Genomic DNA, 57,671 nt, shown 5'->3' on the forward strand with positions numbered 1-57,671 from the left:
GAAGTTCTCCTTTCATAGCTTTTCTCATTATAGTTGCAGGAACCAGCATACGGTTAATTTCATTTGTTCCTTCAAAAATACGGTTGATTCGTGAGTTACGGTACATGGACTCTACTTCGTACTCTGCCATGAACCCGTAACCGCCGTGGATCTGAACCGCTTCATCCACAACGAAGTCCAGTACTTCTGAGCCGAAAAACTTATTTAATGAGCATTCAATTGCATACTCGCCAATAGCCTTTCCAACATTGGCTCCTTCTTTCTGCTCCTCTTCTGACAGACTGTTGAATGCTTCGTCAATCAGGCCGCCTGTACGGTATATAGTACTCTCGGCAGCATAGGTTTTAGCAGCCATTTCAGCAAGTTTCTTCTGAATCAAAGTGAATTTAGAAATTGGCAGTTTAAACTGTTTACGCTCATTAGCATATTTGGCAGAAACTTCAATTGCACGCTTAGCTCCTCCAACACATCCTACTCCAAGCTTGTATCGGCCGATATTAAGAATGTTGAATGCGATAACGTGGCCTTTTCCAATTTCACCGAGAACATTTTCTTTAGGAACGAGGGCATCTTCAAGAATCAAAGTACGTGTAGAAGACCCTTTAATACCCATTTTCTTTTCTTCCGGTCCTGTAGATACGCCTTCATACGCTCCTTCAACAATAAAAGCACTAAAATGTTCGCCGTCTATTTTTGCATATACAACGAATACATCTGCAAAGCCTGCGTTAGTAATCCACTGCTTTTCACCGTTTAACACATAATGTGTGCCTGCGTCGTTAAGTTTCGCAGTTGTTTTGGCGCTTAAAGCATCAGATCCTGAACTTGGTTCAGTCAGAGCGTAAGCAGCAATTTTCTCTCCGGTAGCAAGTTCAGGAAGGTACTTTTGCTTCTGCTCTTCCGAACCGAAAAAGACGATTGGCAATGAACCGATTCCTACGTGGGCTCCGTGAGACAGCGAGAAGGATCCAGCTAATGCAAATTTTTCAGTAATGAGTGACGAGCTGATCTTATCAAGCCCGATGCCGCCGTATTGCTCCGGAACGTCTGCGCCAAGCAAGCCCAGTTCTCCCGCTTCTTTTAACAGTCTGACAGACCGGTCAAATTCGTGCTGCTCAATCTGCTCGAGCTCAGGAACCACTTTTTCTTTAACGAAATCTTCTGTTGTTTTTGCAATCATCACATGTTCGTCTGAAAGATCCTCCGGTGTAAACACCTGGTCAGAAGATGTGCTATCCAGTAAAAAGCTGCCGCCTTTTAACGTTTTATCCGTTGTTGCCATTATCCATTCCTCCTCAAAAGTAAGTAAATCAGAGATTTATTATAAAGGCGAAACGAGGAGAGCACTCAGCCCGCTTCGCCCTTTGTACTAAATTAATTAAAGAAGTTCAAATACACCTGCTGCACCCATACCCCCGCCAATACACATCGTTACGACGCCAAATTGTTCGTTACGGCGTTTCATTTCGTGAATCAGGCTTAAAGTAAGCTTAGTTCCTGAACATCCAAGCGGGTGTCCCAGGGCAATGGCTCCGCCGTTAACATTCACTTTGCTTTGATCAAGGCCTAATTGGCGGATCACCTGGATAGACTGGGAAGCAAAAGCTTCATTTAATTCATATAAACCAATATCAGACATTTCAAGTCCAGCAAGTCTGACAGCTTTAGGAATAGCCTCTACCGGGCCAATTCCCATAATTTCAGGAGGAACTCCGGCAACTGCAAATGACCGGAACTTAACGAGCGGTTTCAGGCCGTCAGCTTCAGCTGCTTCCCGGTCCATTACAAGAACGGAGGCTGCTCCATCACTCATTTGAGAAGCATTACCGGCTGTTACAGATCCCCCGCGGACCTTGAATGCGGGTCTCAATTTAGCCAGTCCTTCAACCGATGTTCCTGCACGAACGCCTTCATCCGTGTCGACTGTTACTTCTTTTTCCACCAGCTTATGATTATTGTCCAAAGATCTGAAAGTGACCGGAACCGGTACAATTTCATCTTTGAACTTTCCTTCTTCAATCGCTTTTCCTGCACGCCTGTGGCTTTCCGCAGCGAAAGCATCCTGGTCTTCCCGGCTGATTTCAAACCGTTCAGCTACTTCCTCGGCTGTATGGCCCATTCCCATATAATACTCCGGCGCATTTTCAACAAGCGAAGGGTTTGGCGCGATCACATGTCCCCCCATCGGAATAAGGCTCATCGATTCAGCCCCTCCTGCCAGAATCGCTTCTGACTGGCCGAGCATAATGCGTTCCGCTCCATAGGCAATACTTTGAAGACCTGAAGAGCAGTAGCGGTTGATCGTTATAGCCGGTACTTGATCCGGGAGGCCGGCAAGCGCTGAGATATTCCTCGCCATATTCATGCCCTGTTCTGCTTCCGGCATCGCGCACCCGATAATCACATCGTCTATACGTTCAGGATTGAAATCGCCCGCACGTTTTAATGTTTCTTTTATCGTAATAGCCCCCAAATCGTCCGGCCTTACGTTAGCAAAGCTTCCTTTTTTAGCTTTTCCTACAGGTGTTCTCGCACCTGCTACAATCACGGCTTCTCTCAAAAAATTCCCCTCCTTTAATCAATTTAGTTGCGCAACGGTTTTCCTTTTGTAAGCATATGCTGCATACGCTGCTGGGTCTTAGGTTCGCCGACCAGGCTTAAAAATGCTTCGCGCTCAATATCAAGCAGATATTGTTCATCGACTTTCGACCCCTTCGGAACACGGCCGCCCGCGATGACAAACGCCAGTTTTTCAGCAATTTTCAAATCGTGGTCTGATATATATCCACCGAATTTCATTGTTTTTGCTCCAAGAAGCATCGTTCCATATCCTGTTTCACCTACGACAGGGATCTTCTCCCGTTTAGGTGGCTGGTAACCCTGATCTGCCAGATGTAAAGCTTTCTGTTTTGCGTCATATAATAAATGGTCGCCATTCATACTGATGCTGTCCTGGGTACGGATAAATCCAAGCTGTGCCGCTTCCTGGGCGCTCGTACCGACTTTGGCCATTGCAATCGTTTCAAAAACCTGGTTAGCTACTGCCTGATGGTCAATTTGCGCGCCTTCAGGGAGCCGTTCAATTTGGCGAAGGTAAAGCTCTTTGTTTCCTCCCCCGCCTGGAATAAGCCCAACTCCTACTTCCACAAGGCCCATATATGTCTCCATAGAAGCCTGAATGCTTGCGGATGGCATGCAGATTTCTGCGCCACCGCCTAAGGTCATTGCAAACGGAGCTGCAACAACAGGTTTCGGAGAATAACGGATTTTAGCCATCGAATTCTGGAACTGGCGGACGACAAGATCAATTTCAGGGAAGTTCATATCCTGAGCTTCCATTAAGATCATCATCAAGTTCGCACCAACACAGAAGTTTTTACCTTGGTTGTTTATAACAAGCCCCTTGTAATTTTTCTCTACTTCATCAATAGACTTGTTAATCATCTGCATGACATCAAGTCCAATGGAATTGTTAGGTGAAGTAAATTCAAGGCAAGCAATATCGTCGCCAATATCGATCAGCGAGGCGCCTGCATTTTTCATAATGACTTTGTCATCTTCTTTAAGGGCTTTAATATTTATAACCTTTGGATTCAGGTCAGCTTTCTTGTATTCCCCATTGTGGTAATACTCGTCGTCTGATTTATAAAAGCTTGTAATCCCTTTTTCAAGCATATCTTCAACCCACTGCGGGACAGTCTCGCCTTCCTGTTTCATTCGCTCGACTGATTTTTCAACTCCAATGGCATCCCATGTTTCAAATGGACCCAGTTCCCAGCCGAAGCCCCATTTCATGGCCTGGTCAATATCCCTTATAGAGTCAGCTACTTCAGTGCATTTTTCAGCGGAATACAGAAGGGTTGGTTTAAGAACATTCCATACCAGTTCGCCTGCACGGTCGTCTGCATATACAAGCGCTTTCATTTTTGCGGCTTTCCCTTTAGCCTGTTTACTTTGCTGGACAGACGGAGCCTTTAACTTCTTACGCTCCACATAGTCCATGGTGCTGTAATCAAGCTCAAGAATTTCGCTTCCTTTTTCACCTTTTTTCTTATAATAAAACCCTTTGCCTGTTTTGCTTCCAAGCATTTTTTTCTCAGCCATGTCTTTCATAAAGGCCGGAGGGTCAAAAATTTGTTTCTCTGCTCCTTCAACCTGGTCATAGACGTTTTTAGCCACGTGGAGGAATGTATCCAGTCCAACGACGTCCAGAGTCCGGAAGGTTGCACTTTTCGGACGGCCGAGAGCCGGACCTGTTACTGAGTCAACTTCCCCAATTGAATAGCCTCTTTCAACCATTTCACGGACTGTGACCAGAAGGCCGTACGTGCCGATTCTGTTAGCAATAAAGTTTGGCGTATCTTTTGCTTCAACAACGCCTTTTCCAAGTGTATCTTCACCAAACTGACGCATAAATTCGAACACGTCATCGGATGTATCCTTCGTGCGGATCACTTCAAGAAGCTTTAAATATCTTGGAGGATTGAAAAAGTGAGTCCCGAGGAAATGTTTTCTGAAATCGTCTGATCTTCCTTCAGCCATCGCTTCTATTGAAATCCCTGACGTATTGGAGCTGACGATTGTCCCCGGTTTTCTGTACTCATCCACCTGAGCAAAAACCTTTTGTTTTATTTCCAGATTTTCAACGACTACCTCAACGACCCAGTCGACTTCTGAAAGACGTTTCATATCATCTTCCATATTTCCAGGCTCGATAAGATCTGCGTTCTCTTTTTTAGCCAGAGGTGCAGGCTTTTGTTTCTTCAGTTTTTGAATTGATTCTGCAGCCAGTCTGTTTCTGACAGATTTGTCCTCTAAGGTAAGACCTTTCTTCTCTTCATCTGCAGTCAGTTCTCTAGGCACAATATCAAGCAGCAATGTCGGAATACCGATATTTGCTAAGTGTGCCGCAATCCCTGAGCCCATAATCCCCGAGCCTAAAACAGCGACTTTTTTAATTCCTTTAGTCATGAAGTACCTCCTTCTCCCCTTTTGAATGAATACTCATTCATTTTTTAAGCAAAAAATTTTGCACTTGGAAGTGCATTATTTTTGTCACGAAATGTCTACATTTATAACTATATATAATTTTTAGGAGATACGCAATAGTATTGACAGAAAATTTTTTATAATTTTTTCAATTTATAAAGTGACGTTGTGTGAGAGGGAATAGAAATTTTTTTTTCGCAAAAACTATCGTTGAAAGATTTAATTATTACCATTTGGTGCTGTCAAAAGTTAGTGAAAACTGTCAGTTAATGTGCTGGTAATAAGCGCGGCCCGCTTAGACGGAACCTGCGGGGAACTTCCCGCCCGCCTTTCTGGCTGAATGACAGCGCGACGATACTTTTTTGTACAGCACCGCCACTTTAAAGGAGGGATTTGCCTATGCAACAGCAACAGCAGCAACAACAGCAATCTGTGAACCAGGGACACGTGATGACAGAACCGCCTACGGTTGTGACGACCAAAGACCACCTCTACATTAATGATATGCTCTCGTGGAACCTTTTGGCAATGAAAAAGGCTCATGCCTTTGCTTCCCAATGTTCAGACCAGCAAATATCGCAGGCTCTTGAACAGGCAGGGCGTATGCACTATGACCATTACCAGAAAATACTCAGCCATTTGCAGACTCAAGGACAGCAAGGAACAATACAATAAGTTTGGAAAAGGAGTGATTCGATGAACCAGCAGCAACAGCAAAGCGGAGTGAAAATAGAGAATCCTAAGACCCAGCATCCTGAGACACCACAAATGAACGACCGGGATTATATTAATGACATGCTTGCTACTGAAAAATATATGACGAGTTCCTATTCTACAGTGTTAAATGAAGCAAGCCATGAATCACTGTACAGCGACATCCAGGGAATCTTTAATGAATCCCAGCAATGCCAGCGGGACCTGTTTAACTTAATGTTTGAAAAGGGATGGTACAGCTTTGAAGCGTGTGACCAGCAGAAGCTTAACCAGTCTTACCAGCAGTTCCAAGGTTACTCAAACCAGTTCCCTTATTAACTGGTAACAGCTGGGGGGTCTGACCCCCCAGCTTTTTCCTTTTTTATTTTGAGTAAATTTCTTAAATTAAGTTAAAAATATACTTATGACTATTCACCTTTATTTCAGTTCTGTACTTTTGTTAGCGGCAGCGGCTGAATGGTTTTTCTATAAGAAAAGAGAAGGCAACAGAAAGGAGGCAGCAGAGAATCAGCAGCGGCACCATGTGGCGGTTGCTTTGGCACTGGCTTTTTCTCTTTTTCTCTGTTTTCAGCTGAAAGCCCACACCACAACAGTACACATAACCGCAAAAACAGCTGGATTTGTAATTTTATTTCATGGCGCTATGATTCGAAGCTGGGCCTATATCATTCTGTCCGGCCATTCATCAGAACTGCTTTCATCGCTTCAGTACAGGCCTTTGTTCAGCCATGGGCCGTATCGTTTCCACCGCCATCCACTGCATGCAGGTTTCTTTCTAATGGCTCTCGGAAGCGGATTATATATCAGTAACCACTGGCTGGCTGCTCCACTTGTGTTTATCCTGTTAGGGAGCGCCCTTCATCCATTAATGAGACAGGAAGAGCAGTTCTTCGAAAAAAAGTACGGCGACATTTATACTTACTGGAGCAAACGCCGATTCCGTTTCGTCCCCTTTTTCTATTAAAACCCAAAAACTGGGGGGACAGACCCCCCAGTTATTTCCACCTCCATCCGTAAAAAAGCTGCTTTCCTCTTTTAGTTACTGAGGAAAGCAGCTTTTAGTTATGAGCTCTTTTTAAGGAACCCGGTATATTTACGGTCGATCAGCTGGCTTTCGATACGTTTCATAGTATCGAGTGCGACACCGACCACAATTAGAAGTCCTGTTCCGCCGATTTGAACCGCGGGCGGCAGTCCGGCAAATTGAGCGAACAACAATGGCAGGACAGCAACTGTGGCCAAAAACAGCGAGCCTACAAACGTTAAACGGTAAAGAACTTTCGTAATAAACCTCTCTGTTGTTTTTCCAGGGCGTATTCCCGGAATAAACCCGTTTTGTTTCCGTAAATTATCCGCCATCTGTTCAGGATTCATCTGCACAAACGTGTAAAAATACGAGAAACCGATAATGAGCAGGACATAAACAGACATTCCTAATGGATTTGAATAATCAAAGGTCTGGACAATCCACCGTCCAACTGTATTGCCCTCCCCAAAAAAGTTGGCAACTGTCGGCGGGAAAATAAACAGTGACATGGCAAAAATGACAGGTATAACTCCGGCCGTATTAACTTTAAGCGGTAAGTGAGAGGATTGCCCCCCTGTCGGCCTTCCGCCTGCCGCCATTTTTTTCGCATACTGGACAGGCACTTTTCTTACAGCCTGCTGAACGAAAATCACACCGACAACAACAAGCATAATGGCCATTAAAATAAGTAAAACAGTCACTATATTAATAAAAAGCTGGTCTCCGGCATCCACGAAATACAGCCCGTAAAGCTGATTGACGCCGTTAGGAATACCTGCGGCAATTCCTGCAAAAATCATAATAGAAATTCCGTTCCCGACTCCTTTGGCAGTAATTTGTTCCCCGAGCCAAAGTAAAAAAGCCGTACCGGCTGTCAACACGACAGCGATTGTTAAATAAGTAAGCACAGACGGATTCGGTACAAGTCCTGCCATAATATTATTAAAGCCGATGGACATCCCTAAAGCTTGTACAAATGCTATCCCGATTGTTCCGTAACGCGTCACCTGAGCAAGCTTCTTCCGGCCTGACTCTCCCTCTTTTGCCCACTCCGCAAATTTAGGGACAACATCCATGCGAAGCAGCTGCACAATTATTGAAGCAGTAATGTATGGCATAATCCCCGTAGCAAATATTGAGAAGTTCTCTAAAGCGCCTCCGCCAAAAGTATTTAAAAAGCCCAAGGCAGCCATCCCCTCAAAATTAAGGGCATCTGCATTCACCCCTGGAGCAGGTATATGGGCGCCAATTCTAAATACAACTAAAATGGCCAAAGTAAATAAAATCTTGTTCCGTAAGTCACCGACTTTAAAAATGTTCTGCAGGGTTCTAAACATTACTACACCTCTTATCCGCCGAAATATGTATAAATCTATAAAAACAACTGCCTCTCTAGAATACCATATTTTTCTGAAAAAGTTAGAAAATTTTCTCAGGGAAGAAAACTTTTTTATTTACACTGGGTGTACTCAGCCATCATTTTGCAACAAATACCTCACCCTTTCTCCCTGAACTCCTTCTGCCTTCCGTTTACACTTGCATATTCCCTTATACTCCTGTTCTCTATTGTCTGACCCAGCCACATGTCCCGTACAATTACAGAAGAAGGGCATGCTCCTTTACTGGAACATGCCCGGGGCGTTATTTTTCTTCTGATAATGCTTTTTCAAAAGCTGCCCTCGGCTGAAGGCCTGTCAGTTTCTTTTCCCCAATAAAAAATGTCGGAACAGCTTGTACCATATCTGTGGTGCGCGCGTGTTTAAGCCACTTTTCTCTCTCCTCAGAATACCGTCTGGCAGTCAGAGCCTCTTCAAACTCTTTACGGTTCAGGTCCAGCTCAGCGGCCAGTCCACCTAATACAGAAATATCACCAATATTTCTCCCCTCTTCATAGAACGCTTTAAACACTCGGTCTGCATAATCGTTGCCTTTCCCATGCTCTTTAGCATATAACAGACCTTCATGGGAAAAATGAGTGTGAGGCTGCGGATCAACCATAGGCAGATTCATTCTTACCCCTAATTTTTCTGCGTAAGGAAGGACGGACTGGTGCCATGCCTGCTGAATATAGTCGCTCTTTGGACTGAGTGTTTGCTGAGGGTAAGGTCTCAGTTCAAAAGGCAGCCATTCAACTTCCACATCTTTTCCTTTAATTGCTTCAAACAGCGGAGCCTCCGCCAAGTAACAGAATGGTCAAACAAAATCAGAGTAAATCCGGATATTAACTGTCATAACCATGCACACTCCTTATTTTATATTCAGAACTTCCTGTGAGAGGCAGTTCCTGCAACATTTAATATAAATGCTTTCAGACTGCCAAACAATTTTCTTATTTATTCACAAATACTTTTCATTTTTCGTGTAAAATAATAGTATTTCAGAACTCTCCAAGGAAAGCGGGTGACAACCTTTGATAATGAGTAAGATGCCCTTTCTACTGATCCTGGTAATACTTCTTATCATGAACAGCGGCTGTAATGGTGAAGGGCATAAACTTAATCTCCCTGCTACAAAGGAGAATCTCCTTTTGGTGTCCCATTTGAAAAATCCCTTATTAACTGTTATTGATTTAAATGAACAGGAAATTATCAGGGAATTGGAACTCCCTTTTATTGTTTCAGATATGGTTAAAATTAATGAAAATGAAATTATTATTTCAAGCCAGCAGACAGACTCCCTATACAGGCTGACTCTGGATGATCACATTCTGGAACCGCTTGTTGAAACTGGAAAAGGAATAAATGAACTGATTTATACAGAAAAAACAGGTACGATTTACGCAGCTAACTCCTTGCGAGATGAATTAGTAAAAGTCTCGCTCCAGGACGGCATAACAGTCAACAAAAAAAGTACCGAAGAACATCCGTCTTCCTTAACCTATAACCCGGATAGAGATGAATTATATCTGGCAAATGTTTACGATCACAGCATCCAGCGCTTCAATGGAGATTCGCTTGAACTTATTGATACGTTAACGATTGTTGACCGGCCAAACGGCCTCCTTTATTATGACCAGCATCTCATTGCCGGGGGGCACGGAGCAGCCGGGGAATTGAACAGGGATGTTTTTATTTTTTCTTTATCTGAAAAAGAAACGGTCCATCAGCTGACTGCCGGCCTTATGCCTATAGATTTTGTTAAAACAGATGACTCGGAAAGACTGTATGCGATCAGCCACGGATCACATGAAGTATATGAAATTGATCCTGAAAACTTTTCAGTTTTAAGGAAAATTGAAGTAGGTTTCAACCCGTATTCTAGCCTTTACCATTCAGGCACACTCTTTATTAGTACACTGGACGGCCATACGGTTACTCTGATAGAAACAGACAATTTTCAAGTATATAAAGAAATAGCCGTAGCACCCGGCCCGCATACGATGATTTTACTGGAGGGAACAAAATGAGCAACGAAAAAGAAACGACAGTTTTAATTGTAGATGATGAAGAAACCATGCTTCAGCTTGTAGGTAATATTCTAAACAACGAAGGTTACAGGACAGTTACAGCCGCAAATGGACACGAGGCCATTAATAAAATGAGTATACTTGATATCAACTTTGTAATTCTTGATATTATGATGCCCGGAATGGACGGCTATGAAACGTGCCAGGAGATCAGAAAGTCCTCGGATGTCCCTATTCTCATGCTTACAGCAAAAACGGAAGAAATGGATAAGGTAACAGCTCTAAAAACCGGCGCAGATGATTACCTGGTGAAGCCATTCGGAAAAAATGAATTGACCGCCCGTATAGAAGCGATTCTCCGCCGTACTAATTCCCATTCTGCAAAAAGCAAAGACACAACTGTGCAGACGGAATGGACATTTGAAAATATTACTTTAAATACTGAATCGAAAAAGGTTACTGTTGACAGCAAGCCTGTTAACTTAACAAAAAAAGAGTTTGAAGTCCTGGAACTGCTTATCAAACATCCGGACCAGGTTTTTTCAAGAGAGCAGCTACTTGACCGTATTTGGGGATTTGAATACTTAAATGCTACTTCGAGAACAGTGGATACACATATGAAAACCTTAAGGCTTAAACTGAAAAATGCTGCTCCATATATTAAAACCGTCTGGGGGATGGGTTACAAACTCGAGGTTCCTGAATGAAAAACTACCTTTCCATTCAAGCAAAAGCCTGGATCTTATTTGCTGTCAGCATATCAATAGTCATCGGACTGATTATTTCCATCACGTTCTACCTCTATCAGGACTTATATTTAAGTAATGAAACTGACCGGCTGAAGCAGCAAACGGAAAGTCTCCAGGAAGCTTATCTGAATCTCAGTCAAGAGGAATTCCAGGAGAGGGTTGCGTGGACAGTCGACGAATCACCTGTCCAGGCAGTAGTAAACAATGACCCTATGATGCTAGGCGCAGCTCTTCCATTGGACGAGCCTGGTGATGAGCTGATGATTAATCAGGAAGAGCGGGAGCAGCTGCTGAACGGCAATAGTGTGACGATTATCAGGGATCACGAAAACCTGAATTCAAGAATTCTTGGAATTGCGGCCCCTGTGGGACAAGAAGGTTTTCTTGATGCGATTATTCTTCTGTACCGCCCCGTGGCGGAAGTTAACGACGCATTTTATCAGATTGCCCCTATCGTTGCGGGAATAGGTCTCGTTTTCCTGTTTATCCTGTTTATTCTCATGCAGAGAGTGCAGCAGCAATACCTTGCTCCTCTGGTGGACCTTGAAAAAGGGGCAAAAAAACTTGCGGAAGGTAAATACGAGACTGAAATTTCACTTACAGTTAAAAATGAATTGTCACGACTCGCTAACGCTTTTCAATTTTTAGCCTCTTCCCTTGCAGCTGAAGACGAAAAGAAGCGGTCGTTTATACAGAATATTTCTCATGAACTTCGTACGCCGCTCAGTTATATTAAAGGGTACAGCGAACTTCTCCATGAAGCCAATGTAAACGAAGAACCTGAGCTTTATAAAGAATACTCTTCTATTATTTATAAAGAAGCGAACAGGATGAACCGGCTTGTTGACCAGCTGATCAGTTTAACAAAACTGGAACAGGTCAGCGTTGAATCGATGGATTTATCTCCGCTCGTTCTTTCGGAGATACTTAACGAAGCCGCTAAAAATACGGAAGTAAAACGCCGGAACAAAAACCAGGTCCTTCACGCTGAAATAGTTGATGACTTGATAGTCGCCGGCGAAGAGGACCGCCTCCTTCAAGTGTTTATTAATTTACTTGATAACGCCTCTTCTTACACACAGGAAGGAGGAAATATAAAGATTAGAACTTTCGACGGTAAAACGAATGCGATTGTTGAAATTGAAGATAACGGTGCCGGTATTAATAAAGCTGATATCCCCCGGCTTACCGAACGATTTTACAGAGGTGAAAAATCCAGGGCAAGAGGCAAAGGAGGAGTAGGGATCGGCCTGTCGATCGTCAGCCAGATCATCAAGCTGCATAACGGAACGATGTCCTTTGAGTCCGAAGCAGGCAAGGGAACGAAAGTAACCGTATCTATTCCGCTATATACTGATGAAACAGAGAATTAGACGCCTTAATTTATAAGGCGTCTAATTTTCCATTAACTGGGGGGTCTGACCCCTTTTTTGTGTTCCAACTAAATGGAAAAAAAGAATGAATTTAGCTTTAAGAGGTTTACACCCTCCTAAAAAAAGGAATGTTTTTTCCAAAGGAGGTCGATACTTTGGTACATGTCAAAGCATTAGTCTTAAAACTGATCATGGTTTCCCTCGTTTTCTTAATTGTATTAAGCGGGTTTAACGGGTACCCGGCGGTAGATGTTGTCTTGCTATCTCTTGCTGTCACAGCAGTATCTTACGTTGTAGGAGATTTGTTAATATTAAGGAACTCCAATAATGTGGTAGCCACGATAAGCGATTTAGCCTTAGTTATGGTATTAATCTGGCTCATGTCTATTCCACTATTAGGGGGAGGCGTTCCGTTTGGTCTCGTCTTCTTAACAGCTGTCATCATAGCTGCAGGCGAATGGGTCCTGCACCTGTACATGGCGAATGTCGTACATCCAAATATGGAAAGCCCTTCTCCTTCCTGATCTTATCAGGACTAATGACACCGCCTTTTAAGGCGGTGTCACTTTGTATTTAAGACACTGAACGTTCTGTAACAGCATTCAGCTGCAGAATCGACTGAAGTTCGCCGCAAACGGGATAAAACCGCACGGTATCGTTTAAAGTTGACATAGCAGCAGTCACATCGTGCTTTTTGCCTTTAACTAATACAGCTTCTCTTCCTTCAAGCCTCTTAATAGCTGACAGTTTTTCAACTGCTCTTTGTCCTTCAAGCTGCAGTGCAAGCTGTTTGCCAGTCACCAGCCACACTCCGGAATATTCCGGCTTTATTTTGGTTTCCTCGTCTTCCTGATTGACCCCGGAAAGCTGTGGAGCTTCGTGGTGATCCTCAAAAAGCGGCGCTTTTTCACTTGTATAGCTCCAGAAATTTATTAAATCTTCTATAACGGCACTGGCAGTAGGAAATTTACCTGCTCCCGCACCCTGAAACAGCAGTGAACCGACAATACTGCCTTTAACGTGGATGCCATTATTAACACCTTCCACACCATACAGCGGATGGTCGTTTAAAACAAACTGCGGTCCTACCGAAGCAGTGATTGTGTTTCCGTTTTTTTCAAGAGACGCCAGATGCTTGATACGTCCTCCTAAATGATCGGCCAGAAGTAAATCACGAACATCTGTCCCTCTGATGCCGGCCGGTTTTTCAGTCAGCCATACAGGCGCTTTCCCATAAATCCAATGACTGAGAATAGTGGTCTTATAATAGGCATCCCATCCGTCAACATCTTTATCCGGCACAGCTTCAGCATATCCATGTTCCTGTGCTTCTTCCAAAGCTGTTTGGAATGCCGTGCCTTCTTCTCTCATTTTAGTTAAAATAAAATTGGAGGTGCCATTTACGACTCCTTCTATTCGCTCCAGGTCGTTCGTTTTCAAAGTATGGCGCACGCTGGTTAAGACTGGAATACCTCCGGCTACAGCCGCTTCAAAAAACAGTCTGCAATTATAGATGGCTGCTAAATTAAGTAACTCTTCCCCGTGCTTTGCCACCAGTTCTTTGTTAGCTGTTATAACTGTAATTCCTTTTTGTAAAAGCCGCCTTACAAACGGGTAAGCCGTCGTTGCGTCCGGGGAAGCCTCCACAACAGCGTCAAGATCAGCCAGTGACTCAAACTCTTCAAAACTGTCTGTAACTGCTGTTTCCCCACTGATATCTCTTTGTTTCTGTTTATCCTTAACTAAAATGACCGGAATACTGAACTGGCTCCCGATTATTTTTTCGACTTTTTCCTTTTTTGTAAGTAACGTCTCATAAACTCCGCTTCCAACGGTCCCAAAACCAATAATACCTACTTTTTTGACTTGACTCATTAGTTGTTCCCTCCTGGATTGACTGTATTTAAAAAAGGTGAGATTATTTCAGCTGATATTTAATCATGCCCCTCTACTCCAACTGAACTAAAATCAGCACGGTTTAACAGAAAAAATTAAAAAAGCTCTCTGGTCCGGTAGACAGAGAGACGAATGCTGATGGATTCCTCTCCCTTATCTTTTAAAGCTGTAATACTTTAAAGGATTTAGCACCTGGCGCAGTAAGAAAAATGAAGACTGTAAAACCGCTTCTCACTTCTGCAGTTCTCCTTCCCATTTTTCTCTCGCTGGTTGCCGGGCTTCATCGGGCCAGTCCCTCCGCCGCTCTCGATAAGAGAAATTACTATTTAACTGTAACTGTCGGCCTTCCGCCAGCAGAAAACCAAAAACTCCCTGACATTAAATGTAAGGGAGTGTACGGATATGACATGCTTATGGCAGCTCATTCTCCTTATCTCCCAAATCATTCAAAGTAATTGAATTCTTTGCAGGAATTAGCACCTTGCGAAAAAGATTTCTCTTTTCCACTGGTTGCCGGGCTTCGTCGGGCCAGTCCCTCCACCGCTCATGATAAGAATTAATTATGAAGTTGAGAATCAGTTTATCATTTAAAAGTTTGATTTGTCAAACTCTTTTTTAAAGAAAAACTCTTTATTTCTGAAAATAGATGTCAGAAAAAACTCGTACGAGACTGCTTACGACATTAACCTCTTCTCTCCGGTAATTTCCTGAACAGGTTTAATATTTTGAGTAAACTCGACTGTGCCTTTATAATTTCCTTCTCCGTCCCTCACTGCAAAATAACGGATCAGCACATATTTGTCTTTAAAAGGAATCCAGAAGTCTTCTACATCTTTTTTACCTGATTTAAAATCATCGAGCAGGTCGTTTACGATATGGGCGCTCTGAGGCGGATGGCAATTCTGGACTGACCGCCCAATCACCGATTTAGTGCGGTGGAATATCCGTTCTTTCCCGTGGGAAAAATAGCGGACTGTGTCATTTTCATCTATGAATGTAATATCAACAGGAAGATGGTTCATCATCAGTTCAAGCTGTGGAACAGATAAAATACCCGTATCCAGCTGGACGACCCCATCTTTAAGGAAGGGATTTCCTAAATCAGCGCGTTCAGGCTGCCAGACTTCCGGCGGATCTATAAATGTGTATCCAATGACATCTCCTTCTCTCTCAATCTTCAGCCATTCATCTTCTGTTAATTTCTCTAAAGCAAGCGGGAATAAAATATGTTCTTCTTTATAAATCATTTCAGATACTTCGCTGATAATATAGTCGAGGGACTTCAGTAAGTCTGTTTTATTCCATGTCCCATTAGTCAGCAGATTCCTTGCTTCTTTTACTGCAGCGCGGATGCGGTCATCCACCCCCCACATGACTTTGGTCGGTCCGAAGATTCCGTATCTTTCGAGATACGGAAAAAGCAAATTTTCTTTTCGGCTGTAATGGTTATCAATCTCCAGAAGCTTTGTTAGATCATTTATCAATTTGTTTACCGTTTCTTCTGCTTCATCTTTCTCAAACTGGTCCCTGTGAAGCTTCAGTGTAAAATTAACGTGACGGTCAATTTCCTTATTTTCTTGAATAAAGGTATGCACAGGATGCCCCTGGGCGTGCTCCGGCCCTTCCTTCTGGTGAATCTCCTCTATAGAGCCTTTAAATACTTCGGTATGAACGGAACATAACCTTTGTACTTCTTCAACGGAAATTCCTTCTTCTTCCATAAGCGCCTGCTCCATTTTTGAGATATCGCTCACAGTGACCTGGTCAACCGCTTTTGTAAACCTTTCTTTCACTTCGGAGACACTTTTTCCTTCATGAAGTTCTTTAATTATCTCTTTTAATAACTGCTGGCGCTCTGATTTCTCCTGAACTGCCCTCTCACGATTATTAATCATTTCACTCATTTCATTTTCCTCCTTCAGCTGATTACTTTAAATCCATGCTGCATTAGTTGTTTTTTCACGTCTTCCAATGGAATCCCCATTGCCCGGCTGCCTTTCGGTATGGTCATGATTCTCCCAGCCGACTGGAGCATTCCCGGCTTTGTTATATTTACAAACCCTATATGCCTCATGGCCTCAACCAAGTCAGGGTGCTGCGTACACAATTCATAGACCGTTTTACTTAACGAGATCTCTTTCATTTGGCCTCACCTCATCAGTTGTATGAGAATTATTTTCAATTAAATAATAGCATGAAGGATACCTCCACCGATGTGATGTGGGTCACCCACACACTTACGTTCACAGATCAGTCAAAAAAGTGGAGGAATGATTGGTTATCAACATAAAAAGGCCCAGCTTCCATTTAAGCTGGGCCGTTCATACGTTTATGGATACTGATGTTTTCTATAACCGCCCCTTTTAGTTACTCAAGGTCGGCGTCCGTAACTGCTCCTTTTGCAGAAGAAGAGACAAGCTTGGCGTATTTAGCCAGAATTCCTGACTTATATTTAAGCGGCGGCTGTTTCCAGTCGCGCTTCCGCTGTTCCAGTTCTTCTTCACTTACATCCATATTGATTTCCTGTGTGCCGCTGTCAATCGTTACTTTATCGCCATTTTGCAACAATCCGATCGGTCCACCAACAAAGGCTTCCGGAGCAACGTGGCCAATAACGAATCCATGGGATCCTCCGGAGAAACGCCCATCTGTCATAAGTGCCACTTTTCCTCCAAGGCCGCGTCCGACGATCATAGCAGTGATAGACAGCATTTCCGGCATGCCCGGTCCGCCTTTTGGTCCCACCTGGCGAACGACCAGCACATCACCTTCGACAATCTCGCCTGCTTCAATCGCTTCAGTCGCTTCCGCTTCACTATCGTATACTTTCGCATACCCTTCAAACCGGCTGATCTTCTGTCCTGACATTTTTGCTACGGCCCCTTCAGGAGCAAGGTTCCCGCGGAGAACCACTAACGGACCGTTTGGTTTAATAGGATCATCCATCGGCTTGATGACAACTTGTCCTTCTTTAAGAGAAGGCGCCTCTGCTAAGTTTTCTGCCACGGTTTTTCCTGTAACTGTCAGACAGTCACCGTGCAGCAGGCCATGTTCGTGAAGAAGCTTCATAACCGCAGGAACTCCTCCAACTTCAAATAAATCCTGCATGACATATTTGCCGCTTGGCTTTAAGTCCGCAATATGAGGAACATTGGCGCGGACTCTTTCAAAGTCATCGAGACTCAGATCTACGCCAGCTGAATGGGCGATTGCAGTTAAATGAAGGAAAGCATTCGTCGAGCCTCCAAGAGCCATGACGACAGTGATGGCATTTTCAAATGCTTTTTTCGTCATAATATCGCGCGGGTAAATCTCTTTTTCGAGTAACTGAACAACCATCTCACCGGCTTGGCGGCATTCCTGTTCTTTATAATCATCTACAGCCGGAGTTGAAGATGAACCCGGGATACTCATTCCCAGCGCTTCCACTGCAGCTGCCATTGTATTGGCTGTATACATACCGCCGCACGCACCCGGTCCGGGGCAAGCGCTGCATTCCACTTTATGAAGCTGCTCATCATTAATCGTCCCTTGCTGGTGCTGGCCGACTGCCTCGAATGATGAAACGATGTCAATATCCTCACCATTTAAGTTACCGGGCTTGATGGTTCCTCCATACACGTAGACAGATGGAACGTTAAATCTGCCCATTGAAATGAGGCACCCTGGCGTTGTTTTATCACAGCCGCCGATCGCAACTACACCGTCCAGCCTCTCTGCCCCTACAACCGTTTCAATTGAATCAGCAATGACTTCCCGGCTGGGAAGGGAATAATTCATTCCTTCATGCCCCATGGCTATCCCATCTGCCACAGTGATAGTATTAAATATCATCGGCGCGCCTCCGCCGTCTTTCGCCCCGCTTTTAGCCTGCCTTGCCAATGCATCAATATGTACGTTGCAAGGTGTAACCTCACTCCATGTACTGGCAATTCCGATCATAGGCTTTTTGAAATCGTCGTCTGTAAATCCGACAGCACGAAGCATAGAACGGTTTGGGACTCTGTTCACACCTTCACTAATTACTTTACTGCGGATACGCAGATCTTTTTTTCCTTCCATCCTTTGTCATCCTTTCTTCTCTCTATACATTAGTCGATGATCCTCTTTTTCTTTCGGGAAAAATCGCGTCTATAATCCCTATCATACGCATTTTAGCACAGCAACGCAATGAGTTTTCTGAAAACATGATTTTTTCTGACTATGAAAAGGCTGCCATTTTAATTTTGTATATTAAATAAGGATAAGACTGACAGCCATTACGGCCATGCCTAACATCAAACCGTAAATCGGAAGATGAGTTTCATCATATTTTTTTGCAGCAGGCAAGAGCTCATCAAGCGAAATGAAAATCATAATTCCTGCCACCGCTGCAAACATTACTCCGAACATAATCTCATTTAAAAACGGCATTAAAATAAGGAAAGCCGCCAGTGCTCCCAGCGGTTCTGCAAGCCCGGAGAAAAAGGACAATTTAAATGCTTTCTTTTTGTCTCCGGTAGCGTAATAAATTGGTACAGAGATCGCCACTCCTTCAGGAATATTATGAATCGCAATAGCAACGGCAATGGCTACTCCGAGTGCAGGATCCTGTAAAGCAGCAGTAAACGTAGCCATCCCTTCAGGAAAGTTATGTATCGCAATGGCTAAAGCGGTAAACGTCCCCATTTTCAGTAATTCAGTTTCCCCGCCTGTTTTATTTCTCCGGGTCACCATATCCTCTACTTTTTTTACTTCATGAGGGTTCCCGGGCTCCGGGATCATCGAGTCAATCGCAGCAATCAGCAGCATCCCCCCAAAAAAGCCGGCCGCCGTCGCCCAGTTTCCGGCTGGTGAACCGAGAGCACCTGTAAGGGTGACTTGTGCTTTAAAGAATATTTCCACCATTGATACATAGATCATCACGCCTGCAGAAAAACCGAGAGCAAAAGACAGGAACTTTGTGTTAGTCCTGGACGTAAAAAAAGCAAGAAGACTTCCTATTCCTGTGCAAAGCCCAGCCATTAAGGTCAGACTGAAAGCAAAAAGTATATTCCCATCCATGCCGGATTCCTCCATCTGCAGGTTTTTAATAACGTCTTAAATTAAGTTTATTCAGTTTGTCCATTCACATGCCATTGATAGTACGATTAGTTTACAAACCCGGCTGTCTGCAATAGTTTTCCCCGGCTTTTTATGCCACAATATAAACAGAAAAGGAGGAATAAGCAATGTCTGAACCAGTTTTAAATTATTTAAAAGAAAACCGTGAACGGTTAATCGGCAAGCTGGAAAAATTTCTGGCGATTCCGAGCATCAGTACTGAGCAAGCCCACAAGGAAGACGTCCTTAAAGCGGGCCGTTTTGTAGCAGACTATTTAAAAGAAATCGGTTTTAATTCTGTAGAAATCAAAGAAACTGCCGGCCACCCGCTCGTTTGCGGGGAATGGCTGGAAGCACAAGATGCACCGACAGCGCTGTTCTACGGCCATTATGACGTCCAGCCTGCTGATCCATATGAATTATGGAACAGTGAACCTTTTAAACCTGAAATCCGCAGCGGCAAAATTTTTGCGCGGGGAGCAAGTGACGATAAGGGCCAGGTATTTATGCACCTTGCCGTTTTAGAAGCTTACATGAAAACGGAGGGACGGCTCCCTGTCAACGTGAAGGTTTGCATTGAAGGAGAAGAAGAAATCGGCAGTGAAAACCTCTATCCGTTTCTGGAAAAAAATAAAGAGATGCTTTCAGCAGATTTCGCTCTTATATCGGATTCGGGAATGGTAGATAAAGGGCAGCCGACAATGCTTTACGGCCTGAAAGGTTTTACGGGGCTTGAAATCAATGTAAAAGGACCCGACAGAGATCTCCATTCCGGTTTGTATGGCGGAGCTGTTAGAAATCCCGCGATGGCCTTAAGCCATATTCTTGCTTCGTTAAAAGACGATGAGGAGCACGTCACAGTACCTGGTTTTTACGAAGATGTTGAAGAGCTGCCGGAAGATGAAAGGAAGCTTATGAATGAAGCGCCTGGAGAAAATTATGTCGAGACAGTCGGCATCCCCGAGACAGTACCTGAGAGAGGATTTACTGTAAACGAGCATATTATGGCGCGGCCTACCCTTGAGATTAACGGTTTAACGAGCGGCTATCAGGGAGAAGGAACAAAAACAATTATTCCATCCTCCGCTTCCGCTAAACTAACCTGCCGTTTAGTTCCTGGACAAGATCCTCAGAAAATTCAGGATCTGCTCGTCAGTTACATTGAAGAAAACGCGCCAAAAGGCGTCACTGTTTCTGTTAGACGTGAACCCCTTTCGGCGAAAGCCTATAAAGTAGATCCTAACCATCCTTTACTTAAAAAAGCAGCAGACAGTCTTTCTGAGGCATTCGGGAAAGAAACAGTTTTCGTTCGTCTTGGCGGGTCTATTCCTGTAGTGGAGCAGATCGACCAGCTGTTTAACATCCCAGTCGTCCTTCTCGGATTCGGGACGCCTGAAGACAACCTGCATTCCCCTAACGAAAGCTTTCCACTCGAGCATTTTGATAAAGGAATGGAAGTGCTGGCCACTTATTATAAAGAAGCTGGCAGCTTGAAATAACCACCTCGTCCGGCTGTGCCTTCCCAGGCCAGCCGGCTTTTTTTATCTCCTTATAACGCTATCCGGACCACTCTTCTTTAAGCTGCGATATAAAGCGGATAATGCCTTAAAAAAATCAACTATCCTTTGATAAGAATAAGTGAGCTATTCTGCATATCAATCATTACTTTCCTTTATTTCATACTCATATTGAAAAAACGCGGACATACCTTTTACAAAGAGCCTGAAAGGAGGGAATAAAGTTGAGCTTATTTATCAGCTTTCTTTTTACCACATTATTAATCCTATATTTATCAACGTTTTTTATAAATCAAAAAAACAGTCCTATGAAAGAGATGGTTATAACTATGGCCATAGCAATGGCTGCAGGATTATGTATCGGAGCCGTTACGGGCATTCTCTTTCATGGCCTGTTATTTCAATCAACTGTTTTTAGTGTGGCAGCCGCTTCTGTTGCCGGTTTGCTGATAGGATGGCGGTTCCATTTCCTTGCTGCCGTTGAGGGATTTTTCAGCGGGCTGATGGCTGCAATGATGATGGCGATGGTTGCAGATATGGTTACTTTGAAAGAAGCCTATAACCTTCTTTTCCTTAGCAGCATGCTCCTGATCAGTGTCATCGTCTTTTCTTTTATACTGCTGAACAATCTGTCAAAGCGGAAACTGGTAAATGTATATCTTGGGGCGATCGGGTGGATACTTGCCGCATTTATTATGCTGGCTCCTGTCAATCCCGCTGACCATGCCCCTCAAGAGGAAAAACACCGCCATACGTCAATTACTTCTGTTTTTTGCACAGAGGCAGGCTGATGGTAAAAGCGGTCCCTTCCCCTCTCGTACTTTTCACTTTTATTTGTCCGTTTAAATTATCTATTATCTTATAGCAGAGCATCGTCCCCATCCCTGTGCCTTGATCTTTTGTCGTGTAGAAAGGCGTGCCCAGACGTTTTATTTCTTCTTCACTCATTCCTCTTCCTGTATCACAAATAGTTATATCCACGAGGTCTCCGTTTTTCACTGCATTAATAGCAATTTCGCCTTTTCCATCAATGGCTTCTATGCCATTTTTAAATAAATTTAAAAACACTTGCCCTAAATCACTGGCATTCCCTCTCACGTAATAAGGGCTGTCTATACAGTTAGTAATTGTTGTGCCGTTCATTAAAGCGTATGGTTCCACTACATCGGCAGTATTTTTTATTATTTCTCTGACATCAATTTCCGTGTCGTTTTTCTTTTCTGATTTTGCCAGCGATAAGTAATCAGTAATTATTTTCTCTGCTCTCTCCAATTCAGAATCCATTAATTTCAGAGAACTTTTTTGCTTGTCTGTTAAGTTCTCTTCGTTTTTAAGGATATGTACAAAACCTTTAACAACAGTTAACGGATTTCTTATTTCATGGGCTACCGATGCAGCCATCTCACCAATAAGCCTGACTCTTTCGGTCTGCTGGAGAGCAATTTTGTTTTGCTCTTTCTCCTTTAAAGTCTCTATTATAAAAACCACGAGAATAATCGTCACAAGGTGGGATAGCATAAAATAAGCAAAAAACCCGGGGAGTACGTCTCTCTCCATAAAGAAATAGATCCCCGTCAAAATTAATACGTTATTCAATAAAGTAAGACAAACACTGATTTTAATACGTTCTTTAAGCATTGCCTCCTTAAATCTGTTAAGAAAAAAGATAATAGCGGCGCTTCCCAGCATATAAGAAACAAGGACAATGAAAAAACCTTCGTCCAGACCGATGAATAGTCTGTAGATTATTAAAACAGCGGTAGCCGCCATCCCCATCTTCAATCCTCCGTAAAAGAAGGCGAGGAGCCACGGAATCGTGCGCAAATCAAAGATATAGCCCGTTTCAAGCTCTAAAGGATAACTCATCGACATAATAATTGCCAGACAGCAAAGCAGACCGAAAACGACTGACTGCTCCTTAAAGAAATCCCTTTTATATAAATAAGCAAAATAAACAAATACCGGCACTAAAACGACAAGTAAAGAGAATAAATAATTATCAAAACTAAACATATCACACAGTCCTCTGCAACAATTTGTTCTTTCATTTTAGCACAGGAAACTGCATGTTCTTCACAAACTATTAACAACTTCTTAATTAAATTTTTCCTTTTAAACTAGTTTATTCACATAAATTTCTGCTATTGCGTCATGACGATGGATAGATTCTTCATTTCTGCACTGAATTTTAAAAGCATTAATATTATCATTTTCATATAAATCTGCCGCTACGAGCCTGGTCAAGTCTTCTACAAATCTTGGATTTTCATAAGCTGTTTCTGTAACAGATTTTTCGTCAGGTCTTTTCAATACCGGATATAGCAGCGAGCTGGCATTTGATTCTGCCGCATCCAGTAACATCGTTTTCCAATCACCATTATTAAGAAAAGGATCAGCAAACACTGCTTCGATGGTGACATATCCTCTTTGATTATGGGCACTGTATTCACTTATTTCTTTTGAACACGGGCACAAAGTCGTGACTGCAGCAGTTTGGCGCACAGTGAATTCTATTTCTTCATTCTTATTATAAGAAAGGTTAATCCCGCAGTCTGCATGTATCATGCCTGTTTTTTCAAGGACCGGACTATTTCTTTCAAAAAACCAGGGGAAAGATATATCAATGTAAGCTGAAAATTGTTCCATTTTTTCACATAACTCTTTTGAAAAGTAATACAGGTTTTCAAAGGTCACCTCAAATCCCCCTTTGTTAAAGTGATTAAGCAACTCAGTAATCCTGCTCATATTAATTCCTTTTTTCTGCTGGTTTAATGAGGTGGTTAAAGAAAACTCGCCTATTGCGGTCTGTTCAACTGGCTCATATTCAGAATGAACAGTGACCGGATGCTTTACTCTTGAGATTCCCACAGCATCAAGCGGGAATAAAAAATCATTATTCGTATTCTGCAGATCGGACATTTTATTTTTAATTTTTGGTTTTGTACCTTCAATTGGCGGAATTGAACCAAAACGAACGTGCCTCTCCCGTTTAGAAGGCAAAGAATAATTTTGTTTCATAAGTCTACCTCACTTTATAAATAGTAATAGTTACGATTTAACCGCATATTAGTAGTGTAATTACTCACAGTTATGAAATCAACTCTTAAACTCCTTCCTTCGCAAAGATTTGACAGATAATAGTTACAAGCATTACCCTAATCGTAATGATTACGATTTTTATAATTGACTAATTTAAAGGGGTTTTAAAAATGAATTCAGCACATAATCATAGGTACTCTTCTGTAATAATAGTTGGGGCTGGTCCCGCCGGCATTGGATTGGGTGCTCTGTTTAAACAATTAGGACTGGATAATTTCATTATTCTAGATCGTCATGATGTCGGGAGTACGTTTAAAAAGTGGCCAAAAGAAATGAAGCTTCTTACGCCTTCTTTTCCGGGCCACGGTTTTGGGTTACTTGATTTAAATGCTGTGGTACCTTCAACTTCTCCAGGGTATGCTTATGCTTCAGAGCATCTGACCGGCAACCAGTACGCTGATTATTTAAAAAGAATTGCTTCCCACTTTCGCCTTCCTTTAGAAAAAGGAGTAGAAGTAAACAAAATTGATAAAGAAAAAAAAGGGTTTACTTTACACACAAATCAAAAAACATATTCTAGTGACTTTGTGGTGTGGGCTGGAGGTGAATTCCAATATCCCGACCTTTCTTCATTTACAGGGAGCGAAAATTGTCAGCATACGAGTCATGTCCACACCTGGTCTTCATACAGACAAAGTCATTATTACATAATTGGGGGATATGAAAGTGGTATGGATGCGGCTTTTCATCTAACCAAACAAGGGAACCAGGTAACTGTTCTATCCAAAGGAGCGCCCTGGCAAGATGATGATCCCGACCCAAGTGTGTCTTTATCTCCTTTTACGAGTCAAAGACTTAACGATTTGGATCCAGATTCTAAAACACGGCTTAAACTTAAGGATAATGCTGAAGTATTTAAAGTGGAAATTGCAGATAGTGGATACCTTATTCATCTCTCTTCAGGTGATACTCTTTTTTCCGAGACCAAACCTTTTATAGCCACTGGTTTTAAAAGCAGCCTGACCCGGGTTTTTGAACACTTTTTCTGGGAAGAGAACGGCGATATCCGTTTAACGGATAAAGATGAATCAACTGTTTCACAGGGCTTATTTCTTTCCGGCCCTCAGGTAAAACATGAAGATGTCATTTTTTGCTTCATTTATAAATTCAGGCAGCGCTTTGCTGTTATTGCTCAAGAAATTTGTACACGTTTAGGAATAGAACCCCGTGAATCAGTTCTTGAATTATACAGGCAGTCAAATATGTATTTAGAAGATTTAACGTGTTGCGACAACAGCTGTGAGTGCTGACGGTCATGGAGAAAATAACTTCTATACACTGCTCTTCTGAGAGCTCTTCTCGTCTGAGCAACCCTTTCATGTCTATCTTTGTGATTTTAATTATTATTTTAATTTATGGGATTCCTGTTTTTTTAGCTTATAAGTTTGCTTCCTATACAGACCCATTAGTAAATACACATTTTATTGAACCTTTAAGGGTGTTTTTTTCCGGCACACCTTCTTTATTACAAGCTTTTTTATTTGGGGATTTCGGCGTTCTTTCATTAGGATCTTTTTCATTCATTTGGGCTTTTCCTGTTGTATTACTGGTAGGGGTGAGTATAGCCGTTACAGAAGATATCCGGCTTCAAAGAAGGCTTATTTTCCATAGTGAACCTCTGCTTCATAAACTGGGTTTATCGGGAAGAGATTTCATACCTGTTTTATCTGGTTATGGCTGCAATGTCGTAGCTGTCATGCAGACAAACGGGTGTCAATCTTGCACTCAAAAACAATGTGTGTCAATGATTACCTTTGGATCAGCTTGCAGTTACCAAATTGGAGCCACTTTATCAATTTTTAATACAGCCAACGCACCTTGGCTATTCCTCCCATATTTGTTATTGCTTTTTATTGCAGGATCCATCCATACTCGTGTGTGGTACGGAAAAGAGGGAGCTGATCCGGTATTTTTCCAGGAACATGTCCCCCTCAAGAAACCTGATTGGAAAAAAATATTAATAAAAGTTAATGGGATGTTGTCTCAGTTCTTTTATCAAGCAATGCCTATATTTTTAATTATTTGTTTTGCCGCATTTTTAATGGACGAATTATCTGTTACTCAGTATTTGGTTTCTTTATTACAGCCATTATTAACGTTGCTTTCTCTGCCTGCAGAAGCAGCAACCGGTATAGCTTTTTCAATTATAAGAAAAGATGGCATCCTTTTACTGAATGAAGGAGGCGGAGCTGCCCTTGCCACATTTACAACTGTAGAAACTTTTGTTCTTGTGTATTTAGCTTCCACCTTATCCGGCTGCCTTGTAACCTTATGGACAATTACTAAAAAAGGTGGTATTAAATTTGCTGCTGCACTTACCTTTAAACAGTCACTTACCTCCATCCTTTCAGCAGGTTTATTGCTTGTTGTTTTAAAAGGCATACTGGTTCTTTTAGCGGAGTAATAGATACCAGAAAATTAATCTTAAAATTAGAAAATCTATAGCTTACCGCCAAGTTTTGGCGAAAGCTATAGATTTTTTATACTTAATTCCGTATTAAACTTGTGTAGATCATATTGGTACACCCAGACTCCTCCTGAAAAAAAAGAAAGGATTACGTAAATAGATCCTTGTGCCTCTCCACGTCAAAAAGAGAAGCTGAAGGTAATATAACAATAATTTTAAGGAGCTAGATAATTTTAAAATAAAAAAACCACCATATACGTATGTATGGTGGAGACGGTGGGAATCGAACCCACGTCCAGAGATAACGCAACTTAAGCTTCTACGAGCGTAGTCAGTTTATTAGTGTTTCGCCGTCACTTCAGCCAACTAACAGGCTTCCGTGCGGCTAACCTGATTAATCTCTTCCTATTGTCCTCAGGTGGAGAACTCTAGGCGTATCCCACTTAGAGTGAGTCCCTGATCCTTCACATGGGCGATGAAGGGAGGAACCGCTAGCAGGGTTTTTACGCCGCTGCTAAAGCGAAATCGTTATCTTGTTTGCCAACTATAGGCGATGGGCGTTTTATACGAGGACACCCAGCTCGACTCGCGACTTAAGCACGACCTATCCCTGTCGAATCCAGAACGTCCCCAAGAGATAAGAGAACATTAAGGATAGATCTTATATACACTTTTCCTTAACGACAAATACTATTATAACATATCAGAGCTCCCAGTCAAATGGAAAGCTTCATATCTGTTAACGTCCCAGCTGCTGGTCTTTAAAGGCTCTCTGGATTTCTCTTTTTGCATCCTTCCGCTTCAGATCCTCACGCTTATCATGTTTCTTTTTCCCTTTACCGAGGCCGATTAAAACTTTTGCAACCCCGTTTTTAATATAAATTTTCAGCGGAACGAGGGTGTACCCTTTTTGCTGGGTCATTCCGATGAGCTGATTAATCTGCTTGCGATGAAGCAAGAGTTTTCGCGTCCTTACAGGATCGTGGTTATACCGGTTCCCCTGTTCGTAAGGGCTGATATGCAGATTGTGCAGCCAGACCTCTCCCTGGGAAACACGCGCAAACGAGTCTTTTAAATTGACTCTCCGGTTACGGACTGATTTAATTTCTGTTCCTGTTAAAACCATTCCAGCTTCGTATGTGTCCTCAATATGAAAATCGTGGCGCGCTTTCTTATTTTGTGCGATTTGTTTTCCTTCTGTAGCCATGATTCCTGCATCCTTTCCATCTGCCTCATTATCTAATCATACCAAAATTCGGATAGAGCTTCAATTTGTTTAATCGTGAATAGATGCGGTGCGGGTTTCGCTGATAGGAGTTCCTTTTTCGCTGATTGAACGTGATTTTCGCTGATAGGATACTCAGTTTCGCTGATTGATCTCAATTTCCGCTGATTGAACACTCAGTTTCGCTGATTGATGTCATTTTTCGCTGATAGAAGCTTCATTTTCGCCGATAAAACCTCACGCCCCGCTCTTTAACTTCATATTAACCCCCTATCCAGCAAAAATTCAAAAGCCCACCCGCACGGGATGAGCTTCGGTTACTCTATTTCTTCTTCTTTTTCCCTTTTAAGCGTTTATTTTTTGGCACATTTTCATAAAACGCTTTTTTCTTGCGCTTTTTGCCCTTGTCTCCGGATTTTTTATCCTGTTTTTTGTCACCCAGGCTGAGGCCTTCCGTTTTCTTACCGCGTTTTTTGCGGTTGCCGCCTTCAATCACCCGCGGAGCCTCTTTCTTTCTCTGTTTACGCGGTTTCATACCGACGACTTCAAAGTCAATGATACGTTCTTCAACGTTAACATTTGTCACGCGAACTTCAATTTCATCACCGATGCGGAAGACATTCCCTGTCCTCTCACCAATCATGGCATAGTGTTTTTCATCATAATGGTAATAGTCGTCTGTCAGATAGCTGACGTGCACGAGACCTTCGATCGTATTCGGCAATTCCACGAACAGACCAAAGTTTGTCACACCGCTGATAATCCCTTCGTATTCCTGGCCGACTTTATCTTCCATATACTGAACTTTTTTCATTTCGTCTGTTTCACGCTCGGCTTCTTCAGCCCGTCGTTCCATTTCAGATGAATGGCGTGTAATATCAGGAAGCTTCTCATTCCATTCTTCGATCAGTTTTTCTGTCGGCTTCCCTTCAATTAAATACGCACGGATTAATCTGTGAACAATAAGGTCAGGATAACGGCGGATCGGTGACGTGAAATGGGTATAGAAGTCCGCCGATAAACCGAAGTGCCCGATATTTTCAGGATCGTATTTCGCCTGCTTCATGGACCTGAGCATGACTGTGCTGATGACCGCTTCTTCAGGCTCTCCTTTGACTTCTTCAAGCAGCTCCTGCAAGGCGCGTGGATGAACAGTGTTAGATGTCCCTTTTACTACATATCCGAAATTTGTTATAAATTCAAGAAACTGATTCAGTTTCTCTTCGTCCGGGTCCTCATGAATACGGTAAACGAACGGTACTTTCATCCAGTGGAAATGTTCAGCTACCGTTTCGTTCGCTGCAAGCATAAATTCCTCAATGAGCTTTTCGGCGACTGTACGCTCACGGATCACGACATCTGTTGGGTTGCCCTCTTCGTCCACTTTCACGCCTGCTTCTTTAAAGTCAAAGTCAATCGCTCCTCGGGCAAAACGTTTCCTGCGCAGGATTTCAGCCAGATCTTCCATATCTTTAAAAAACGGAATAAGAGGTTCATAACGTTTTTTAACATCGTCGTCTTCATCCAGCAAAATTTTCCTTACATCTGTATAAGTCATTCTTTCGTTTGTACGGATAACACTTTGGTAAATATCGTGGTTGACGACCTCGCCCTTTGGTGTAATTTCCATATCGCACGATAAGGTCAGCCTGTCAACTTGCGGATTGAGTGAGCAAATCCCGTTTGACAGCCTGTGCGGGATCATCGGGATCACCCTGTCCACTAAATAACAGCTCGTCGCCCTCTCGAAAGCTTCTTCGTCAATAGGCGATCCTTCTTTGACGTAATGGGAAACATCTGCGATATGGACTCCGAGAAGGTAATTACCGTTTTCCAGTCTTTTTACCTGAACGGCATCATCCAGATCTTTTGCATCTGCCCCGTCAATGGTTACAATTGTTTCATCACGCAAGTCCCGGCGCCCTTCTAACTCGTCAGAAGCGATCTCATCAGGCACACTGTTTGCCTGCTCAATGACTTCGTCAGAAAATTCGCCCGGCAGTCCGTGTTTATGGATGACAGCAAGAATGTCCACTCCAGGGTCGTTTTTGTGGCCAAGCACTTTCGTCACATGCCCTTCAGCGCTCATGCGCCCCTCGGGATATTTCGTAATTTCAACGAGGACTTTATGGCCGTCTACTGCCCCTAATTCCTTGCCTTTAGGGATAAAAATATCAGCAGGAATCCTTTTATCATCAGAGACCACAAATCCGTAATACTTATCATCTACGTAAGTACCTACTGTCTGGGTTATCCCGCGCTTTAAAATTCGGATTATTGTCCCTTCTGGCCGGGCCCCGCTCGAATCCCTCTGCAGGCGAACAAGCACTTTATCTTTATTCATGGCACTGTTCATATCAGAACCTGCTACATAAACATCATCCATGCCTTCTTCCGTTTTTACAAAGGCAAAGCCTTTCGGATGCATGATAACTTCTCCGCGGATCAAGTCCATTTTCTCCGGAAGTCCATACCGGTTTGTACGGGTACGAACGACATCGCCGTCTTCTTCTAGTTCATTCAGTATTTTGACAAATTGTTTGAATTGACTTGAATCCTCCAGCCCGAATGCTTCTTCCATCTCTTTAATAGAAAGAGGCTTGTCAGCTTCGTCCTTCATATAATGAAGAATTCTGTCTTTAGTTGCGTCTGTCATTGTATCTATATCTCCTTTCATTGCGGGAAGCAGCATGCCGGATAAGGGCGCGGGCGTCTAATTAATCTTCCCAGTCCAGATCCTCTAAAAAGGCATATACGTCCTCATGCAGCTGATCCCGTTCTTTGTCCAGCGTTATGACGTGTCCTGATTCCTCGTACCATTTAAGCTTTTTTTGATCTGTTTCTACATTATCATGAATCATATTTGCACTGTCGGTATTAATCATTTCATCATGGCGGGCTTGTACGACAAAAGTAGGGGTATAAATCATATCAAGGTTGTCTCTTACTTCCTTATTAAGTTCCTGTAATGATTTTAAAGTGTTCATCGGCGTCTCTTTAAATTTAGCCATTTCATCTTTAATTTCTCCCTCATCTTTGCCTTCCCACTGTTTATATTTTTTAGCATATTCCAGGACACCCTGATACATTGTTTCTTCACTCTTTATATACATTGGTGCACACATAGGGATAATTCCCTTCACAGGTAGTGTGTACCCGAGTTTCAAGGAAAATACACCCCCTAAGGATAAACCTGCCACAGCAATTTTATCGTGGCCCATCTCTTTCAGATGCTGGTAGCCAGCCTGCACGTCCTCCCACCAGTCTTCCGGCCCGGTGTGGACTAGTTCCTCCGGCGGAACTCCGTGTCCTTTCATATGCGGAGCGTGTGAGGTATACCCTCTTTTTTCAAGGTATCTCCCCAGCATGCGTACATCGGCAGAGTTACCTGTAAATCCGTGCAAGAGCAGCACGGCCCGCTCCCCTCCTTCAAAGGTAAATGGCTTTGGCTGTGCAACTTTCATCATTATCAAACATTCCTTTCATGTTGTTACTGTTGTCATTAAATAAGTTTCCAGGAAGGAACCTCGGCTGTGTTGATTCGTCAGCCTGTCCCTTCTGCCTCAGATTCACTCACGGGCTTCTGCGTCCCCTCGGTTGTCCCTGAAAAAAAGTCGTCAATCGCTTCAAGCAATTTATCCTTATCATCGCCAAACCATATATAATGTTTAGCCTCAGGAAAGAAGTACAGTTTCTTTTCCTCTGACTGGATATGCTCATAAATATATTCAGCACTTTTTTGCGGGACAAGACCATCACTTTCTCCCTGAATGACAAGTGTCGGGACGGTAATCTGATCTAAATGAGGACGCAGCTTTTTGACCATTTTTGCAAATTCAATCGTAGCAGCCATCGGCGTCCGTAAAATTTTCTCGCGGTAAAACTGGTAATAATCATCTTTATCAAGTTCGCCGCGTACTCCTTCAAGAAACCAGCCAGTCACATCCTGTACGATCTGTTTCGGATTAAGGTAATAGGCGGCGGCACTGAGGAGAACCAGCCTTTCCACCGGGTATTGGGAGGCGAGAAAACTGGCAATGACACCGCCCATAGAAAAACCGATGAGATAGACTTTTTCACATCGGTCCATTAGCTCCTCCAAAGCAACTTTAGCTTTAAAAACCCAATGTTTATAAGTAACTGACTTCATACTTTCTTTAGTGCCGTCATGCCCTGGAAGTTCGGGGCAGTATACGAGCCAGTTTTTTTTCTTTAAGTGCTGTTCAATATCTGCAACTTCATCCGGCGTACCGGAAAAACCATGGATGATAAGGCATCCAATCATAGCTATCACTCCTGAATGAGACACTTATTTATCATATGAAAAACAGCCTGGTGCTGTCACGTACCTTGCTCAGCATATCTTCTTTATTCCCATTCAGGAAGGAAATTAACCAGCACGTAAAAAGCAGCAGACTGTCCCTGTCTGCTGCTTTCGTTAAGCTATTTACATAAAAAATGCAACGGCCAATGTTAACAGGAAGAAAAGCGTTCCAAGAACCACAGTGGCTTTTTGAAGAACAGCGTCCAGCCCTCTGGCTTTCTGCTTTCCTACTAACTGCTCGGCACCACCGGAAATGGCGCCTGACAGGCCGGCACTTTTTCCGGACTGTAATAATACTACGGCAATTAATAAAAGTGATACAATCACTAGCAAAACGGATGCAACAGCTTCCACGTCTACACCTCCAAATCGACATCAAAACCTTCTAAAAATATAACATGAAACAAGCTGCACTGCAACATCCTATCTGCTGCAAATGCTTTTCAAGATAGGGGTCAGACCCCCCACATTCTGGAAAAAACCCCGGTATCCAAAGAAACCGGGGTTTGACATCGTTTATTACTTTTCTAAGTTGTAGAATGCTTTACTTCCGGCATACTGGCCGATATATTGAAGTTCATCTTCAATACGAAGCAACTGGTTATACTTCGCTACGCGGTCCGTACGGGAAGGAGCACCTGTTTTAATCTGGCCGGCATTTGTAGCAACGGCAATATCAGCAATTGTGCTGTCTTCAGTTTCACCGGAGCGGTGAGAAATAACATTTGTGTAGCCTGCACGCTTGGCCATTTCAATAGCATCGAAAGTTTCAGAAAGTGTGCCGATCTGGTTTACTTTAATAAGGATTGAGTTACCGATACCTTCTTTAATACCGCGGGATAGTTTCTCAGTGTTAGTTACAAAGAGATCGTCACCTACAAGCTGAACCTTGTCACCAAGACGCTCTGTTAGAAGCTTAAAGCCTTCCCAGTCGTTTTCATCCAATCCGTCTTCAATTGATACGATTGGGTATTTTTCGCAAAGGTCCGCATAGAAGTCAACCATTTCTTCAGAAGTTTTAACGACACCTTCACCTTTAAGGTTATATTTGCCATCTTCGTAAATTTCAGAAGCGGCAACATCCATAGCCAGCTGGATCTGTTCACCCGGCTTGTATCCTGCTTTTTCTACTGCTTCAATAATTGTGGCAAGGGCTTCTTCGTTAGATCCCAGGTTAGGTGCGAATCCGCCTTCGTCACCTACAGCTGTATTGTAGCCTTTAGAGCTTAATACTTTCTTAAGGTTGTGGAAAATTTCCGCACCCATTTGAAGAGCTTGAGTAAAGCTTTCAGCGCCTACAGGCATGATCATGAATTCCTGGATGTCTACGTTATTATCAGCGTGCTCACCGCCGTTTAAGATGTTCATCATTGGCGTTGGAAGAGTCTTCGCGCTGAATCCGCCAAGGTAAACATAAAGCGGAAGGCCTAACGCTTCAGCAGCCGCACGTGCAGTAGCCATTGATACACCAAGAATTGCGTTAGCGCCTAGTTTCGCCTTGTTAGGCGTACCGTCAAGTTCGATCATTAACTGGTCAATGCCAAGCTGATCAAGGGCGTCAAAGCCGACAAGTTCAGGAGCAATGACTTCATTAACGTTTTCCACTGCTTTGGAAACGCCTTTACCCATCCAGGCATCTCCGCCGTCACGAAGTTCTACTGCTTCATATTCACCTGTAGAGGCACCGCTTGGTACAATCGCACGGCCGAATGCGCCGCTTTCTACGTGGACTTCTACTTCTACTGTCGGGTTCCCGCGGGAATCTAATACCTGGCGTGCGTATACATCTGTAATTAATGTCATAATCTCAAAACACTCCTTTAATTTTTAAAAATATAGTCGATTTTTCGCTTCTATCCTATTATTACTTTTTAATTAATGATTTACCAGTCATTTCTTCAGGCTGGTTTACTTTCAGCAATTCAAGCATCGTTGGGGCAAGATCGCCTAAAATGCCGTCTTCCCTAAGCTCAACCCCTTTATCGGTAACAATCACTGGTACCGGGTTGGTCGTGTGAGCTGTCATCGGGGTGCCTTCATCTGTAATAAGCACATCTGCATTTCCGTGGTCGGCAGTAATAATCGTTTTACCGCCTTTTTCTTCAATCAGGTCCACCACTTTGCCTAAACACTCATCAACAGCTTCAACTGCCTTAATTGTCGGCTCCATTTTACCTGAATGTCCAACCATATCCGGGTTAGCAAAATTAAGGATGATCATATCATGCTTATCCGCCTTAATTTCATCCAGAAGCGCGTCAGTTACTTCATAAGCACTCATTTCCGGCTTTAAGTCATACGTTGCCACTTTAGGTGAATCGATTAAAATTCTCTCTTCTCCCGGGAACTGCTGTTCACGACCTCCACTGAAGAAGAAAGTGACGTGCGGGTACTTTTCAGTTTCCGCAATGCGAAGCTGTTTCAAGCCTGCATCTGATACGACTTCACCAAGCACTTTATCAAGGTTTGTAGGTTCAAACGCGACAAGTCCCTGCACAGATTCACTGAAGTGTGTCAGACAAACATAGTGGACGTTTTTCGGAAAACGATCGCCGCGGTCAAAGTCTGAGAAATCAGGATTAGTAAAGACCTGGGACATCTGAATCGCACGGTCCGGTCTGAAGTTAAAGAAGACAATTGCATCATTATCCAGGATAGTCCCGACCGGTGTTTCACCGTCTTCTTTCGTCATCACTGAAGGAAGGACAAATTCATCATGGATCTCGTTTTTATAAGAGTCTTCGAGCGCTTCCGAAGCGGAACGGTATTTCAGTCCGTCGCCGTATACCATCGCACGGTAGCCCTTCTCTACGCGATCCCAGCGTTTGTCCCTGTCCATCGCATAATAACGGCCCTGGATGGATGCCAGTTCTCCGAGTTGCAGTTCTTTCATTTTATCTTCAATAATCTGAATGTACTTATCTGCAGACTGAGGGCCTACGTCACGTCCATCAAGGAAACCGTGAACATACACTTTTTCCACGCCTTCTTTTTTAGCCAACTCAAGAAGAGCCATGAGGTGGTTAATATGACTGTGGATTCCGCCGTCTGACAAGAGTCCGTACAAGTGAAGCGCAGTCCCGTGTTTTTTCACATGAGCCATCGCTTCTAAAAATGTTTCATTTTTGAAAAATTCCTGCTCCTCGATGGCGAGGTTTACCCTTGTCAAACTTTGATAGACCACTCTGCCGGCCCCGATATTTAAATGGCCCACTTCAGAGTTGCCCATTTGGCCTTCAGGAAGGCCGACTGCCAGTCCGCAAGCCTGAAGAGTCGCATGAGGATAGTTATTCCAGTAGCGGTCAAAGTTTGGTGTGTTCGCCTGGGCTACTGCGTTCCCTTCCTGATCGTCACGAAGGGCAAAACCATCAAGAATAATTAATGCTTTTGGTTGCTTACTCATTTCCTGCCTCCACAAGTTGTAAAAATGATTGAGCTTCGAGGCTTGCTCCTCCTACTAGAGCACCGTCAATGTCAGACTGGCCGAGAAGCTCTTTAATATTAGCCGGCTTCACGCTTCCGCCGTACTGGATACGAACGGCTTCAGCAGCCTCTTGAGAGAAGGTTTCGCCTACTACCCGGCGGATAACGCCACACGTCTCATTTGCATCTTCTGAAGAAGCCGTTTTGCCTGTTCCAATCGCCCAGACGGGTTCATAAGCAATGACAGTCTGCTTTACCTGATCTTCGGTTAACCCTTTTAATCCGTCATTAACTTGTTTAGTGACGACATTATTTGTTTCATTTGCTTCACGCTGTTCTAAGGTTTCACCTACACAAACAATCGGTACGAGGCCGTGTTTGAAAGCAGCGTGGACTTTCTGGTTGACACTTTCATCTGTTTCACCAAACAGTTCACGTCGTTCAGAGTGGCCGATCACCACGTATTCGACACCGAGGTCTTTTAAAGCTACCGGGCTGACTTCCCCTGTAAATGCCCCATTCTCTTCAAAATGCATGTTTTGGGCACCGACTTTTACGTCAGTTCCTTTCGCTTCTTCAATCAGCGCATCAAGAAATAAATATGGGGAACAAATGACAGATTCCACTGTATCTGTGGATGGGACAAGCCCTTTTACTTCCTGAATAAAGTCAAGAGCTTCAGCCTTCGTTTTGTTCATTTTCCAGTTTCCTGCAATAATCGGTTTACGCATGAAAATGCCTCCTAAAAAATATTATTTATCGTTTAATGCTACTACGCCTGGAAGGTCTTTCCCTTCAATAAATTCAAGTGAGGCGCCGCCGCCTGTAGAAATATGGTCCATCTTATCCGCAAAACCGAATTTTTCCACCGCTGCAGCAGAATCGCCGCCGCCGATCACTGTGTAAGTCTCACTTGCATCAGCAAGCGCTTCGGCAACTCCTTTAGTACCTTTAGCAAATTTCTCTAATTCAAAAACGCCCATTGGTCCGTTCCAGATAACAAGTTTTGAATTTTGCACGACGTCACGGTAAGTTTCAAGAGTTTTTGGCCCGATATCCAAAGCCTGCCAGTCAGCAGGGATCTCAGTAATATCCACAACTTTAGTGTCTGCATCTTCACCGAACTTATCAGCAATCACACCATCAATAGGCATATAAAAATTAACGCCTTGCTTTTCGGCTTTTTCCATAAACTGCTTGGCAAGATCGATTTTATCTTCTTCAAGCAGGGATTCCCCGATTTCATGGCCTTGAGCTTTGATAAACGTGTAAGCAAGACCGCCGCCGATAATTAAATTATCGACTTTATCAAGAAGGTTATCGATGACACCGATTTTATCTTTTACTTTAGCTCCACCAATAATGGCTGTAAACGGGCGCTCCGGGTCAGCCATCGCTTTGCCGAGAACTTCAAGCTCTTTTTCCATCAGAAGGCCGGCCACTGCAGGTAAATGCTGAGCGATTCCTTCTGTTGAAGCATGAGCACGGTGAGCTGCACCGAATGCATCATTTACATAAACATCTGCAAGTTCAGCCATGTGTTTGGCAAGTTCAGCGTCATTTTTTTCTTCTCCAGCTTCAAAACGTACATTTTCAAGAAGCAAGACGCCTCCATCATCAAGTTGTTTTATAGCTTTTTTAGGCTCTTCGCCGTATACTTCATCTGTTTTTAAAACAGACTGGTTCAGAAGATCGCTTAGACGCTTTGCTACAGGGTCCAGGCGGAGTTCTTCAACTGCTTCTCCTTTAGGACGGCCTAGATGGCTGGCAAGAATCACTTTAGCGCCTTTTTCTATTAGAAGCTGGATTGTAGGCAAAGCAGCACGAATACGCGTATCGTCCGTTACTTCTCCATTGCTCATAGGCACGTTAAAGTCTACACGGCAAAATACACGTTTACCTTTCACATCTGTATCCCGGATGGATTTCTTATTCATTGGTAATTGCCTCCTTTTTAAGGTCAGGGGTTAAGTACATGCAGAGAACAGCCCTCGAATTTACCTGGTAAACCTTCCAGAGTGCTGTAGAAATAAAAAGGAGACAGGACACGGGCCCGCCTCCTAATTGTCAGATCGATCAGGATGGATCAAACGGCTGAGACTTAAAGTCCTTGCTCTACAATGTAGTCGACAAGATTTACAACTTGTGCAGAGTAGCCAGTTTCATTGTCATACCAGGAAATAACTTTAACCATGTTGCCTTCCATTACCATAGTGGAAAGAGCATCGATCGTTGAAGCATAAATGTTGCCATTATAGTCCTTAGAAACGAGCGGCTCTTCGCTGTATCCAAGAATTCCTTTTAATTCGCCTTCAGAAGCCTCTTTGAATGCTGCGTTAACTTCTTCAGCAGTAACATCTTTTCCAAGTTCTGCAGTTAAGTCAACAAGAGAAACGTTTGGAGTCGGCACACGCATTGCTCCACCGTTTAATTTGCCTTTAAGTTCAGGAAGAACAAGAGAAACCGCTTTTGCCGCACCAGTGCTTGTTGGAATGATTGATTCCGCAGCAGCACGTGCACGACGGTAATCTTTATGAGGCAAATCAAGAATTTGCTGGTCATTCGTATATGAGTGAACAGTTGTCATCATACCGCGCTTAAGGCCGAACTTGTCGTTAAGAACTTTAGCGAATGGCGCTAAACAGTTTGTTGTACAAGAAGCGTTTGAGATTACGTGGTGGTTGGCAGGGTCATATTTGTCTTCGTTAACTCCCATAACCACTGTAATGTCTTCTTCTTTTGCCGGTGCGGAAATAACAACTTTTTTAGCTCCTGCTTCAAGGTGCTTGGCAGCTGCATCACGCTGAGTGAAAATTCCTGTAGATTCAACAACAACTTCTACACCCATTTCACCCCACTTAAGGTTAGCTGGATCTTTTTCAGCAGTTACTTTAATTTCTTTACCGTCTACTACAAGGTTGTCACCTTGAGCTTCCACTTTCACGTCTAATTTCCCGTGAACGGAGTCATATTGTAATAAGTGAGCAAGCATATTTGCATCTGTAAGATCATTTACTGCTACTACTTCTACCTTAGGATTTTGAAGAGCTTGTCTGAATACGACACGTCCAATTCGTCCAAAACCGTTAATACCTACTTTTGTTGCCATGAATAAATTCCTCCTTAAGTTTGGTAAAGCATTAATATATTTTCAAAAGGGAAAGTCCCTTTGAATAAACAATTCATCTATTGTCTATTATCTTTTAGCAAAAAATTTAAACTTCATTTTCAGCGAGAATGGCTCTTGCGGCACCCTCATCTGTCACAAGCGTCTGGTTCGGCCTTCGTTTCATATAGGCTTCAATGGCCTCTGCTTTTGAGGTACCACCGGCTACGGCAATAATACACGGAATCTCTTCCAGATCTTCAAGCTGCAAACCGATCGTAAGTACCTTATGAATAATCTCTCCAGATTGATTAAAATAATAACCAAATGCTTCAGCTACTGCTTTTTTGTCTTTAAGTTCCCCAAGTACACGAGATGAAGAATTTCTTCTGACAGCCATCGTCTCAGCTTCACCTATTCCATGAATAACCATGGTCGCCGACTTTATTAGCCGAAGGATATCCTGAACCGAAGGCTCACTGATTAGAGATTCATAAGCTTCTTTACTGAGCTGGTCAGGTACATGGAGAAGCCTGTATGACCCCATCGCTTTTCTTGCCATTGTGGCGCAAATCGTATTCGCCTGGTTTTCCACCTGCTCACCGAGTCCGCCGCGGGCAGGAACAAATAACGTTTCCTTCAAACCCGAATCTGGAACAAGCATTTCAGCTACAGCAGCTATTGATGTGCCGCCTGTGACCGCTATGACATTGTTTTCAGCAGCCATCCGCTGCTTTATAAGGGTGACGCATGTACGTCCCATTTCTTTCTGGACCCACGCATACTCATCACTGTCTCCCGGCACAATATGAACATCTTTAATACCAAGTCGCGTTTTTAATTCTTCTTCCATCGTGCGCGTTTGAAACACATCTTTCATAACTACTTCCAGCTGGCTAAGCAAATTATTCCCTTCATCCGTTAATGTCATTCCAGTTGGGGCAAATTCAATGAGCCCCTGTTCTTTGAGGAATGTGACTTCACTTCTCAGAACTCTTTCCGACATTTCCAGGTTACCAGCTAAAGTCCTGCGGCCGATCGGCTGCATTAAACGGATAAAGCGCAATATACGGTAGCGCTGACCGAGTACTTCAACCAGATCGGGCAATAATTTTTTTTGCAAGTCTAAAAGCGTGTTCATCGGCATTCTCCTTTTGCCGTGGATATGTAAGGGACTTTTTGCGTCCCTTGTAGACATATTATGTCCCACCATGGCCGAAAAAAAAGATCATTCCTTTTAAATGCATTTGAAAAGCAAGCTCTTAACACTTGCAAATCAATTGTAACAAGGAAGGATCTTTAAATCAATTCAATTCTTGTGAACAAATTGTTGAGATTTTGTTGGGCGCTTTCATTTAAGGTTGAGATTTTTTACCAGCTCTTCTTCCGAAATAATTCCTTCATCAATGACCCGGCCTCCACCGTCTTCAATAACAGGGATTCGGATCTGGTACTTTTCAAGCCACTCATCCTTTGTATAAATGTCTCTCATTTCTATCTCTAATTCTGCACAGTCTTCCAGATTTTTTAGCTTTTCCAGGCCTTTATCGCAAAGCGGACACTTTTCTTTTGTATAAAAGAATACTTTCATATCACTCACATACTCTCCTCATTTATGCCTTTTTCGTTGTGAAGATGAAGGGATATGCATTTCTTCCCTGTATTTTGCTACAGTTCTTCTCGACACACGGATCTTGTGCTCGGATTTTAATAAATCAGCAAGCTTCTGGTCTGAGAACGGTTTGTGCTTGTTCTCTTCATCTATTAGCCTTTTCATGTAAATTTTAACCCGCTCGGAAGAACTCGACTCAGCCGAATCCCTTCCCACAGCAGAGGTGAAAAAGTACTTCAGCTCATAAAGCCCTCTTGGTGTCTGAACGTATTTTTTCATAGTTGCCCGTGACACGGTTGATTCATGGACATCCGTCTCTTCCGAGATTGTTTTCAGAGTAAGCGGCTTCAAATGTGATGGTCCGTGGAGAAAGAAATCGTATTGATGGCGGACAATAGCTTCTGTCACCTTTAAGATTGTCTGCTGCCTTTGTTCAATGCTTCGCAGGATCCATTGGAACTGGTCAAATTTCTGTTTCATGTATTTACGGATATCGGTTTCATTATCTTTAAGCATTTTTTCATAATGTTTATTCATAAACATTTTAGGCATATGCTGTTCGTTAAGCCTGACCACGAAGTCATTTTTAATTTTCATGACAGTCACGTCCGGCACAACATACCGTGCTGGTTCAGCGTGGAAGACCGCTCCGGGTCTCGGATTTAATGTCTGAATAAAATCTGCCACATACTGAACATCATCAATGGTCACATTCTCAGCTTTAGCTATCTCTTTAAACTTATTTTTAGCCAGAATATCCAGGTGATTAATAATGACAGCTTCTGTTAAAGGATCTTTCGTTTCCAGCTGTCTTAGCTGAATCAGAAGACACTCTTTCAAATTGCGGGCCCCTACTCCGAAAGGTTCCAGACTCTGAAGTACTTCCATTCCCTTCTTCACGGCTTCCTCTTCTTCAGACATTTCTTCTGCCAGTTCTTCACACGTTTGTTTTAAATAGCCGTTTTCATCTACGCTTAAAGCAAGGTAGGTGACAATTCTCCTGGTCTCCGGCTGAAGATGAAGGAGCCGGATCTGGTTTAATAAATAATCCTGAAGCCCTTCTTCTTGCTCACTGATATACTCCAGCGGGGAGTAATCCTCTTCCCCGTCGTATTTAGATTTATAGTCATAAACAGGTGTAAATTCATTCATTTTTTGCCGTTCAACTTCTTCTGTTACATTGTGGTCTTTAAGTTCAATCAGCGGATTCTCCAGTTGCTGGTCATGAAGATAATCATTCAGTTCCAGAGCAGAATATTGCAGTATGGTAATGGCCTGCCGCAATTCATTCGTCATCACCATTTTCATCGACTGTTGCTGATACAATCCAAAATCCATATTCATTCTGAACAGCCTCCTTGGTTTCATTATATATGAAAGCGCCATCCCTGTGTCTGACAAATCACTCCATGGTTAACCTTAATAATCATATCATATTTCACAACCCTTCACTTTACGTTCTGCTTCATTATATTCATGTGTTTGTTGTTTTAAAAAAAGGGAAAACGGTTAAGATGAAAGTGGAACATTTATAACGATGAACAGAAAAATTTCAGTTTCAGGGAAGTATTATTTGACCTTCATTGACCTTTAAGGTTATGATGGGATTATACTTAGAAAAAAATTGGCTAATTGCCTAATGAATCCATTTAAAGGAGGAACATATTCATGAATTTAGTCCCTACGGTTATTGAACAAACAAATCGCGGTGAGCGGGCATATGATATTTATTCCCGTTTGTTAAAGGATCGTATTGTTATGCTCGGTTCAGGTATAGACGACAACGTATCCAACTCTATTGTCGCCCAGCTTCTGTTCCTTGCAGCTGACGATCCGGAGAAAGACATTTCACTGTATATTAACAGCCCGGGCGGATCGATCACTTCCGGTATGGCAATTTATGATACAATGCAGTTTATTAAACCAAAAGTGCAGACCATCTGCATCGGTATGGCCGCTTCTATGGGTGCATTCCTGTTAGCTGCCGGTGAACCTGGAAAGCGTTTTGCCCTTCCAAACAGTGAAGTGATGATTCATCAGCCGTTAGGCGGCACGCAGGGTCAGGCATCAGACATTGAAATTCACGCTAAACGAATTGTAGAAATGAAAGAAAAGCTTAATCAAATCCTGTCAGAGCGCACTGGCCAGCCTATTGAAACAATCCGTAAAGATACAGACCGTGATAACTTTATGAGTGCTATGGATGCGAAGAATTACGGATTAATTGATGATGTTATGGATAAAGGCGGCGACGTAGGCGCCAAATAATATTTTTAAAGAGCGGGCCGTTCAGGCGCCGCTCTTTTATATTCTAAGCCGAGCGGCGGTAAAAAAGTAATTTAAATATTTATCTTCCGATAGTATGTGTGGACTTCCGTTTATTTAGTTGAAAAAGATGGAGTCTTCCAAAAAATTAGTAATTCCAGACCGCCAGGCGGACGCTTACCCAGGGGCTTGTCGTTTATTTAATAAACAAAAGCACCTCCAAATGAATATTTGGGGTGCGTTAGTTCAGCCTTTTTATTATTCTTCCTGTCCTACAAAATCAACTAAAGCTTCCATGGCCGCCTGCTCATCAGGTCCGTCCACTTTTAAATGTATGTCTTTATTAGCCCCAACAGCCAGACTCATTATCCCCATAATACTTTTAGCATTAACATTTTTCCCGTCTTTTTCAATAAATATTTCAGACGAGAAACGGTTTGCTTCCTGGACAAATAATGCTGCGGGCCTTGCCTGAAGTCCTGTTTTCCGTTTTACAGTTATCGTTTTTTCGATCATTGTGTATCCTCCTTATTTTCCGCATAAATAATTAACGTCAATCATTCAAACGCTTTCATGCCTGTTTTTATGAAAAGCAGGGGTTAAACTTTCTCCCCTGCACGCAGCTTATTTGCAAACTCTTCTATTTTCCGCAAGCGGTGATTGACACCTGATTTACTCACTTTTCCGCTTTCAACCATTTCCCCCAGTTCTTTCAAGGTAACGTCCTGGTGTTCAATCCGCAGTTCGGCAATCTCCTGAAGTTTGTCCGGCAGAGCATCGAGTCCTACTTCGTTTTTTATAAAACGAATATTCTCCACCTGCCGCATAGCGGCTCCTACTGTTTTATTCAAGTTAGCTGTTTCACAATTGACTAGACGATTGACTGAATTCCGCATATCTTTCATAATGCGGACATCTTCGAACCTTAATAAAGCCTGGTGGGCTCCGATCACATTAAGAAACTCACTGATTTTCTCTCCCTCTTTTAAATATAAAATAAACCCTTTTTTTCTTTCAATCATTTTGGCGCTAAGGTGAAAATGATTCATCAAGTCGCATAACGACCGGTTATGGTCTTCATATAAAGAAAAAATTTCAAGGTGGTAAGAAGAAGTTTCAGGGTGATTAACGGATCCTCCCGCTAAGAATGCGCCGCGTAAATAAGCGCGCTTGCAGCAATCTTTATTTATCAATTTCTCTGAAATCTGCCTTGTAAACGCAAATGATTCATCAACGATATGAAGGGACTCAAGAATTTTTCTAGCCTCTTTTGAAATCCTCACCACATATACGTTATTTTTTTTCAGTCTCATTTTTTTTCTGACGAGCAGTTCAACATGAACATCGTAGTTGGATTTTAACAAAGTATAAATCCTTCTTGCAATAGCAGCATTTTCAGTCTGAATATCGAGAGTAATCTGCATGTTGCGGATTGAAATCGCACCATTCATTCGTATTAATGCCGCCAGTTCAGCTTTTGAACAGCACCCGTCTGCTTCCATATGGGTTAATTCTTTTTTTGTCATAGAAGCAAAAGACATCGGTCTCACCTCCAGCCTCTTATCTTAATTGCAGGATGGGCTTACGGTTTGATTTATTATATCAGGACTATAACAAAGATACTAATCTTTGCGACACTTTTAAAGCATCGTGCCGGAGAAGGATGTTATCAAAGTATAATAAATGATCACCAATCAGCAGGACATCCATCTCTTTTAATGTATTCTCATCCACAGGGACGCCCATCGCTCCTTCTTCCTTATACCGCTGCGCGTACGAAAAAGGAATAGGCTCTGTATTAAATAACACCGCATCGACTATTTTCTCTCCCATATGGTCATCTATAGCCGATACATGATCGGACACAGTAAAACCGTCTGTTTCACCAGGCTGTGTCATCACATTGCAAATATAAACTTTCGTAGCCCTCGACTGCCTTAAAGCTTCTTTCATACCCGGAACTAAGAGGTTAGGAATAACGCTCGTATATAAACTGCCGGGGCCAAGGACGATCAAGTCAGCTTCTTCTATAGCGTGAACGGCTTCTGCCATTGGTTTCGGATTCTCCGGCTCTATGAACACACGCTTAATTGTTTTATGGGCGTCCGGAATGTTCGACTCCCCTGCGGTGAAACTGCCGTCAGTGTACTCGGCATGCAGCGTAATATGCTCGTTGGATGCAGGAAGGACTTTACCTTTTACATTGAGTACCCTGCTGATCTCCTGAACTCCCTGTGCAAAGTCCCCTGTAATAGAAGACATGCCTGCCAGAAGAAGATTTCCGAGCGAATGGCCTGACAACCCATTGCCGTTTTGAAAACGATGCTGAAACAGCTCTTCAACTAAAGGCTCAACTTCTGATAAAGCGATTAATACATTTCTGATATCTCCAGGCGGCGGGATATTCAGCTCTTTCCTTAACCTGCCCGAGCTTCCTCCATCATCTGCGACTGTAACAATCGCAGAAATATCAACCGGAAAAGTTTTCAGTCCTCGTAAAAGGACGGATAAGCCAGTTCCGCCACCTAAGACAACTATTTTTGCCTTTTTCAATTTTCTTTTCTTCCTTTTTCAACATCTCTGTGGGTCACATAAGTGAAATAATCCAGTTGTTCCAGCCTTTTTTTAAAATATTCAGCTAATGTAACCGAGCGGTGTTTCCCGCCTGTACAGCCGATAGCAAGAATCAACTGGCTTTTCCCTTCGCGTTTATAATGAGGAAGCATATATTGAAGCAAGTCATCCAGTTTGTCTATAAACTGCTGTGTTTCTTTCCATTTTAATACATAATCAGAAACTTCTTTATCAAGCCCGGTCTGCGGCCGCATATGATCGATGTAATGGGGATTTGGCAGGAACCTCACGTCAAACACAAGGTCTGCATCTATAGGAATGCCGTGTTTGTATCCGAATGACAGCACATGAACACTAAATGATTCTCTTGATTCTGAAGAGAACCGGTTTAAAATACGCTCTCTCAGTTCGAGGGGTTTTAAATCGGTTGTATCAATAATCATCTGCGCTTGTCCTCTCAGGTCATCCAGCATTTCCCGTTCCGCTGTAATCCCTTCAAGAGGCCCTCCCCCGTCTGCCAGCGGGTGGGACCTCCTTGTTTCTTTATAGCGTCTCACAAGCACCGTATCTTTAGCATCTAAAAATACAATTTGCGGAGTGACTTTTGATTCTGAAGATATAGCATTTATAGACTCAAATAAATGATCAAAGAATTCCCGACCTCTCAAATCAATGACTAAAGCCACTTTTTTCATTCTGCCCCCTGAACCTTCTACTAAATCAATAAATTTAGGAATAAGTGCGGGAGGTAAATTATCGACACAGAAATATCCCATATCTTCAAAGCTTTGTACTGCAACCGTCTTACCGGCTCCGGACATACCGGTGATTATAACTAATTCAATATTTTCCGAGGCTTTCTCTGTCACAGGAAACTCCCCCTTTCATATCAGCCTTTAGATTTTTTAATGAGTTCTCCTTCAGCCTCCAGATTGCTGGAAAGGAGATCCATATTTTCATTATAAGTAAACGTCCCGTAAATCAGGCTGTCTTTATTCAGTACGTGGTCAAAAATCATGTAGTCTCCCCCTGCCATAGGCAGGTTTGGAATGGCGTCTGCAGGCACCCATGCTAATTCTCCTTCCGGAGATTGTTCCAGGAGATCTCCCGAAAACTCTGTTGCTTTAAATGTAAACATCATCCACTCTTTTACCACAGAACCTTTATTCTCTATAACAAAGGTAAAGATTCCTTTTAACCGGGGGTTATTAAGTGAAATCCCCGTTTCTTCTTTATACTCTCTTACAGCACTTTCAAGTATAGATTCTCTCAGTTCCATTTTACCGCCCGGTGCTACCCACCAGCCGCGGCTTGGCTTTTTTAATAAGAGAACCTGATCGTTTTTCCGTAATATACAATTGGATACACGCTGCAATAAGATCGCCTCCGTAAGCCGTTTATTACAATATATGTGTTTTATCATTTTTAAGGCGAAAAATATAACAGAATCTTATAACAGTATACTACATCTCTTTTGAAACGACCAACGCCAATACTAAAAAACAAAAAAATAGCACGGGCTTCTGCCCGTGCCAAAAAGTAATATATAAAAAGGGGGTCAATTACTAACTACATCTTAACGCGAATATATTTCAGCATTGTTACAGGTTAGTTAAACACCGGTTACTTTTTGTAAATTTACTTATTAATCAATGGCAGAGAGTCATCCAAAATTGACCAAATTAAGTATAACAGGGTTGTTTATTTTATTAGTACAGGCACCAGACAATTTGCTCGAAGGACAGAAAGCGGTGACGCCATAGGGATTATAGCGCAGTAAGAAGGTCCAGTTCTACAAAGCTTCAGGCTGAGTTGAATCTGGCGCTAACATGTATAGAAACTCTCCCGAAGGATTGCTTCAGGAAAGTGGATTTTCTTCAGACTGTGCGACTGCGGATACTCGTCGCAGGCAAAAATCGCTCCTCTCCGGGCGTCCTCGTCTTCGTTCACCGGAAGCATTTATATTCACATTAAAAAGACATCCGAACCACATGTATGATCCGGATGTCTTTAAGGGCCTGTTCTTTTGTTTCAGCCCCTTTAATGGCTTATACTTTTTTTGCGTTTTTAAGTTCTTCTTCGAGATTTTCAACATAATGCTGGGCCGTCTGCGCAGCGATACTTCCATCGCCTGTTGCTGTGACAATTTGCCGCAGCATTTTTTCACGGATGTCTCCAGCTGCAAAAATGCCCGGAATTTTCGTTTCCATATCTTCATTTGTCTCAATATAACCATCTTCGTTCGTAATGCCAAGGTTAAGGAACGGTTCATTAATAGGCAGCATGCCGATATAAATAAAGACACCGTCTGTTTTGAATTCACGTTCAGACCCGTCTTTCTTATTTACAAGGGTCACACTTCCAACCTTACCGTTTTCTTCATTAATTTCTTTGACCACATGGCTCCATATAAAGTCAATTTTATCATTGTCAAAAGCCCGGTCCTGCAGAATCTTCTGGGCACGCAGCTCGTCACGTCGGTGGACAACCGTTACCTTGCTCGCAAAACGTGTTAAATAAACGGCTTCTTCCACGGCTGAATCGCCGCCGCCTACTACGACAAGCTCTTTGTTTTTAAAGAAAGCTCCATCACATACGGCACAGTAGGAAACGCCTTTTCCTCCCAGCTCTTTTTCCCCCGGCACACCAAGTTCTTTATACTTGGCCCCGGTAGTAATAATAATCGAGCGGGCTTTGTACTCTCCATTGCCGGTAATAATCCGTTTATACTCTTTTCCGTCAATGATTTCTTTTACATCTCCGTATGCATACTCCGCACCGAATTTTTGAGCATGCTGGAACATTTTCGTGGAAAGGTCAGGGCCGAGAATACTGTCATAGCCTGGATAGTTCTCCACATCTTCCGTATTTGCCATCTGGCCTCCCGGCATTCCTCGCTCCAGCATCACTGTTGACAGGTTAGCGCGGGAAGTATAAACAGCCGCTGTCATACCTGCCGGTCCTGCACCAATAATTACGACATCATAAATTTTTTCTTCGCTCATGATTTCACTCCTAGCGACTTTTACTCACATTAATTTTTATTCCACGTCTATAGTATTCAAAAACAGAGGCAATGTCCAAAAACTTGCTCACACTACCCCATGATTATCCCATCCAGTTTTAGTTTAAACATATTGCCCCGTACCATGCCATTCTTTTTAACCATAAACAGAGAACCTTTGCCCGTCTTCAAAGCTGATAAGATATTTTAATGCAGCTGTGGCGAATACCCAAACGATTAAGGGCTCCCGGAATATACATAAGAGCAGAAGGAGTGGGGATCCGTGGAAAAAATTAAGGGACATCCTTATATGATTAAACGGCAGCCTGAAGATAATGGAAAAAACGGGCACATTTATACCGGGTTCGATCTGTTAAGAAAGAAAACAGTAGCTGTAAAAATATTTAAGTCGCTGGATACAGCCAAGTATGAATATAAAATAATGAAAAGTTATAGTAAGAGCTCTTTCTTGCCAATTTGCTATGACTTCTTTGTTTTAAATAAGAAACCTCACCTCGTTATGGAATTTATCGACGGGCACTCTTTAAAGAAATATCTGGTGAAATCCGGCAATCTAAATGAACGGGAAGCTTTTAAAATCACAACTAATATTGTCAAAGGCCTTTGCGACTTGCATAAACAAGGGATCTACCATAACGATATTCATTTAAAAAATGTCATGATTGATAAACACAACAATATTAAAATAATTGACTTTGGGAGAGCTTCAAAAAAACGGGGAGAAATGAAAGACCTCTACAGAGCGGTATATATGAGTATTAAGCTGATCACTAACGATACGAGCAATGACTATATTAAAGATCTGGCTGTCGCTTCCCTCCCTTTAGAAAATGATCTGGCAAAAAAAATAATAGAAAAAGGCATTCATCCCAGTAAGGACAAAAGGTACCGGACGGCAACAGAACTTCTAGCTGATTTAGAAAAATTACGGACTTCTTTTAATAACTGAATTATGCTTAAAAGCTTTTCTAAATCCTGGTTTTGTTAAACTATGTTGTTGATTTTCGCTTCAGGACACATAAATCTTAACTAACGTTTGGTGAAAGGTATGGTTTTATTATGGGTAATCCTTTATTTACGGTTGTTATTCCGACTCACAACCGGTGGCGCATGATTGACACTGCAATCAGAAGTGTTATGACCCAGACGGAGAAAAACTGGAAAATGCTTATAATTGACGATGCTTCCGACCAGGATATACCTCTCTTTTTAAAAAAATTAATTAAAAAAGACCCCAGAATTACTTTTAAAAGGCTGAGTAAGAACGTCGGCATCTCACAAGTGATGAATCATGCAGTCAGAGCCGTCAGCACACCCTATATTATTCAACTTGATTCAGATGACTGGCTGGACAAATCAACTCTGGAGCATTTTACGAAAGCTATTCAGGAAGCCGACGAAAATACAGCTTTATTTTATGCAAATACTGCTATCCACGTTAAAGAAAGAGGCGGGTGGAAAGTTAAAAAGAAAGTCAGGCACAGGCAGTTTAAAGATAAGTATGATTTTCTGACCTATCTTACTTATATCATTAGTCCAAGGTGTTACCGGACTAAAGCTGTTCTGGAAGTAGGCGGATGGGACATCAGTGATAAATTTGACGGAAGAATAATGGAAGACAGGAGAATTTGCCTTAAACTCATGGAGAAATATCCTTGGTATTTTATTGACCGCTATTTATATAACCGGACGAAACACCGCTCACAATTATCCACTTCTAACAACATTGAAAAAAGGAACTATTTAAGAAGAGAAGTTATTGAACATTATTTAAAAAAATGGGGGAACGAGTATGAGCCGGTATTTTATAAAGAAGAAGACGGCTATTTAAAAATTGAAAAATTAATAAAAAAAGGTTAACAAATTATTTTTGCAGCATTTTCCAGACAGGAGGCATTTATGGAAACGATCCACATTGTGACGGCAGCTAATAACAAATATGCCGAACCGCTGGCGGTCATGTTATATTCACTGCTTAAGAATAAAAAGAGTGCCATGCGTGTTAACATTTATATCATTGACAGCCGTCTCACCTTCCAAAATAAGAGAAAAATAACACAGGCCATCCGTCCGTATAAAAGTGAGGTGAAGTTTTTAAAAATTGACTCGTCCCGCTACAGCCAATTAAAAACTTCAGGCCACTTGACTAAAGAAACGTATTACAGGTTTTCAATTCCTGACATACTGGATAAAACCATTCATAAAGCGCTCTATTTAGATTGTGACATGGTCGTCAAAGGGGATGTTACTGATTTATGGAACCACGACCTCGGCAGCAATATCGTAGGGGCAGTGGAAAATCCGGGGCTGACGCACAGGTTTAAGGATCTCTCCATCCCCGAAACATCAAGCTATTTTAATGCCGGGGTATTGTTAATTAATCTGAAAAAGTGGAGAGAACAAAACATTTCGAAGCATCTTTTGCATTATATTAAAAAAAATCATTCAAAAATTAAACTATGCAGCCAGGATCCTTTAAATGCCCTGCTTCACGATAAATGGCTGAAAATAGACCCGGCATGGAATTATCAAGTGTTCCGTTACAGCGACCTTAAAATAGAACCTTCTATTATTCATTTTACGACTTATAAAAAACCATGGGAAGGATACAAACCTTACCTCTTTGAAGAATATTTTAAATATGCGGAAGAGGCAGGTTTAAATTAAGCGGGGATATATCAGGAATGGAAGAGGTTAAGCCAACAGGCTAAAAAAAGCACTGTTTATGGTCGTTCCAGGCGGGAAACTTAGAAATTTATCTGCTATAAAAATTAACTTTCTTCAAGTTAGTAAAGACCGGGGGAGGCGCCGGAAGGAAGAAGAATAGTGTTTAGTCTATAAATTATAAAGAGTACGGATGTGCGAGGTTTGATGATAGAGCCCTTTTTCCAGAGAATATACCGGACAGTAGCCGAAGTCTTTTTCAGCTTTCGCAATATCCGCCCACGTATGCGCCGCATCGCCTGGCTGTTCGGGAGTATGAATGACTTTTGCTTTCTTTCCGCCAGCACTTTCAATCAATGTGATAAGGTCCATTAAACCGACCCGCGACCCTCCCCCAATATTATATGCCTCTCCCGGTTTCCCGAACGCCATCGCTCTCATATTTGCATCAACTGCGTCTTTTATATAAGTGAAATCCCTCGTCTGTTTTCCCTCTCCGTAAACAGTGATTGGTTTTTCTTCAAGTGTACTTTTTATAAACTGGTGAATTGCCATGTCAGGCCTCTGCCTTGGTCCGAATACTGTAAAATACCTTAATGATACGACTGGTATGCCGTAATTTTGATAATATAAGTGACACAAATGCTCGGCCGATAATTTAGTGACTCCATACGGCGAAAACGGCGCGGGCAGCTTTTCTTCCCCGGTCGGACCGTTCATGGAGCCGTAAATGGAGGAAGAGGAAGCATAAATCATCTTTTTAACACGACTGCCTTTAACAGCTTCAAGTATTTTCTGAGTGGCATATATATTATGGCTGACATACTGGAGAAAATCCTCCCCCCAGCTTTTCCTGACTCCCGGCAGTCCCGCCTGGTGAAACACATAATCATGGTCACTTACCAGCGTTTTCAGATCAATCTCAAGAAGGTTTTTATTAATAAATTTAAAGTTTTTATGATGTTTAAAGGGAGCTATATTTTTCAACTTTATGCTTTTGTCGTAATTATCCGTTAAACAGTCTATCCCGGTTACCGTGTAACCTTCCTTTAATAAACGCTCCGTAAGTGTTGAACCGACAAAACCGGCACTCCCCGTTACGATCGCCTTTTTCATGTTCCTCCCTCTTTCTTCTTAAAAGTTGTTTGTTTATCCGGGATAATTAAGGAAGACTCATCCGGGAATATGCCGCTTATATGCGATTCATCATCACGGCTTCCAGACACGCTCGCTCCCTCTCCAACGATACTGTCTGAAATTTCAAAAGGAACATTTTCCAACCGGGCGCCTTTTAACACCACACTGTTTCTAATGCTGCATTTTTCGATCTGCGCACCAGAATCAACAGAGACATACGGACCAATGACGGACTGTTTAATTTTACTGTTTTTCCCTATTTTTACAGGAGGAATAATAATTGAGTCTTGAGCTTTTTCTTTAACCTCGCATAAACCTTCTTTGTTTTCCATCTGAAGCATCCATCTGTTAGCTTCAAGCCATCTTTCTACAGTGCCTACATCAGAGGCCGGTTTCCCTGTTGTGACATAGTTAACCCGGTACTTGTGGTCAATGAGCCACTGTATAGCATCAGTAATTTCATATTCACCTCTTGCCGAAGGTTCAATAGATTGAATAGCTTTAAATATTTGCGGAGTAAATATATAAGCCCCTATTACAGCTAAATTGGACTTAGGGCGGGAAGGTTTTTCTTCTAAATTTATAATCTTTTTATCTTTTATTTCAGCAATGCCGTAATCTTCCGGCTGGCTGACCTCTTTAACTAAAACAGTACTGTGAATACCCTTTTTATTGAATTGATCTCTTAAAGCCAGCAGCGGTTCACAGATTAAGTTGTCTCCCAGCAACAGGACAAATGGGTGTTCTCCAATAAAAGACTTCGCCTGCATTACTGCGTGCGCAATCCCTTTCTGTTCTGTCTGATAAATATAAGTGACAGTTAAATCCGTGTCATTGACTGACTTTAAAACTTGTTTGAAGGACTCTTCCTGTTCCGGATGAATAACGATCCCGATTTCATTAATTCCCAGCTTCATTAACTGAGTTAGTCCATAAAGGATCACTGGCTGATTAGCGACAGGTAATAATGGTTTCGGCTGCGTATAGGTAAAAGGCCTTAACCTCGTTCCTTTGCCTGCCCCGAGAATTAAACCTTTCATGACTTCAATCTCCTTTTTTATTTTTGTTTCATCAGCTGATTAAAAATAGCCAATTCCTTCGTAATAAAAGCCCAGCTTTTTTATATTGCTGGAATTCATGGCATTCCGCCCGTCAAATATATTAGGACTGCCAACCAGCTGGCGTACTTTGGCCCAATCCAGTTCTTCGTACTCGGGCCAATCAGTGCAAATCAGAATAACATCCGCCGATTTTGCAGCTTTATAAGGGTCTTTAAATTGCTTAACTCCCTGATTAGTCCAATCAGAAGATAGTTCAACTACAGGGTCATGAACCTTAATTTCAGCATGTTCTTTCAGTAAACGTTCCATTATTAAATAAGAAACCGACTCCCGTGTATCATCTGTATGAGGTTTAAAAGCTAAACCGAATAACGCTGCTTTTTTCCCTTTTAAAGAACCCAGTTTTTTCTTTATTTTTTCAATGAAATAGCCGCCCTGGTTCCTGTTAATTTCCTCTACTTTATTCAAAATTTCCAACGGGCTTTCCCAGGAGTCCGCTGTATAGATTAATTCCTTAACGTCTTTAGGAAAACATGACCCTCCGTATCCCAGCCCTGCTTTTAAAAAGTGAGGACCAATCCGGGGATCAAGCCCCATTCCGTGTGCCACGTCCTGAATATTGACCTGAAGTTTGTCACACAGTTTGGCCATTTCATTAATAAAAGAAATTTTAGCAGCAAGAAATGAATTTGACGCATACTTAATCATTTCAGCAGCTTTCGGTGTTGTTTCAATTACCGGACATGACCAGTTTTGATAAAGCATACGCAGCTGATTGGCTGCTTTCCGGTCATGGGTTCCTATGACAATACGGTCTGGATGAAGGGCATCTTCCAGCGCGCTTCCTTCTCTTAAAAATTCCGGATTCATAACTGTCTTAACGGGTGAGTTGTTTTGAGCGGCCTCTTCTATCCATTTCTGTACTTTTTCTGTTGTTCCAATTGGCACCGTACTTTTCAGGACGACTGTCTTTTCCGAGTTTATATATTTGCCTATCATCTTTGCAGCATCTTTCACATAGCTCAGATCAGCACTTCCGTTAGCAAGTGACGGAGTTCCGACAGTTATAAAAATAAGGTCATTCTGTTCGACAGCTTTTTTAAGGTTAGTTGTAAAAAAGACATTTTTATTTAAATGACTGCTCAGAATTTTTTGCAAGCCGGGCTCATAGAAATAAACGTTACCTTGGTTTAATGAATCTATCTTTTTCTGATCTATATCGAATCCTGTAACGGTATGGCCATGCTCAGCAAGGACCAGCCCGGTAGTCGTGCCGACATATCCCATTCCTATGAATAATACCTTCATGTCCTTATCCCTCCTCCCGGCGTTATGCTTTTAATATATGGTCAGATCCTCTATTGGAAACGGCACTTAACCTGTCCGGTCAATCTAATTTAGCGGTTTAAGAGAAATCCGCTTAAAACTATCTTTGTAAAAAAACAAGACGCCCGGTTTAATCACAGTGATTAAGCCGGGCGTCTTCCTGTTATCGAATTTTGCTATTAATAAGGAAACCGGAAAACTTTTTTACTATTTTGTATTTAGTGTGTGGCTGTCCACGCTTATTCAAGTTGCTGTGCATAGCATAATTGGAAACCCTGAGAAATTATAAGTTTTGAAAGGAGCAGGATCTTATGCCTACTGTTATGCACTTAAATTTAAGAGTGGATCCCACCCAGTATATCCCTCAGATCAGGGAAGTGCCCGGATATGATTACATCCACTTGGTCCGGCAGCCGAAATATATGACGGATATGTCTTTGTTAAATGAAAGAGTTCATTACCTGAATGAAATATTATCCCCGAAAGAACACATCAGGAAAAATAATATTTCACTTTTGCATGCGCATCACGGGCAGCTTGGTTTACTATTAATGCCATTTAAAAAGAAAACAAACCTTCCTCTCGTGACGAGCATACGCGGGGTGGACGCGACACTGGCTGAAGAACGTGTCGGTTATCTCCCAAATATGAGAAAACTGTTTGAAGAAGGTGAAAGTTTCTTCCCCGTATGCAATTATCTGGGAGAAAGAATAGCCAATTGGGGCTGTCCTTCAGAAAAGATGAAAGTATTATACGGAGGAGTAGATCTCGGCAAGTACACTTATCAGCCAACTTACAGAGAATCTTCGGCCAACATTTTATCCATTGGGAGAATGGTAGAAAAGAAGGGCCACCATATTCTAATGGAAGCATTCAATAAAATAAGAGATAAGTTTCCTCAGTCTAAACTGACGCTGATAGGAAGCGGCAAATGCGAAAAATATATCGCCTCTTTAGCCACTCAGCTTAATCTTGGAGACTCTTTTCAGCTGTTAAAGCATCTGCCAAAAGATGAATTACAAGAGCATATGAGAAATGCAGATTTGTTTTGCGCAGCCAGCTGTGAGGCGTCAAATGGAGATGTGGAAGGAATCCCTAATACATTGAAAGAAGCGATGGCGTTTGGTTTGCCCGTTATTTCAACTTCTCATGCCGGCATTCCTGAGTTAGTTACCCATGACAAAGAAGGCATACTCGTTCAGGAACACAGCGTGGATGAACTGGCGGAGGCCCTTGAGTTTATGCTGACAGACAGATCAAAATGGAAAACATTCACTGATGCTGCCCGGCTTAAAATTGAACAAAAGTTTGACCAGAAAGCACAGCTTCGCCAGCAGGCTGAATTTTATGATGAAATCTTAGGAAAGAAATAAGCGTTAGCACAATGATTACAGGAAGGTGGTAACTATGGATGATTTTAAATCCATTTCCGTAAGGAAAGGAGAAAAAGAATTAGAGATTGATAACCCTACTTCTTATCCGCTCGTAGGAAAAGGAAGCCAGGGAGCTGTCTTTAAATTGTCTGAAAAAAAATGTGTCAAACTGTTTATAGACCCGGTGCAGGCGAAAATGGAACAGGAAGCTATTGAAGCAGGCAGACAATTATCTTTTATGCCGGAAGTTTATGAAACAGGCACAAATTATATCGTTATGGAGTATTTTGACGGCCCTGATTTAAAGGCTTATTTGAAAAATGGGATGTTTATGCCGGAATCCATTGTCAAAAAGCTTCTCAGCATATTGAAACAGCTGAAAGAAACGGGATTTACTATGATTGATGCCCCTTTACGCCATATATTTGTGATGGAGAATGAAGAGTTTAAAGTGGTGGATCATGTTAACGGTTTTAAAAGAGACCACCCGGTTCCGCTCAAATTATTAAGAGACTTAAATTATATTCTTTTAAAAGAGTCTTTTTTAATGCATGTTGAAAAACTTGAGCCGGAAATGTACAAAGAATGGAAGAGTTATTATGACAGAAATAAAATTGACTTCAGGAATATACCGGTAGAGTCCGGCGGATCAGGAAAAGGTGTGAAGTTTGACAGTGCTATTTCATTGCCTTTTGTCGGAAAAGGGCACCAAGGGGCAGTCTTCCGGATTGACGACGATAAATGTGTAAAAATTTACGGCAAACCAAATCATGCGGAACAGGAACAGAAGGTCCTTGTGTCCTCCCAACATTTGTCCTTTATTCCGAAAGTGTATGAGACAGATTCAAATTATACTGTTATGGAATATCTTTTAGGACCGGATCTAAACAGTTATCTCAAAAAGCAGCGCGTTCTTTCAAAAGAAGTGGCGACAGGATTACTGAACATCCTGACCACTATGAAGAAGGCAGGCTTTAAACAGATTGATGCGCCGCTTCGCCATACGATCATTACAGCAAATGGCTTTAAAGTGATTGATCATGTCTACTCGTTTGCGCGCGACCAGAAGATACCTGTTGAACTGTTTGAAAACCTGGCCGAAAGACATTTCCTCTTCTCCTTTATAGAGCAGGTTAAAGAGTCGGCCCCTGAAACTTATAAGGAATGGGACACTCCCGAACTGGATTACTGGCTTGAGCAGGAAAAGCTCCAAATGTCTGTCAAAAAAGAGTCTGAAGGAACTAACCGGTGTACGATTCCAGGTTCTCAAACTTGTTCCGATACCAAAAACAATATTTTTCAAAATACAGCTGGATTTTCACCTAACGAAATGAACAGTTTTCAAAAGTCGGATAAAGGTCCGAATAAAGAAGTAAATAAGGTCCCAAGCTCAAGTGAAGTTCCCGAAAAACCTCAAAAGAGAACCTCAAAACGGGATGACCGAAAAATTAAAAGGGCAAAGAAAAAAGATAAATTAACTAAAAGACGACTTAACAGAGCCGGAAAAAGGAGCAAGAGGAACCGCGGGAAATACAGGACTGTAAAAAAAGGGACAGAGGAATGGCCGTTAAACTATATTATAAAAGAGTAAAAGAACGGGACAAAGGAGGCTGAATCAGAAAAAAACAGGGGCTGCCCACATGTCTGACCTTGAGGCAGCCTTTTTTATATGCACGGGCGGAGATCCCCCACTGATTCAGCACCACAGCTTGCGAATATCCCTTAAACAAAAAGACCAAGCACCCACCTGACGGACTGAAACCTCAGCTTTATTCAATAGCACGGTAATTGAAGGACATAAGGTGGGGACGCCTAAGGGAATAGCGCAGTCTGAAGATCCAATTCAACGAAGCTTTAGGCTGAGTTGGATTTAGCTGTAGACAAGCCCCTGGGCAAGCCTCCACCTGGCGGACTGAAATCTCAGCTTTTATCAAAAAAAACATCCGGACAAAATTCGTAAGATTTTGTCCGGACCTCATTTAGGTTCCTATTCTTTTGTCCCAGCCCTATTAGTTAAACTTCCCTGTGCTCAATCACCGGTAAAGAAACCGGCTGATATCACGGGGCGGCTCGTTTCCGTTATCTATTTCTTTAATAAACGTTTGAGTCAGCTGCTTCTTTTCCGGTTCTTCCGACTCGATGCTTACCCACAAGTTCCTTGCTGCCTCTTTATTACCGGTATGCCATGATAGTAACGCCATCTGGTGGTAAAAATCATGGAATCCAGGAAGAAGTTTTTTGTTCAGCAGCTTAGCGTACCATTCATACGCCTTCTGGTACTCCCCTGCGAAGAGGAG

Annotated in this window: 52 protein-coding genes, 1 other RNA gene and 2 riboswitches (2 of these 55 running past the window's edge); of the genes, 17 read left to right on the forward strand and 36 right to left on the reverse strand. The window is 42.4% G+C overall.

What is annotated here, in order from left to right:
* The 3 genes from K8O68_RS11650 to K8O68_RS11660 form a co-directional block, all read right to left on the reverse strand.
* On the reverse strand, positions 1-1,282 hold the 5' portion of the coding sequence (locus tag K8O68_RS11650) for an acyl-CoA dehydrogenase family protein (protein ID WP_230897058.1). 500 nt of this gene lie to the left of the window's left edge; 1,282 of the gene's 1,782 nt are visible here — the first part of the coding sequence; it begins with the start codon at positions 1,280-1,282; the stop codon falls past the left edge of the window.
* Positions 1,283-1,378: 96 nt separating this feature from the next.
* Positions 1,379-2,560: an acetyl-CoA C-acetyltransferase gene (locus tag K8O68_RS11655; protein ID WP_230897059.1), complete on the reverse strand. Its 1,182-nt coding sequence runs from the start codon at positions 2,558-2,560 to the stop codon at positions 1,379-1,381.
* 23 nt (positions 2,561-2,583) lie between these two features.
* Positions 2,584-4,971: a 3-hydroxyacyl-CoA dehydrogenase/enoyl-CoA hydratase family protein gene (locus tag K8O68_RS11660; protein WP_230897060.1), complete on the reverse strand. Its 2,388-nt coding sequence runs from the start codon at positions 4,969-4,971 to the stop codon at positions 2,584-2,586.
* Between the two features lie 417 nt (positions 4,972-5,388).
* Between K8O68_RS11660 and K8O68_RS11665 the strand changes: the two genes are divergently transcribed.
* The 3 genes from K8O68_RS11665 (at position 5,389) to K8O68_RS11675 (ending at position 6,667) form a co-directional block, all read left to right on the forward strand.
* Positions 5,389-5,664, forward strand: coding sequence for a hypothetical protein (locus K8O68_RS11665; protein WP_230897061.1), 276 nt, complete (start codon positions 5,389-5,391; stop codon positions 5,662-5,664).
* A gap of 21 nt (positions 5,665-5,685) precedes the next feature.
* Positions 5,686-6,021 carry a spore coat protein gene (locus K8O68_RS11670; RefSeq protein WP_230897062.1) on the forward strand — a complete coding sequence of 112 codons (336 nt, stop codon included), beginning with the start codon at positions 5,686-5,688 and terminating at the stop codon, positions 6,019-6,021.
* 85 nt (positions 6,022-6,106) lie between these two features.
* Positions 6,107-6,667: a methyltransferase family protein gene (locus K8O68_RS11675; RefSeq protein WP_230897063.1), complete on the forward strand. Its 561-nt coding sequence runs from the start codon at positions 6,107-6,109 to the stop codon at positions 6,665-6,667.
* 98 nt (positions 6,668-6,765) lie between these two features.
* Here the strand turns inward: K8O68_RS11675 and secY are convergent, their stop codons facing one another.
* On the reverse strand, positions 6,766-8,067 hold the full coding sequence (gene secY / locus K8O68_RS11680) for a preprotein translocase subunit SecY (protein WP_230897064.1): 1,302 nt from the start codon (positions 8,065-8,067) through the stop codon (positions 6,766-6,768).
* Positions 8,068-8,371: 304 nt separating this feature from the next.
* Positions 8,372-8,911 (reverse strand): DsbA family oxidoreductase, encoded by a 540-nt coding sequence (locus K8O68_RS11685; protein ID WP_235788484.1) that lies wholly within the window; start codon positions 8,909-8,911, stop codon positions 8,372-8,374.
* A gap of 349 nt (positions 8,912-9,260) precedes the next feature.
* On the opposite strand from K8O68_RS11685, the gene K8O68_RS11690 reads away from it, so the two are divergent.
* From K8O68_RS11690 to K8O68_RS11705, 4 genes are all read left to right on the forward strand, one after another.
* On the forward strand, positions 9,261-10,136 hold the full coding sequence (locus K8O68_RS11690) for a YncE family protein (protein ID WP_230897066.1): 876 nt from the start codon (positions 9,261-9,263) through the stop codon (positions 10,134-10,136).
* Positions 10,133-10,843 (forward strand): response regulator transcription factor, encoded by a 711-nt coding sequence (locus tag K8O68_RS11695; protein WP_230897067.1) that lies wholly within the window; start codon positions 10,133-10,135, stop codon positions 10,841-10,843. Before K8O68_RS11690 ends, K8O68_RS11695 begins: the two co-directional genes overlap by 4 nt.
* The gene (locus K8O68_RS11700) at positions 10,840-12,258 is read left to right on the forward strand and encodes a sensor histidine kinase (RefSeq protein WP_230897068.1); all 1,419 of its coding nucleotides are present in this window, start codon (positions 10,840-10,842) and stop codon (positions 12,256-12,258) included. Before K8O68_RS11695 ends, K8O68_RS11700 begins: the two co-directional genes overlap by 4 nt.
* A gap of 155 nt (positions 12,259-12,413) precedes the next feature.
* A complete protein-coding gene (locus tag K8O68_RS11705) occupies positions 12,414-12,782 on the forward strand; it encodes a DUF2512 family protein (protein ID WP_230897069.1) in 369 nt (122 codons plus the stop codon).
* Between the two features lie 49 nt (positions 12,783-12,831).
* Here the strand turns inward: K8O68_RS11705 and K8O68_RS11710 are convergent, their stop codons facing one another.
* The 5 genes from K8O68_RS11710 to zupT all read right to left on the reverse strand — a co-directional run bounded on the left by K8O68_RS11710 (position 12,832) and on the right by zupT (position 19,197).
* Positions 12,832-14,133, reverse strand: a complete 1,302-nt coding sequence (locus K8O68_RS11710; protein ID WP_230897070.1) for a homoserine dehydrogenase — start codon at positions 14,131-14,133, stop codon at positions 12,832-12,834.
* Positions 14,134-14,304: 171 nt separating this feature from the next.
* Positions 14,305-14,470: riboswitch (SAM riboswitch) on the reverse strand.
* A gap of 111 nt (positions 14,471-14,581) precedes the next feature.
* Positions 14,582-14,710, reverse strand: a riboswitch (SAM riboswitch).
* Positions 14,711-14,828: 118 nt separating this feature from the next.
* Positions 14,829-16,058, reverse strand: coding sequence for a DUF438 domain-containing protein (locus tag K8O68_RS11715; protein WP_230897071.1), 1,230 nt, complete (start codon positions 16,056-16,058; stop codon positions 14,829-14,831).
* 14 nt (positions 16,059-16,072) lie between these two features.
* Positions 16,073-16,297, reverse strand: a complete 225-nt coding sequence (locus tag K8O68_RS11720; protein WP_230897072.1) for a DUF1858 domain-containing protein — start codon at positions 16,295-16,297, stop codon at positions 16,073-16,075.
* Between the two features lie 224 nt (positions 16,298-16,521).
* Positions 16,522-18,216 carry a dihydroxy-acid dehydratase gene (gene ilvD / locus K8O68_RS11725; protein ID WP_230897073.1) on the reverse strand — a complete coding sequence of 565 codons (1,695 nt, stop codon included), beginning with the start codon at positions 18,214-18,216 and terminating at the stop codon, positions 16,522-16,524.
* Between the two features lie 171 nt (positions 18,217-18,387).
* A complete protein-coding gene (gene zupT / locus K8O68_RS11730) occupies positions 18,388-19,197 on the reverse strand; it encodes a zinc transporter ZupT (protein WP_230897074.1) in 810 nt (269 codons plus the stop codon).
* A gap of 167 nt (positions 19,198-19,364) precedes the next feature.
* Between zupT and K8O68_RS11735 the strand changes: the two genes are divergently transcribed.
* On the forward strand, positions 19,365-20,735 hold the full coding sequence (locus tag K8O68_RS11735) for a dipeptidase (protein WP_230897075.1): 1,371 nt from the start codon (positions 19,365-19,367) through the stop codon (positions 20,733-20,735).
* A 242-nt stretch (positions 20,736-20,977) separates the two neighbouring features.
* The gene (locus tag K8O68_RS11740; RefSeq protein ID WP_230897076.1) at positions 20,978-21,544 is read left to right on the forward strand and encodes a hypothetical protein; all 567 of its coding nucleotides are present in this window, start codon (positions 20,978-20,980) and stop codon (positions 21,542-21,544) included.
* On the opposite strand, the gene K8O68_RS11745 is transcribed toward K8O68_RS11740, so the two are convergent.
* Entirely contained in the window at positions 21,513-22,766 is a 1,254-nt protein-coding gene (locus K8O68_RS11745; RefSeq protein WP_230897077.1) for an ATP-binding protein, read from the reverse strand. The genes K8O68_RS11740 and K8O68_RS11745 overlap by 32 nt on opposite strands.
* Before the next feature lie 99 nt (positions 22,767-22,865).
* A complete protein-coding gene (gene folE2, locus K8O68_RS11750; RefSeq protein ID WP_230897078.1) occupies positions 22,866-23,771 on the reverse strand; it encodes a GTP cyclohydrolase FolE2 in 906 nt (301 codons plus the stop codon).
* Positions 23,772-23,962: 191 nt separating this feature from the next.
* On the opposite strand from folE2, the gene K8O68_RS11755 reads away from it, so the two are divergent.
* Together K8O68_RS11755 and K8O68_RS11760 are read left to right on the forward strand one after the other, a co-directional pair.
* Entirely contained in the window at positions 23,963-25,102 is a 1,140-nt protein-coding gene (locus K8O68_RS11755; protein ID WP_230897079.1) for an NAD(P)/FAD-dependent oxidoreductase, read from the forward strand.
* A gap of 68 nt (positions 25,103-25,170) precedes the next feature.
* Positions 25,171-26,256 carry a nucleoside recognition domain-containing protein gene (locus K8O68_RS11760; RefSeq protein WP_230897080.1) on the forward strand — a complete coding sequence of 362 codons (1,086 nt, stop codon included), beginning with the start codon at positions 25,171-25,173 and terminating at the stop codon, positions 26,254-26,256.
* A 268-nt stretch (positions 26,257-26,524) separates the two neighbouring features.
* Here K8O68_RS11760 and ssrA read toward each other — a convergent pair.
* The 14 genes from ssrA to rpoN form a co-directional block, all read right to left on the reverse strand.
* Positions 26,525-26,891: a transfer-messenger RNA gene (gene ssrA / locus K8O68_RS11765) on the reverse strand.
* Positions 26,892-26,998: 107 nt separating this feature from the next.
* On the reverse strand, positions 26,999-27,466 hold the full coding sequence (smpB, locus tag K8O68_RS11770) for an SsrA-binding protein SmpB (protein WP_093055234.1): 468 nt from the start codon (positions 27,464-27,466) through the stop codon (positions 26,999-27,001).
* Positions 27,467-27,806: 340 nt separating this feature from the next.
* Positions 27,807-30,140 carry a ribonuclease R gene (rnr, locus tag K8O68_RS11775; protein WP_230897081.1) on the reverse strand — a complete coding sequence of 778 codons (2,334 nt, stop codon included), beginning with the start codon at positions 30,138-30,140 and terminating at the stop codon, positions 27,807-27,809.
* Between the two features lie 61 nt (positions 30,141-30,201).
* A complete protein-coding gene (locus K8O68_RS11780; protein WP_230897171.1) occupies positions 30,202-30,948 on the reverse strand; it encodes an alpha/beta hydrolase in 747 nt (248 codons plus the stop codon).
* An 80-nt stretch (positions 30,949-31,028) separates the two neighbouring features.
* Complete coding sequence (locus K8O68_RS11785) at positions 31,029-31,769, reverse strand: alpha/beta hydrolase (RefSeq protein ID WP_230897082.1); 741 nt, start codon at positions 31,767-31,769, stop codon at positions 31,029-31,031.
* Between the two features lie 162 nt (positions 31,770-31,931).
* Positions 31,932-32,162: a preprotein translocase subunit SecG gene (secG, locus tag K8O68_RS11790; RefSeq protein WP_230897083.1), complete on the reverse strand. Its 231-nt coding sequence runs from the start codon at positions 32,160-32,162 to the stop codon at positions 31,932-31,934.
* A 165-nt stretch (positions 32,163-32,327) separates the two neighbouring features.
* Entirely contained in the window at positions 32,328-33,611 is a 1,284-nt protein-coding gene (gene eno / locus K8O68_RS11795; RefSeq protein WP_093056008.1) for a phosphopyruvate hydratase, read from the reverse strand.
* A 61-nt stretch (positions 33,612-33,672) separates the two neighbouring features.
* Positions 33,673-35,211 carry a 2,3-bisphosphoglycerate-independent phosphoglycerate mutase gene (gpmI, locus tag K8O68_RS11800; protein WP_230897084.1) on the reverse strand — a complete coding sequence of 513 codons (1,539 nt, stop codon included), beginning with the start codon at positions 35,209-35,211 and terminating at the stop codon, positions 33,673-33,675.
* Positions 35,204-35,962, reverse strand: coding sequence for a triose-phosphate isomerase (tpiA, locus tag K8O68_RS11805; protein ID WP_230897085.1), 759 nt, complete (start codon positions 35,960-35,962; stop codon positions 35,204-35,206). Before tpiA ends, gpmI begins: the two co-directional genes overlap by 8 nt.
* A gap of 21 nt (positions 35,963-35,983) precedes the next feature.
* Positions 35,984-37,168 carry a phosphoglycerate kinase gene (locus tag K8O68_RS11810; RefSeq protein ID WP_230897086.1) on the reverse strand — a complete coding sequence of 395 codons (1,185 nt, stop codon included), beginning with the start codon at positions 37,166-37,168 and terminating at the stop codon, positions 35,984-35,986.
* Positions 37,169-37,332: 164 nt separating this feature from the next.
* Positions 37,333-38,340 (reverse strand): type I glyceraldehyde-3-phosphate dehydrogenase, encoded by a 1,008-nt coding sequence (gap, locus tag K8O68_RS11815; protein WP_230897087.1) that lies wholly within the window; start codon positions 38,338-38,340, stop codon positions 37,333-37,335.
* Between the two features lie 106 nt (positions 38,341-38,446).
* Positions 38,447-39,478: a sugar-binding transcriptional regulator gene (locus K8O68_RS11820; protein WP_230897088.1), complete on the reverse strand. Its 1,032-nt coding sequence runs from the start codon at positions 39,476-39,478 to the stop codon at positions 38,447-38,449.
* A 210-nt stretch (positions 39,479-39,688) separates the two neighbouring features.
* Entirely contained in the window at positions 39,689-39,928 is a 240-nt protein-coding gene (locus K8O68_RS11825; RefSeq protein ID WP_230897172.1) for a glutaredoxin family protein, read from the reverse strand.
* Between the two features lie 18 nt (positions 39,929-39,946).
* Complete coding sequence (rpoN, locus tag K8O68_RS11830) at positions 39,947-41,293, reverse strand: RNA polymerase factor sigma-54 (RefSeq protein WP_230897089.1); 1,347 nt, start codon at positions 41,291-41,293, stop codon at positions 39,947-39,949.
* A 324-nt stretch (positions 41,294-41,617) separates the two neighbouring features.
* On the opposite strand from rpoN, the gene clpP reads away from it, so the two are divergent.
* Complete coding sequence (gene clpP / locus K8O68_RS11835; protein WP_093056022.1) at positions 41,618-42,217, forward strand: ATP-dependent Clp endopeptidase proteolytic subunit ClpP; 600 nt, start codon at positions 41,618-41,620, stop codon at positions 42,215-42,217.
* A 255-nt stretch (positions 42,218-42,472) separates the two neighbouring features.
* On the opposite strand, the gene K8O68_RS11840 is transcribed toward clpP, so the two are convergent.
* From K8O68_RS11840 to trxB, 6 genes are all read right to left on the reverse strand, one after another.
* Positions 42,473-42,730: an HPr family phosphocarrier protein gene (locus K8O68_RS11840; RefSeq protein ID WP_093056024.1), complete on the reverse strand. Its 258-nt coding sequence runs from the start codon at positions 42,728-42,730 to the stop codon at positions 42,473-42,475.
* Positions 42,731-42,813: 83 nt separating this feature from the next.
* The gene (whiA, locus tag K8O68_RS11845) at positions 42,814-43,755 is read right to left on the reverse strand and encodes a DNA-binding protein WhiA (RefSeq protein WP_230897090.1); all 942 of its coding nucleotides are present in this window, start codon (positions 43,753-43,755) and stop codon (positions 42,814-42,816) included.
* A gap of 67 nt (positions 43,756-43,822) precedes the next feature.
* Complete coding sequence (locus tag K8O68_RS11850; RefSeq protein WP_230897091.1) at positions 43,823-44,767, reverse strand: gluconeogenesis factor YvcK family protein; 945 nt, start codon at positions 44,765-44,767, stop codon at positions 43,823-43,825.
* Positions 44,764-45,657, reverse strand: a complete 894-nt coding sequence (rapZ, locus tag K8O68_RS11855) for an RNase adapter RapZ (RefSeq protein ID WP_370640522.1) — start codon at positions 45,655-45,657, stop codon at positions 44,764-44,766. The genes K8O68_RS11850 and rapZ overlap by 4 nt, the downstream gene beginning before the upstream one ends.
* Positions 45,658-45,677: 20 nt before the next feature.
* Positions 45,678-46,163 (reverse strand): NUDIX hydrolase, encoded by a 486-nt coding sequence (locus K8O68_RS11860; protein WP_230897092.1) that lies wholly within the window; start codon positions 46,161-46,163, stop codon positions 45,678-45,680.
* 673 nt (positions 46,164-46,836) lie between these two features.
* Positions 46,837-47,793 carry a thioredoxin-disulfide reductase gene (gene trxB, locus K8O68_RS11865; RefSeq protein ID WP_230897093.1) on the reverse strand — a complete coding sequence of 319 codons (957 nt, stop codon included), beginning with the start codon at positions 47,791-47,793 and terminating at the stop codon, positions 46,837-46,839.
* A 282-nt stretch (positions 47,794-48,075) separates the two neighbouring features.
* On the opposite strand from trxB, the gene K8O68_RS11870 reads away from it, so the two are divergent.
* The 3 genes from K8O68_RS11870 to K8O68_RS11880 all read left to right on the forward strand — a co-directional run bounded on the left by K8O68_RS11870 (position 48,076) and on the right by K8O68_RS11880 (position 50,480).
* On the forward strand, positions 48,076-48,762 hold the full coding sequence (locus K8O68_RS11870; protein ID WP_230897094.1) for a protein kinase domain-containing protein: 687 nt from the start codon (positions 48,076-48,078) through the stop codon (positions 48,760-48,762).
* Between the two features lie 110 nt (positions 48,763-48,872).
* Positions 48,873-49,673 (forward strand): glycosyltransferase family 2 protein, encoded by an 801-nt coding sequence (locus K8O68_RS11875; protein ID WP_230897095.1) that lies wholly within the window; start codon positions 48,873-48,875, stop codon positions 49,671-49,673.
* 39 nt (positions 49,674-49,712) lie between these two features.
* Positions 49,713-50,480, forward strand: coding sequence for a glycosyltransferase family 8 protein (locus tag K8O68_RS11880; protein WP_230897096.1), 768 nt, complete (start codon positions 49,713-49,715; stop codon positions 50,478-50,480).
* 168 nt (positions 50,481-50,648) lie between these two features.
* Here the strand turns inward: K8O68_RS11880 and K8O68_RS11885 are convergent, their stop codons facing one another.
* Genes K8O68_RS11885 through K8O68_RS11895 form a run of 3 tightly spaced genes read right to left on the reverse strand, consistent with a single transcriptional unit; the run spans position 50,649 to position 53,983 of the window.
* Positions 50,649-51,593, reverse strand: a complete 945-nt coding sequence (locus K8O68_RS11885) for an NAD-dependent epimerase/dehydratase family protein (RefSeq protein WP_230897097.1) — start codon at positions 51,591-51,593, stop codon at positions 50,649-50,651.
* Positions 51,590-52,654 carry a glucose-1-phosphate thymidylyltransferase gene (locus K8O68_RS11890; RefSeq protein ID WP_230897098.1) on the reverse strand — a complete coding sequence of 355 codons (1,065 nt, stop codon included), beginning with the start codon at positions 52,652-52,654 and terminating at the stop codon, positions 51,590-51,592. The genes K8O68_RS11885 and K8O68_RS11890 overlap by 4 nt, the downstream gene beginning before the upstream one ends.
* A 39-nt stretch (positions 52,655-52,693) precedes the next feature.
* A complete protein-coding gene (locus K8O68_RS11895) occupies positions 52,694-53,983 on the reverse strand; it encodes a UDP-glucose dehydrogenase family protein (RefSeq protein WP_230897099.1) in 1,290 nt (429 codons plus the stop codon).
* Positions 53,984-54,312: 329 nt separating this feature from the next.
* Between K8O68_RS11895 and K8O68_RS11900 the strand changes: the two genes are divergently transcribed.
* A complete protein-coding gene (locus tag K8O68_RS11900) occupies positions 54,313-55,374 on the forward strand; it encodes a glycosyltransferase (RefSeq protein ID WP_230897100.1) in 1,062 nt (353 codons plus the stop codon).
* A 34-nt stretch (positions 55,375-55,408) separates the two neighbouring features.
* Positions 55,409-56,965 (forward strand): hypothetical protein, encoded by a 1,557-nt coding sequence (locus K8O68_RS11905; protein WP_230897101.1) that lies wholly within the window; start codon positions 55,409-55,411, stop codon positions 56,963-56,965.
* Positions 56,966-57,407: 442 nt separating this feature from the next.
* On the opposite strand, the gene K8O68_RS11910 is transcribed toward K8O68_RS11905, so the two are convergent.
* Positions 57,408-57,671, reverse strand: partial view of a tetratricopeptide repeat protein gene (locus tag K8O68_RS11910; RefSeq protein ID WP_230897102.1) — the end only. Its footprint extends 783 nt past the window's final position; 264 of the gene's 1,047 nt are visible here — the last part of the coding sequence; its start codon lies beyond the right edge, outside the window; the stop codon is at positions 57,408-57,410.

Source organism: Salipaludibacillus sp. CUR1, assembly GCF_021028955.1.
In the GTDB taxonomy this organism is placed as follows: domain Bacteria; phylum Bacillota; class Bacilli; order Bacillales; family Salisediminibacteriaceae; genus Salipaludibacillus.

Excerpts from the sequence above, each read along its gene's own strand:
- K8O68_RS11895 (WP_230897099.1), bottom strand. The coding sequence starts at position 53,983 with ATGAAGGTATTATTCATAGGAATGGGATATGTCGGCACGACTACCGGG.
- K8O68_RS11825 (WP_230897172.1), bottom strand. The coding sequence starts at position 39,928 with ATGAAAGTATTCTTTTATACAAAAGAAAAGTGTCCGCTTTGCGATAAA.
- clpP (WP_093056022.1), top strand. The coding sequence starts at position 41,618 with ATGAATTTAGTCCCTACGGTTATTGAACAAACAAATCGCGGTGAGCGG.
- K8O68_RS11660 (WP_230897060.1), bottom strand. The coding sequence starts at position 4,971 with ATGACTAAAGGAATTAAAAAAGTCGCTGTTTTAGGCTCGGGGATTATG.
- K8O68_RS11745 (WP_230897077.1), bottom strand. The coding sequence starts at position 22,766 with ATGTTTAGTTTTGATAATTATTTATTCTCTTTACTTGTCGTTTTAGTG.
- K8O68_RS11900 (WP_230897100.1), top strand. The coding sequence starts at position 54,313 with ATGCCTACTGTTATGCACTTAAATTTAAGAGTGGATCCCACCCAGTAT.
- K8O68_RS11890 (WP_230897098.1), bottom strand. The coding sequence starts at position 52,654 with ATGAAAGGTTTAATTCTCGGGGCAGGCAAAGGAACGAGGTTAAGGCCT.
- K8O68_RS11810 (WP_230897086.1), bottom strand. The coding sequence starts at position 37,168 with ATGAATAAGAAATCCATCCGGGATACAGATGTGAAAGGTAAACGTGTA.
- K8O68_RS11820 (WP_230897088.1), bottom strand. The coding sequence starts at position 39,478 with ATGAACACGCTTTTAGACTTGCAAAAAAAATTATTGCCCGATCTGGTT.
- K8O68_RS11875 (WP_230897095.1), top strand. The coding sequence starts at position 48,873 with ATGGGTAATCCTTTATTTACGGTTGTTATTCCGACTCACAACCGGTGG.
- K8O68_RS11715 (WP_230897071.1), bottom strand. The coding sequence starts at position 16,058 with ATGAGTGAAATGATTAATAATCGTGAGAGGGCAGTTCAGGAGAAATCA.
- K8O68_RS11785 (WP_230897082.1), bottom strand. The coding sequence starts at position 31,769 with ATGATTGGATGCCTTATCATCCATGGTTTTTCCGGTACGCCGGATGAA.
- smpB (WP_093055234.1), bottom strand. The coding sequence starts at position 27,466 with ATGGCTACAGAAGGAAAACAAATCGCACAAAATAAGAAAGCGCGCCAC.
- K8O68_RS11880 (WP_230897096.1), top strand. The coding sequence starts at position 49,713 with ATGGAAACGATCCACATTGTGACGGCAGCTAATAACAAATATGCCGAA.
- K8O68_RS11905 (WP_230897101.1), top strand. The coding sequence starts at position 55,409 with ATGGATGATTTTAAATCCATTTCCGTAAGGAAAGGAGAAAAAGAATTA.
- K8O68_RS11700 (WP_230897068.1), top strand. The coding sequence starts at position 10,840 with ATGAAAAACTACCTTTCCATTCAAGCAAAAGCCTGGATCTTATTTGCT.
- ilvD (WP_230897073.1), bottom strand. The coding sequence starts at position 18,216 with ATGGAAGGAAAAAAAGATCTGCGTATCCGCAGTAAAGTAATTAGTGAA.
- eno (WP_093056008.1), bottom strand. The coding sequence starts at position 33,611 with ATGACATTAATTACAGATGTATACGCACGCCAGGTATTAGATTCCCGC.
- folE2 (WP_230897078.1), bottom strand. The coding sequence starts at position 23,771 with ATGAAACAAAATTATTCTTTGCCTTCTAAACGGGAGAGGCACGTTCGT.
- K8O68_RS11675 (WP_230897063.1), top strand. The coding sequence starts at position 6,107 with ATGACTATTCACCTTTATTTCAGTTCTGTACTTTTGTTAGCGGCAGCG.
- K8O68_RS11760 (WP_230897080.1), top strand. The coding sequence starts at position 25,171 with ATGTCTATCTTTGTGATTTTAATTATTATTTTAATTTATGGGATTCCT.
- K8O68_RS11720 (WP_230897072.1), bottom strand. The coding sequence starts at position 16,297 with ATGAAAGAGATCTCGTTAAGTAAAACGGTCTATGAATTGTGTACGCAG.
- K8O68_RS11710 (WP_230897070.1), bottom strand. The coding sequence starts at position 14,133 with ATGAGTCAAGTCAAAAAAGTAGGTATTATTGGTTTTGGGACCGTTGGA.
- gpmI (WP_230897084.1), bottom strand. The coding sequence starts at position 35,211 with ATGAGTAAGCAACCAAAAGCATTAATTATTCTTGATGGTTTTGCCCTT.
- K8O68_RS11780 (WP_230897171.1), bottom strand. The coding sequence starts at position 30,948 with ATGAAAGTTGCACAGCCAAAGCCATTTACCTTTGAAGGAGGGGAGCGG.
- K8O68_RS11665 (WP_230897061.1), top strand. The coding sequence starts at position 5,389 with ATGCAACAGCAACAGCAGCAACAACAGCAATCTGTGAACCAGGGACAC.
- whiA (WP_230897090.1), bottom strand. The coding sequence starts at position 43,755 with ATGTCTTTTGCTTCTATGACAAAAAAAGAATTAACCCATATGGAAGCA.
- gap (WP_230897087.1), bottom strand. The coding sequence starts at position 38,340 with ATGGCAACAAAAGTAGGTATTAACGGTTTTGGACGAATTGGACGTGTC.
- rpoN (WP_230897089.1), bottom strand. The coding sequence starts at position 41,293 with ATGAATATGGATTTTGGATTGTATCAGCAACAGTCGATGAAAATGGTG.
- K8O68_RS11885 (WP_230897097.1), bottom strand. The coding sequence starts at position 51,593 with ATGAAAAAGGCGATCGTAACGGGGAGTGCCGGTTTTGTCGGTTCAACA.
- K8O68_RS11840 (WP_093056024.1), bottom strand. The coding sequence starts at position 42,730 with ATGATCGAAAAAACGATAACTGTAAAACGGAAAACAGGACTTCAGGCA.
- tpiA (WP_230897085.1), bottom strand. The coding sequence starts at position 35,962 with ATGCGTAAACCGATTATTGCAGGAAACTGGAAAATGAACAAAACGAAG.
- K8O68_RS11755 (WP_230897079.1), top strand. The coding sequence starts at position 23,963 with ATGAATTCAGCACATAATCATAGGTACTCTTCTGTAATAATAGTTGGG.
- K8O68_RS11735 (WP_230897075.1), top strand. The coding sequence starts at position 19,365 with ATGTCTGAACCAGTTTTAAATTATTTAAAAGAAAACCGTGAACGGTTA.
- K8O68_RS11695 (WP_230897067.1), top strand. The coding sequence starts at position 10,133 with ATGAGCAACGAAAAAGAAACGACAGTTTTAATTGTAGATGATGAAGAA.
- secY (WP_230897064.1), bottom strand. The coding sequence starts at position 8,067 with ATGTTTAGAACCCTGCAGAACATTTTTAAAGTCGGTGACTTACGGAAC.
- trxB (WP_230897093.1), bottom strand. The coding sequence starts at position 47,793 with ATGAGCGAAGAAAAAATTTATGATGTCGTAATTATTGGTGCAGGACCG.
- zupT (WP_230897074.1), bottom strand. The coding sequence starts at position 19,197 with ATGGATGGGAATATACTTTTTGCTTTCAGTCTGACCTTAATGGCTGGG.
- K8O68_RS11670 (WP_230897062.1), top strand. The coding sequence starts at position 5,686 with ATGAACCAGCAGCAACAGCAAAGCGGAGTGAAAATAGAGAATCCTAAG.
- rnr (WP_230897081.1), bottom strand. The coding sequence starts at position 30,140 with ATGACAGACGCAACTAAAGACAGAATTCTTCATTATATGAAGGACGAA.